General features: G+C 63.6%; 43 protein-coding genes. 23 read left to right on the plus strand and 20 right to left on the minus strand.

Features of this window, described 5'->3' with window-relative positions; translation table 11 throughout:
* The first annotated feature begins 199 nt into the window (after positions 1 to 199).
* Positions 200 to 1,732, plus strand: coding sequence for an IS21 family transposase (gene istA, locus OCL88_RS16345; RefSeq protein ID WP_319951666.1), 1,533 nt, complete (start codon positions 200 to 202; stop codon positions 1,730 to 1,732).
* The gene (gene istB, locus OCL88_RS16350; RefSeq protein ID WP_264963174.1) at positions 1,729 to 2,517 is read left to right on the plus strand and encodes an IS21-like element helper ATPase IstB; all 789 of its coding nucleotides are present in this window, start codon (positions 1,729 to 1,731) and stop codon (positions 2,515 to 2,517) included. Before istA ends, istB begins: the two co-directional genes overlap by 4 nt.
* Before the next feature lie 486 nt (positions 2,518 to 3,003).
* Here the strand turns inward: istB and OCL88_RS16355 are convergent, their stop codons facing one another.
* Both OCL88_RS16355 and OCL88_RS16360 read right to left on the minus strand, forming a co-directional pair.
* Positions 3,004 to 4,017 carry a LacI family DNA-binding transcriptional regulator gene (locus OCL88_RS16355; RefSeq protein WP_264963211.1) on the minus strand — a complete coding sequence of 338 codons (1,014 nt, stop codon included), beginning with the start codon at positions 4,015 to 4,017 and terminating at the stop codon, positions 3,004 to 3,006.
* Between the two features lie 811 nt (positions 4,018 to 4,828).
* Positions 4,829 to 6,178 (minus strand): MFS transporter, encoded by a 1,350-nt coding sequence (locus tag OCL88_RS16360; protein ID WP_264963175.1) that lies wholly within the window; start codon positions 6,176 to 6,178, stop codon positions 4,829 to 4,831.
* A gap of 235 nt (positions 6,179 to 6,413) precedes the next feature.
* Here OCL88_RS16360 and OCL88_RS16365 point away from each other — a divergent pair, with 235 nt between their 5' ends.
* The 3 genes from OCL88_RS16365 (at position 6,414) to OCL88_RS16375 (ending at position 8,903) form a co-directional block, all read left to right on the plus strand.
* Complete coding sequence (locus OCL88_RS16365) at positions 6,414 to 6,890, plus strand: MaoC/PaaZ C-terminal domain-containing protein (protein WP_264963176.1); 477 nt, start codon at positions 6,414 to 6,416, stop codon at positions 6,888 to 6,890.
* 37 nt (positions 6,891 to 6,927) lie between these two features.
* Positions 6,928 to 8,121 carry an acyl-CoA dehydrogenase family protein gene (locus tag OCL88_RS16370; protein ID WP_264963177.1) on the plus strand — a complete coding sequence of 398 codons (1,194 nt, stop codon included), beginning with the start codon at positions 6,928 to 6,930 and terminating at the stop codon, positions 8,119 to 8,121.
* A 167-nt stretch (positions 8,122 to 8,288) separates the two neighbouring features.
* Positions 8,289 to 8,903, plus strand: coding sequence for a TetR/AcrR family transcriptional regulator (locus OCL88_RS16375; protein WP_264963178.1), 615 nt, complete (start codon positions 8,289 to 8,291; stop codon positions 8,901 to 8,903).
* A gap of 105 nt (positions 8,904 to 9,008) precedes the next feature.
* Here the strand turns inward: OCL88_RS16375 and OCL88_RS16380 are convergent, their stop codons facing one another.
* From OCL88_RS16380 to OCL88_RS16405, 6 genes are all read right to left on the minus strand, one after another.
* Entirely contained in the window at positions 9,009 to 9,488 is a 480-nt protein-coding gene (locus OCL88_RS16380; RefSeq protein WP_264963179.1) for a MaoC family dehydratase, read from the minus strand.
* 46 nt (positions 9,489 to 9,534) lie between these two features.
* Complete coding sequence (locus OCL88_RS16385; RefSeq protein WP_264963180.1) at positions 9,535 to 10,404, minus strand: HpcH/HpaI aldolase/citrate lyase family protein; 870 nt, start codon at positions 10,402 to 10,404, stop codon at positions 9,535 to 9,537.
* Positions 10,404 to 12,167 (minus strand): acetyl/propionyl/methylcrotonyl-CoA carboxylase subunit alpha, encoded by a 1,764-nt coding sequence (locus tag OCL88_RS16390; protein WP_264963181.1) that lies wholly within the window; start codon positions 12,165 to 12,167, stop codon positions 10,404 to 10,406. The genes OCL88_RS16385 and OCL88_RS16390 overlap by 1 nt, the downstream gene beginning before the upstream one ends.
* A 33-nt stretch (positions 12,168 to 12,200) precedes the next feature.
* Complete coding sequence (locus tag OCL88_RS16395) at positions 12,201 to 13,022, minus strand: fumarylacetoacetate hydrolase family protein (RefSeq protein ID WP_264963182.1); 822 nt, start codon at positions 13,020 to 13,022, stop codon at positions 12,201 to 12,203.
* On the minus strand, positions 13,019 to 14,554 hold the full coding sequence (locus OCL88_RS16400; protein WP_264963183.1) for a class I adenylate-forming enzyme family protein: 1,536 nt from the start codon (positions 14,552 to 14,554) through the stop codon (positions 13,019 to 13,021). Before OCL88_RS16400 ends, OCL88_RS16395 begins: the two co-directional genes overlap by 4 nt.
* A gap of 146 nt (positions 14,555 to 14,700) precedes the next feature.
* Positions 14,701 to 15,291 carry a TetR/AcrR family transcriptional regulator gene (locus tag OCL88_RS16405; protein WP_264963184.1) on the minus strand — a complete coding sequence of 197 codons (591 nt, stop codon included), beginning with the start codon at positions 15,289 to 15,291 and terminating at the stop codon, positions 14,701 to 14,703.
* A 160-nt stretch (positions 15,292 to 15,451) separates the two neighbouring features.
* Here OCL88_RS16405 and OCL88_RS16410 point away from each other — a divergent pair, with 160 nt between their 5' ends.
* The 3 genes from OCL88_RS16410 to OCL88_RS16420 are packed head-to-tail and all read left to right on the plus strand — an operon-like array spanning position 15,452 to position 18,389.
* Positions 15,452 to 16,552, plus strand: a complete 1,101-nt coding sequence (locus OCL88_RS16410; protein WP_264963185.1) for an alkene reductase — start codon at positions 15,452 to 15,454, stop codon at positions 16,550 to 16,552.
* A gap of 21 nt (positions 16,553 to 16,573) precedes the next feature.
* Positions 16,574 to 17,350, plus strand: a complete 777-nt coding sequence (locus tag OCL88_RS16415; protein ID WP_264963186.1) for an SDR family NAD(P)-dependent oxidoreductase — start codon at positions 16,574 to 16,576, stop codon at positions 17,348 to 17,350.
* A 4-nt stretch (positions 17,351 to 17,354) separates the two neighbouring features.
* On the plus strand, positions 17,355 to 18,389 hold the full coding sequence (locus OCL88_RS16420; RefSeq protein WP_264963187.1) for an MBL fold metallo-hydrolase: 1,035 nt from the start codon (positions 17,355 to 17,357) through the stop codon (positions 18,387 to 18,389).
* Positions 18,390 to 18,491: 102 nt separating this feature from the next.
* On the opposite strand, the gene OCL88_RS16425 is transcribed toward OCL88_RS16420, so the two are convergent.
* The 7 genes from OCL88_RS16425 to OCL88_RS16455 form a co-directional block, all read right to left on the minus strand.
* Positions 18,492 to 18,830, minus strand: coding sequence for an EthD family reductase (locus OCL88_RS16425; protein WP_264963188.1), 339 nt, complete (start codon positions 18,828 to 18,830; stop codon positions 18,492 to 18,494).
* A gap of 10 nt (positions 18,831 to 18,840) precedes the next feature.
* Positions 18,841 to 20,421: an acyl-CoA carboxylase subunit beta gene (locus OCL88_RS16430; RefSeq protein WP_201434052.1), complete on the minus strand. Its 1,581-nt coding sequence runs from the start codon at positions 20,419 to 20,421 to the stop codon at positions 18,841 to 18,843.
* A 78-nt stretch (positions 20,422 to 20,499) separates the two neighbouring features.
* The gene (locus OCL88_RS16435) at positions 20,500 to 20,952 is read right to left on the minus strand and encodes a cupin domain-containing protein (protein WP_201434051.1); all 453 of its coding nucleotides are present in this window, start codon (positions 20,950 to 20,952) and stop codon (positions 20,500 to 20,502) included.
* A gap of 165 nt (positions 20,953 to 21,117) precedes the next feature.
* Complete coding sequence (locus OCL88_RS16440) at positions 21,118 to 21,696, minus strand: PIN domain-containing protein (protein WP_264963189.1); 579 nt, start codon at positions 21,694 to 21,696, stop codon at positions 21,118 to 21,120.
* A 13-nt stretch (positions 21,697 to 21,709) separates the two neighbouring features.
* Positions 21,710 to 22,237 (minus strand): helix-turn-helix domain-containing protein, encoded by a 528-nt coding sequence (locus tag OCL88_RS16445; RefSeq protein WP_201434049.1) that lies wholly within the window; start codon positions 22,235 to 22,237, stop codon positions 21,710 to 21,712.
* A gap of 190 nt (positions 22,238 to 22,427) precedes the next feature.
* Positions 22,428 to 23,684, minus strand: coding sequence for an FAD-dependent oxidoreductase (locus tag OCL88_RS16450; RefSeq protein WP_264963190.1), 1,257 nt, complete (start codon positions 23,682 to 23,684; stop codon positions 22,428 to 22,430).
* Positions 23,677 to 24,942 carry an MFS transporter gene (locus OCL88_RS16455; RefSeq protein ID WP_264963191.1) on the minus strand — a complete coding sequence of 422 codons (1,266 nt, stop codon included), beginning with the start codon at positions 24,940 to 24,942 and terminating at the stop codon, positions 23,677 to 23,679. The genes OCL88_RS16450 and OCL88_RS16455 overlap by 8 nt, the downstream gene beginning before the upstream one ends.
* 49 nt (positions 24,943 to 24,991) lie before the next feature.
* On the opposite strand from OCL88_RS16455, the gene OCL88_RS16460 reads away from it, so the two are divergent.
* The 5 genes from OCL88_RS16460 to OCL88_RS16480 all read left to right on the plus strand — a co-directional run bounded on the left by OCL88_RS16460 (position 24,992) and on the right by OCL88_RS16480 (position 29,463).
* Positions 24,992 to 25,816 (plus strand): IclR family transcriptional regulator, encoded by an 825-nt coding sequence (locus OCL88_RS16460; protein WP_264963192.1) that lies wholly within the window; start codon positions 24,992 to 24,994, stop codon positions 25,814 to 25,816.
* 93 nt (positions 25,817 to 25,909) lie between these two features.
* The gene (locus tag OCL88_RS16465) at positions 25,910 to 27,040 is read left to right on the plus strand and encodes a cupin domain-containing protein (protein WP_264963193.1); all 1,131 of its coding nucleotides are present in this window, start codon (positions 25,910 to 25,912) and stop codon (positions 27,038 to 27,040) included.
* Positions 27,040 to 27,873 carry a fumarylacetoacetate hydrolase family protein gene (locus tag OCL88_RS16470; protein WP_264963194.1) on the plus strand — a complete coding sequence of 278 codons (834 nt, stop codon included), beginning with the start codon at positions 27,040 to 27,042 and terminating at the stop codon, positions 27,871 to 27,873. The genes OCL88_RS16465 and OCL88_RS16470 overlap by 1 nt, the downstream gene beginning before the upstream one ends.
* Positions 27,873 to 28,625, plus strand: coding sequence for a maleylpyruvate isomerase family mycothiol-dependent enzyme (locus tag OCL88_RS16475; protein WP_264963195.1), 753 nt, complete (start codon positions 27,873 to 27,875; stop codon positions 28,623 to 28,625). The genes OCL88_RS16470 and OCL88_RS16475 overlap by 1 nt, the downstream gene beginning before the upstream one ends.
* 19 nt (positions 28,626 to 28,644) lie before the next feature.
* A complete protein-coding gene (locus tag OCL88_RS16480; protein ID WP_264963196.1) occupies positions 28,645 to 29,463 on the plus strand; it encodes a CPBP family intramembrane glutamic endopeptidase in 819 nt (272 codons plus the stop codon).
* Positions 29,464 to 29,502: 39 nt separating this feature from the next.
* Here the strand turns inward: OCL88_RS16480 and OCL88_RS16485 are convergent, their stop codons facing one another.
* Positions 29,503 to 30,066 (minus strand): MarR family winged helix-turn-helix transcriptional regulator, encoded by a 564-nt coding sequence (locus tag OCL88_RS16485; RefSeq protein WP_264963197.1) that lies wholly within the window; start codon positions 30,064 to 30,066, stop codon positions 29,503 to 29,505.
* Between the two features lie 85 nt (positions 30,067 to 30,151).
* Here OCL88_RS16485 and idi point away from each other — a divergent pair, with 85 nt between their 5' ends.
* Genes idi through OCL88_RS16515 form a run of 6 tightly spaced genes read left to right on the plus strand, consistent with a single transcriptional unit; the run spans position 30,152 to position 35,999 of the window.
* Positions 30,152 to 30,700 (plus strand): isopentenyl-diphosphate Delta-isomerase, encoded by a 549-nt coding sequence (gene idi / locus OCL88_RS16490; RefSeq protein ID WP_264963198.1) that lies wholly within the window; start codon positions 30,152 to 30,154, stop codon positions 30,698 to 30,700.
* The gene (locus tag OCL88_RS16495) at positions 30,697 to 31,806 is read left to right on the plus strand and encodes a polyprenyl synthetase family protein (protein WP_264963199.1); all 1,110 of its coding nucleotides are present in this window, start codon (positions 30,697 to 30,699) and stop codon (positions 31,804 to 31,806) included. The genes idi and OCL88_RS16495 overlap by 4 nt, the downstream gene beginning before the upstream one ends.
* A complete protein-coding gene (locus OCL88_RS16500) occupies positions 31,803 to 32,708 on the plus strand; it encodes a phytoene/squalene synthase family protein (RefSeq protein ID WP_021471217.1) in 906 nt (301 codons plus the stop codon). Before OCL88_RS16495 ends, OCL88_RS16500 begins: the two co-directional genes overlap by 4 nt.
* Complete coding sequence (gene crtI, locus OCL88_RS16505; protein WP_264963200.1) at positions 32,705 to 34,378, plus strand: phytoene desaturase family protein; 1,674 nt, start codon at positions 32,705 to 32,707, stop codon at positions 34,376 to 34,378. The genes OCL88_RS16500 and crtI overlap by 4 nt, the downstream gene beginning before the upstream one ends.
* On the plus strand, positions 34,378 to 34,773 hold the full coding sequence (locus OCL88_RS16510; RefSeq protein ID WP_264963201.1) for a lycopene cyclase domain-containing protein: 396 nt from the start codon (positions 34,378 to 34,380) through the stop codon (positions 34,771 to 34,773). The genes crtI and OCL88_RS16510 overlap by 1 nt, the downstream gene beginning before the upstream one ends.
* Positions 34,770 to 35,999, plus strand: a complete 1,230-nt coding sequence (locus tag OCL88_RS16515) for a prenyltransferase (RefSeq protein ID WP_264963202.1) — start codon at positions 34,770 to 34,772, stop codon at positions 35,997 to 35,999. Before OCL88_RS16510 ends, OCL88_RS16515 begins: the two co-directional genes overlap by 4 nt.
* On the opposite strand, the gene OCL88_RS16520 is transcribed toward OCL88_RS16515, so the two are convergent.
* Positions 35,994 to 36,578 (minus strand): MarR family winged helix-turn-helix transcriptional regulator, encoded by a 585-nt coding sequence (locus OCL88_RS16520; protein WP_264963203.1) that lies wholly within the window; start codon positions 36,576 to 36,578, stop codon positions 35,994 to 35,996. The two genes, OCL88_RS16515 and OCL88_RS16520, sit on opposite strands and share 6 nt — an antisense overlap.
* An 89-nt stretch (positions 36,579 to 36,667) precedes the next feature.
* Between OCL88_RS16520 and OCL88_RS16525 the strand changes: the two genes are divergently transcribed.
* From OCL88_RS16525 to OCL88_RS16540, 4 genes are all read left to right on the plus strand, one after another.
* Entirely contained in the window at positions 36,668 to 37,504 is an 837-nt protein-coding gene (locus OCL88_RS16525) for a tryptophan-rich sensory protein (RefSeq protein WP_264963204.1), read from the plus strand.
* A 41-nt stretch (positions 37,505 to 37,545) separates the two neighbouring features.
* Complete coding sequence (locus OCL88_RS16530; protein WP_264963205.1) at positions 37,546 to 38,286, plus strand: GAF and ANTAR domain-containing protein; 741 nt, start codon at positions 37,546 to 37,548, stop codon at positions 38,284 to 38,286.
* A gap of 148 nt (positions 38,287 to 38,434) precedes the next feature.
* Positions 38,435 to 38,923: a hypothetical protein gene (locus tag OCL88_RS16535; RefSeq protein ID WP_264963206.1), complete on the plus strand. Its 489-nt coding sequence runs from the start codon at positions 38,435 to 38,437 to the stop codon at positions 38,921 to 38,923.
* Positions 38,923 to 39,159 (plus strand): YegP family protein, encoded by a 237-nt coding sequence (locus OCL88_RS16540; protein ID WP_264963207.1) that lies wholly within the window; start codon positions 38,923 to 38,925, stop codon positions 39,157 to 39,159. Before OCL88_RS16535 ends, OCL88_RS16540 begins: the two co-directional genes overlap by 1 nt.
* Here OCL88_RS16540 and OCL88_RS16545 read toward each other — a convergent pair.
* Genes OCL88_RS16545 through OCL88_RS16555 form a run of 3 tightly spaced genes read right to left on the minus strand, consistent with a single transcriptional unit; the run spans position 39,121 to position 43,313 of the window.
* Positions 39,121 to 41,481, minus strand: coding sequence for a glycoside hydrolase family 65 protein (locus OCL88_RS16545; RefSeq protein WP_264963208.1), 2,361 nt, complete (start codon positions 41,479 to 41,481; stop codon positions 39,121 to 39,123). The two genes, OCL88_RS16540 and OCL88_RS16545, sit on opposite strands and share 39 nt — an antisense overlap.
* Before the next feature lie 30 nt (positions 41,482 to 41,511).
* Positions 41,512 to 42,237 carry an HAD family hydrolase gene (locus OCL88_RS16550; protein WP_264963209.1) on the minus strand — a complete coding sequence of 242 codons (726 nt, stop codon included), beginning with the start codon at positions 42,235 to 42,237 and terminating at the stop codon, positions 41,512 to 41,514.
* Between the two features lie 14 nt (positions 42,238 to 42,251).
* Positions 42,252 to 43,313: a LacI family DNA-binding transcriptional regulator gene (locus OCL88_RS16555; protein ID WP_410868803.1), complete on the minus strand. Its 1,062-nt coding sequence runs from the start codon at positions 43,311 to 43,313 to the stop codon at positions 42,252 to 42,254.
* Between the last annotated feature and the right edge of the window lie 288 nt (positions 43,314 to 43,601).

Here is a 43,601-nt window from a genome sequence, read left to right on the forward strand (position 1 = left end):
CTGTAAGCGGCCATGAAAAACTGCCCATAGGCGGCCACGTAATTGCCCACTGATGGCCAGTAAAACTGCCCAGCGGTGGCCATGAGATCTGCCCACTTCCTCAACTGTTCCTGCCGCGTCTTAAGCGGCGGGGGCCTCTCCCCGGGATTTGATGACGGTGTCTAGTCGCACCAAATGTCGTCCCAGGAAGAGGCCCTGTATGAAGCATGACGGAGAAATCATGGAAATTCTTGCTGCCTATGATCTGACCGGATCGTTGCGCGCCACCGCGGAGCTCACGGGCTGCTCGCACCACACGGTCGCCAGACACGTCGCCGCGCGGGACGCCGGCCGGCCAATCGCCGAGCCCGCGCCGCGGCCCAGGGTCACGGACGCCTACCTGCCCAAGATCGAGGAATGGGTGGAGGCGTCCAAGGGCCGGATCCGCGCCGATAAGGCCCACGAGAAGCTGCTCGGTCTGGGTTATGGGGGGTCGGAGCGTTCCACGCGCCGGGCGATCGCGCAGGTCAAGGCCGCGTGGCGACTGGGGCATACCCGCGTGCACCGGCCGTGGATCACCGAGCCGGGGATGTGGCTGCAGTACGACTTCGGCGACGGGCCACGGATCGGCGGGGTGAAGACCATCCTGTTCGTGGCGTGGCTGGCGTTCTCCCGGTTCCGGATCGTGATCCCGCTCAGGGACCGGACCGCGCCGAGCGTGTTCGCCGCATTGGACCGATGCTTCCGGATTCTGGGCGGGGCACCAACGTATGTGCTGACGGATAACGAGAAAACGGTCACCACGGCCCATGTTGCCGGGGTGCCGGTGCGGAACCAGCAGACCCTGGACTTCGCCCGGCACTACGGGGTCACCGTGCTGACCTGCCAGCCCGCTGATCCGGCCACTAAAGGCGGAGTCGAGGCGTCGGTGAAGCTGGCCAAGGCGGACCTTGTGCCGACTGACACGAACCTGAGGCCCGGTTACGCTTCCTTCGCCGAGCTCGAGGCAGCCTGCCAGGTCTTCATGGACGAAGTCAACAACCGCGAACACCGGGCCACCCGCCGCAAACCCGCAATGGTTTTGGCGGAGGAAGCGCCCCGGCTGCACCGGATCCCGGAGACCGCGCATACGGTCGCGTTCGGGCTGGCCCGGATAGTTCCGGAGAACACCCCGATGGTCTCCTTCGAGAACGCCCAATACTCGGTCCCGTCGCATCTGCTCGGCGCGAAGGTGTTCGTCCGCTCCCACGGCACCGGCCCTGACGAACAGGTCATCATCGTCCACCACGGCCCGACCGGCCCGGTCGAAGCCGCCCGTCACGGCCGTGCCCGGCCCGGCAGCCCCGCGATCATCGATGAACACTTCCCCGGAACCAGGACCAGGATCCCGGGCGACTACGCCGTGAAGGCACGCACCGCCGGTGAAGCCGAGTTCCTGGCCATCGGCGCCGGCGCCAGAACCTGGCTCGTGGAAGCCGCCACGGCAGGAACGGGCCGGATGAACGTGAAAATGGCCGAGGCCGTGACCCTGGCCAAGATCGCCGGGACCGAGTCCGTGGACCGTGCCCTGGGAGACGCCGCACTCCATGGCCGTTTCGCGCACGGCGACCTGCCCTCGATCCTGAACGCGAACATCCGCCGCACCACCACCCACGCCGCTAACGAAACCAGGTCCCTCACCCAAGGGACCAGCGCCTGGGCCGGCCTCGGCGCCGAGCCCTCGAGCACCCCAACTAAGGAGCAGAGCCGATGAGCCCAGTCGCAACCACGAACACCACCGCCCCGGCCCTGCCGGCAGAGCTGGAAGCACTCATGCGGCAACTGAAAATGCCCCACGCCCGTGCACTGGCCCCGGAACTGATCGCGACCGCACGAGCCCAGCGCTGGGAACCCACCGAGATCATCAAGGCCCTGTTCACCGAGGAAGCAGCCGGCCGGGCCAGGTCCATGCTCGCCACCCGGCGCAAAGCAGCAGGATTCCCGACCGGGAAGACCTTCGACGTCTGGGACCCCGCCGTCTCCTCGATCCCGGCGCCGACACAGCAAGCCCTGCGCACCCTGGAATGGATCACCCGCAGGGAGAACCTCGTCGTCTGCGGGCCCTCCGGCACCGGGAAAACATTCTTCCTCGAAGCGCTCGGCCAGCAAGCCGTCGAAGCGGGGATGCGCGTTGCTTGGTTCAGGCTCGAGGACCTCGGCGCCCTGATCCGTGCGCATCGCACCGACGACAGCGTCACCCGGGCAGTGGCCAGGATCCTCCGCGCGGAACTCGTCGTGATCGATGACATCGGCCTGCTCCCAGTGGCCACCGACGCCGCCGAAGGACTCTACCGAGTCGTGGACGCCGCCTATGAAAAACGCTCCGTGGCCATCAGCTCGAACCTGCACCCCGCCGGCTTTGACGAGCTGATGCCCAAAACCCTGGCCACGGCAACCGTGGACCGTCTCCTGCACCACGCCCACGTCTGCCAAACCAGCGGTGACTCCATCCGCCTCACCCAAGCTCTCGCCGGGAAAGGAGTCACCCAACTGAACTAACAAACCCTCGACGATGGCCAACCCCACCGACAACCCTCAGTGGGCAGATCTGTTGGCCATCACCGGGCAGCTTTACTGGCCACCAGCGGGCCGATTAACTGGCCGTCCGTGGGCAGAAACCAATGGCCATTGACACGTTCCAAGGGAAACAACCCCCCACATCCCCGCTAGCCGCCATGATGAATCCGTTCGCTGTGGACGAAGCCTGAAGGAGACGACTTCGTAATCCGCTCCACCGGGCGGCTCGTCCAGGTTCGCAATGTACCCTCCCCCGGGGCCACGGCTTCCCTCGCCATCGCCCAACACATAGTTGAGGAAGCTGGGGTTGGAATAGGAGCCGGGGGTGTACCGATCCCTTCGCGGCCCGCCCATCGCTACCGCGTATGGCCAAAATGGCCGAGGGGCGAGTATCTCGTCATCACGCATTACTAGGTTCAGGTACACCCCAACGTGACATCGTCACCAAGTATCTCGACCTGCTCCAACTTAATCTGACACGTGGTGGGGTTTGGATGTGGTGCGCGGAGGGGCGGTGGTATCGCGTATCACGAGCTTGGGTTTTAGTTGAGGGACGTCGCCAGTCGAACCATTCTCGATCATCGCTAGGATGCGGCTTACGGCGATTTGACCGATGGCTTCGAATTCAATCCGAACAGTCGTTAGAGCGGGCCGGAAGAACGGTGCTTCCTTGACGTCGTCGAATCCCACCACGCTGACGTCGTCCGGCACGTTGCGTCCAGCGTCGTCCATGGCCTTGATTACTCCCAGCGCGAAGGCGTCGTTGGCGGCAAAGACCGCCGTTACGTCCTTCCGTGCGGCGAGTTCACGGCCGACGCGGTATCCCTCAGCGGCTGACCAGTCGGACGTTGGGAGCGGGGTCGGAACGAAGCGTCCAGCCGCCCCCAGTTCCGCTGCCCAGCCCTGGACGCGGGACGATGTTGCCATCCAGCCGGGCGGCCCCTGGACGTGCCACACCGTTTCGTGCCCGAGGTCCAGCAGATGGCGCACCACCATCCGTGCTCCTCGCACTTCATCAACGGAAACACTGGTCGGACTAGGCTGCGATCCTTGCTGGAATGTGACCACGGGAACGCCGATGTCGAGGCCTTCAAGAACCGTTATGGCATCCAGGAGAGGCGCGAGCACGATCAGGCCGTCCACCGTGTCCGAGTTGATGGATTCGAGCGCAGCCCGGAAATCCCGCGGTTCCAGACTGGCCAGCGTGACTAAACGCGTCGCGTAACCATGTTGCCGGGCTTCCTCTGAAATACCGTATAAGGCCACCGTCGGCCCCAGGACCGACAGTTCGAAGCTGACCACACCGATCGTCATGGTTCGGTTGCTGGCAAGAGCCGCGGCCGCCGGGTTTCGCCGGTACCGCAGTTGCGCGATGGCGTGCTCCACGCGTTGACGGATGTCGGGGTCCACATTGGTCGCTCCCCTGACAACGCGTGACACCGTCTGCTGCGATACCCCGGCGAGCCGGGCAACATCGGACATCCGCGCCGCCTTGGACCTGGAGGCCAGCCGCTCCCCGCGCCCGTTGGAGTTTCGGGCTTCTGAGGGGGAAGGGGTCGTAGACACCACCCCATTATCCCCGGGTTATCATCGACCGGCAGCGCAACGCCTGCCGGCGCCACCTGTCACGGGCGGTGCCGGCAGCGCAGGAACTTCAGGATGCTGATCGTATGGGCCACTCAGCTCCTCCACCATGTACTTCCGGGTCGTTTAGCTCCCATCCATGGTTGACGCCAGCGACAGGGCCATCGCCCAAACCGCCCGATTCTCGGTGCCTCCTACACCGAGGCTGACACCTTCGCCCAACCCTCAGCTTGTGAGACCGCAGTTTCAACCTTCGCCAGGCTGGAGCACACCCCATCCTGACGTCAGGTAGAGCCGTACAGGGCGTCAGATTAGGGTTCGGAATGCTTTCTGCAACATGCCGCCTCGGGAACCTAAGGCTTCAACCTGACACGTCCTGCTGCCAGCAGCTCGCTCGCCGGGACGGTAATCCAACCGTTAATTGGCGGAGGCCCGGTCGAGTAGCGGTCGACCGGGCCTTCATGCTGGTTCTTCCCGGATCACCTGATGATTCCCTGGAGGGGTAACGCGTTGGGCCGCTAGCAGGCTAGCTTTCGCACTCGATGCAGTATGAATGGCCATCACTTTGGCGTACCACTGTGAGCAGTGGAGCACCGAGAAGCATGCGGAGATAGAGGCCCCGGCCCAGGGAGAGGTCTTAAAGCAAAAGGACCTCCGGGGCCGGCCTGCCTTGGCAAGTCCACGGCCCCGAAGGTCCTCTTGTGCCGAATTAGTGCTCTTCGTGAAGGGACCGCTTGTAGCGCTCCGGTAGGAGCATGGTGGCGATCATGGACAGGATCACCAGGCCCAGTCCGATACAGGTGAGGGCCAGGGTGCCGTTTTCGGTGTTCTGGAAGATCCAGGCGGCGACAAAGGGGATCGGGGCACCGAAGATCAGGCCGGCCATGGTCATCCCAAGTGCGGAGCCTGTGTAACGCATGGACGTCGGCAGGGCCTCGGAGAAGAAGGCGGCCTGCGTGCCTGCCGTGACCTGAATACCGCACAGTGCGAGCGCAATGATGGCAGCGCTGGCCGGGAAATTCATGGAGTTCATGATCGGGAACATGGTGCCCGCGGCAATGCCCTGCATGGTGAGTCCGAGCAGGAAGGTCTTCTTCCGTCCGATCCGGTCACTCAGGCGTCCACCCAGCACTGCGGCGGGGATGGAGACCAGGTTGGCCATGAGCAGCAGACCGAAAGTAATGGAGTTGTCGTAGCCGAGTTCCTTGGTCAGGTAGTTCACGGCGTAGGTGACGCTGATCCAGAACAGACCTGCGGAAGCAGCCCAAGATAGAACGAGCTTGATGACCGTGCCGGGCTTCTTTGCAATGACGGCCAGTGCGCGCTCCTGGGGAACAGCAGATTCGGCTGCCTTTTTCTGGTTTTCCTTGAAGGCCGGGGTTTCCTCGATGCGTCGGCGGATGAAGACGCCTACAACCAGCAGCAGGACACCCATGAGGAACGGAACGCGCCAGCCCCAGGAGGCGAAGTCTTCCTTGGAGAGGAACATAGCCAGACCGGTCAGCGTGAGGGAAGCAAAGGTCTGGGCGAGCGGCGAGCCTGTGGCCAGGATTCCGCCGTACAGTCCACGGTGTGCTGTTGGTGCATGCTCGACGACGAGCACCTGGACGCCGGTCGCCTCGCCGCCGAGGGCGAAGCCTTGCAGGAAGCGGAGGAGTACCAGCAAGGTTGGAGCGATGATGCCGGCTACCGCGTAGGTGGGCAGCAGACCGATGAGGATGGATGATGCTCCCATCAGGACCAAGGTAAACATGAGGACGTTCCGGCGGCCGATCTTGTCGCCCAGGGCGCCGAAGACGATGCCGCCGAGGGGACGGGCCACCATGCCCGCGCCGAACGTGGCGAATGAAGCCAGAATGGCGGTGTTCGTATCGAAGCTGGGGAAGAACAACTGGGGGAAGAGGGTCGCGGACAGCGTGCCGTAGACGGCGAAGTCGAACCACTCCAGTGCTGTTCCGAAAGTGCCGCTCACGACGGCCCGGCGTGATGTCCTGGGATCAAGGGTTGCTGCATCGCCCGCGGCGGGCGCGGACTGAACAGGATTAGCTAATTCCGACATTGGAACTTCCTTGCGTGTTGATAAGCCAACTTTAGGCCGGGCACCTGCTCGAGAGGATTTCCGGTAAGAACAAGCGTTCGTTTTTAGTGTAGATGTGACCTGAGTCGCAACGCAAGGGCGAATTTCGAGAAGCCGTAAAGCATTCCGTACGAACGCCCGTTAGTCTATGCTTGGCAGTGAAGGTTCAGTGGCGAACGTTGCTGGACTCCCGTCCTCGATGCCTAAGGGAGAGCAGATGAGCGAGCAGGTACAGGAAAGACTCGTCAAGGGACGCCCGGACCATTTCTGGGACGACCTCGTCACCGGTGACCGGCTGAAGAGCCCGGGCATCACCATCTCCGAAGCCCACTTGGTCCAGTGGGCCGGACTGACCGGTGACTGGGTGTCCCTCCATCTTGATGAGGAATACGCCTCCCAAACTCCCTTCGGGCAGAGGATCGGACATGGTCCGCTCACGCTCTCGCTGGGCCTTGGCCTCATGACGCAGACCGGCTACTTCACCAATGTCATCGCGTGGCTCGGCCTCGACGCCGTCCGCGCGGTCCAGCCCGTTTTCATCGGTGACACCATCCACGTCGAGGCGATCGTCAGCCTATCGCGCGCGACGAGCAAGCCCGGCTCCGGCCTTTGGACCATCGAATACACCGTCCTGAAACAGGACGGCAGCACCGTCATGACTTTCTCCAGCAGCTTCCTGATCAAGCGCCGCTAGCTTCCTGCGGCAAGAGCACCACAGCAAGGACACGTCCATGAGCATCACCACAGAACACCACTCCCCCCGGGTGGACGGGGCCGGATCCGAATCCCCCGCAGAACTGCGCGCCCGCCTTGTCAGCTTCCTCGACCAACACGTCAACGAGGAAAGCCTGATTGCCCATGACGAGGATGAAACCTACGATGTTGAGCTGTTCAGGGCCCTCGCCAAGGCCGGATTCGTGCAGCTTGAGTCGCGGATCGGCGGAGCAAGGGCAAAGCACCGCAGCCAAACCATAGTCCTTGAGGAGCTGGGTGCCCGCGCTACCTCCATGGGCGTCAGCTTCGTGGTCCAGTACATGGGTGTGGAGCTGTTGCATTCCTTCGGCACTGCTGAACAACAAGAACGCTTCCTCGCACCGCTCTTCGCCGGCGATGCCAAAATGTCCTTCGCCTTGAGCGAGCCTGCGGGCGGGACCGATGTTGCCCGGGCCATGACCACCCAGGCCGAGCAGCAGCCGGACGGGTCCTTCCTGATCAACGGCGCCAAAAAGTGGATCGGCGGAGCATCGGATGCCGACTACCTGATCGTGCTTGCACGCACCAGCGGGATACAGCGTTCCTCCATTGACGGAATCACCATGTTCATCGTTCCGCGCAGCACGCCCGGAATCGAAACGCAGGCCATCGACACCATGGGCATCCGCGCGTTGGAACAATGCGACATCCAGTTCACGGACGTCCGGGTCCCTGCCGAACTGGTCCTCGGCCAGGTAGACAAGGGCTTCCGCCACGTCTTGGGCACTCTCAACGGCGAGCGGCTGAACGGAGCAGCGGTGGCACTGGGTATTGCCCGGGGAGCCTTGGATTACATCGTGGGCTACGTCAAGGAACGCCATGCCTTCGGCCGCCCCATCGGCGCCTTCCAGGCCCTGCAGCACAAACTCGTGGACAGCAGCGTCAAAGTAGAGAGCGCCAGGCTCCTGCTCGAAAAAGCCGCCCTGGCTTCCGACGAACTGGCCGGCGCCGACGAAACGCTTTCAGCCATGGCGAAACTGGCGGCAGCCGACGCCGCTACCACCACCACTGACGTGGGAATGCGGGCCATGGGCGGCTGGGGCTTCCTGCGGCAACTGCCCATGCAGCGCTACTTCCGCGATGCCCGCCTCTACACTTTCGCGCCGCTGACTGATGACATGATCCGCAACTACATCGGAGAGCAGCACCTCGGGCTCCCCCGCTCGTACTGAGGCGAACACACCGAAGGAAAACTAAAGCCGGCCACCTTCCTTCCGCCGTCGAACGACATTTGTTTGCCTGTTGTCCGCACCTCCCCAGGGGAGCCTGCGGCTAACAGGCAAACAAGTGTCCGTGCGTTAAACTTTGAGCAAGCGACGACGACGATAGGTGGCGCCACATGGTTGCAACGACTGAACGCGGAACGGCGCAGGCCATCCGCGAAGAAGCAGCGAAGCTCTTCTTCGAACGCGGCTACGACGGAACAAGCCTGCGCCAGGTAGCCTCGGCCGTCGGCCTCATGGTCGGCAGCCTGTACAACCACATCGACAGCAAGGAAAACCTGCTGCTGCAGATCATGGGCGGCATCATCGATGACCTCCTGGACAGCGCCCGCAAAGCTGTCGAGATCGACGGCGACGCCGTAGACAAGCTGCAGGCAGCACTCACGGCACACCTGAAGTTCCATGCCGAACGCGCCCAGGAAGTCTTCATCGGCAACGCCGAGCTGCGGTCCCTTTCCGACGACGCCCGTAACGTAGTGATCGCCAAGCGCACCGAATACGAGCAGTTCCTGCAGGACCTCATCGAGGAAGCAGGCCGGGCCGGCCTCGCCGACGTGATCGATCCCCGGATCCACGTCTACAGCATCGTCGCCCAGGCCACGCACATCGCCGGTTGGTTCAAGCCGGGCGGACGGATGTCCCTGGATGAAATCGTGGCAATTTACACCAAGCTCGCTCTCCGCGAACTTAACGTCCCCGACGCCGACGCCCGGGTGGACAAGGCCAGCTAACCCAAGTGCCGCCGTCGTAAATCACAAAGTCCGTGCCGGTCAGCAGCTGCTGACCGGCACGGACTTTTAAGGAATCCCGGGGCGCCCCACCAGGGGCCCCAGAGACTATGCGCCGGCGACCGCTTCCACCGGAGCCGTCTCGCGGCGCTTCATGAGCGCCGTGCGGCGAACGACGCACACAAGGTCGTTGTTCTGGTTGTACCCACGGTGCTCGATGCCCACGATTCCGGTTTCCGGCCGGGAGTTGGAGACGCGCTTGTCCAGGGCTTCAGTCTCCACACGCAAGGTGTCCCCAAAGAAGACCGGCTTGGGGAACTCGATATCCCGGAAGCCGAGGTTCCCCAGCGTGGTGCCGAGGGTGGTGTCCTGGACCGGAACGCCGGTGACGACGCCCAGGGTGAAGATGCTGTTGACGATCTGCTTTCCATACATGCTCTTGGCAGCGAATTCTGCGTCCAGGTGCAGCGGCTGAACGTTCATGGTCAGCGTGGTGATGAGCAGGTTGTCCGTCTCGGTGACGGTCCGCGTGACTTCGTGGCGGATTACTTCGCCTACCTGAAAGTCTTCGTAGTACATTCCGGCCATGGTGTGTCTCCTGTAATTGTTGTGCCTGCCGGCCAGTAGTAGTTGCTTAGTTGCTGCCCGCGAAGGCGAGTGCTTGGCGCGCGTGGTTGGCGTGGGCGAGGTCGATGTGGTCGCCGCGGTAGGAAACAGCCCCGTGTCCCTGGCGCTGCCCTTCCTCGAATGCCTCCACCAGGCCCTCGTAATAGCCCCGCATCGATTCGGACAGCCCGTACGATTCGTTGGCCACGGGCGCGTGCGAGGGATGGATCAGCACCTGCCCCGTGTAGCCGAGCCCGTGGTTGGCAGTGGCAAAGGCCTTCAGTCCGTCAAGGTTGTGGACTTCCTGCCAGAGGCCCAGGACGATGCTGCGCAGTCCGGCAGAACGGGCTGCAACAACTACTTTGCTGCGTAGGTACAGGGTTTCCATTCCTTCTGCGGTCCAAGCGAACCCCACCTCGCGTGAGACGTCGGCGTCCTTCGCGGCCGCTGCCATGACACCACCCACGCGGGGCCCGGCGAGGATTTCGTCCACCTTGTTGATGGAGGCAGCAGTTTCCAAGGAAGGAATCAGTTCCACGGTCCCCTTGGGAACGCCGTTCAGGATCTCACCGGCGGCGACCAGCGCATCGAAGCGGACCACGTCGTCGCGGGAGAAAAGCTTCGGCAGCAGGAAGCCGGTCAGTTTGGCATGCGTCGTTTCCGCGATGTCCCTACCGAAGTGCACGGTGTCCAGGGCATTCGGGCGGATCAGGATTCCCTTGTCGCTGCTGTGGGCGTCCAGGGCATCCTTGGCGTTGGCACGGGCCAAGGCCTTGTCTGCTTCGGGAACGGAATCCTCGAGGTCGATGATGATGGCATCGGACTCGGAGGCCAGCGCCTTGTCGATCCAGCTTCGCTTATGGCCGGGGACAAAAAGGATTGAACGGAAGGGCTTCATCAGGCTGCACCTTCCAAGACGAGCTGGGTGAGCAGCGTGCCTGCTGCCATGGAGTCTCCAACAGTTGCGTGGATGGGTCCGACAATGCCGGCAGCCGGCGCCTGGATGGGGTTCTCCATCTTCATCGCCTCAAGGACGAAGAGGACATCGCCGGGGGCTACCATCTGGCCTTCTTCGACATTGACCTTGATGATGGTCCCCTGCATGGGTGCCTTGACGCTGCCGTCGCTGGCTTTGCCCTTGCCGCGGGCCCGAGTGGTTCGCGTCCGCTGACCCGCTCCAGCTTCCTCGGCAGGAGCGGCAGCGTAGGCAGCCGGTGCGCCCGCGAAAGCTCCCGGACGGTCAGAGAACTGCGGAATGATGTAGAAGCGGCCACCGACCTCAACCTCGTTGCGGGCCAGCGGTTCTTCTTCGGGTTCCTCCGAGAAGTCCACCTTCTCTTCCAGCCAGCGGGTGGTGAACTGCGCCGACTTGAAGTCCTCGTGACGGATGACTGCCAGCGAGGCGGGAACAGTGGTGGGGACACCCCGGACGAGCAGCTGCTGGAGCCCCTTTTCCAGCCTGGCCAGAGCGGTCTCGCGGTCCGGACCGTAAGCGATGAGCTTGCCGATGAGGCTGTCGTAGTAAGGAAGGACCTCGTCACCGCTTTGGTAGCCGGCGTCGAAGCGGAGCCCCTCGCCGTCGGGCGCCTTCAGTTCCTCGATAAGCCCCGGCGCGGGAAGGAAGCGGCCGTCGGCCACGTCCTCGGCGTTGATGCGGGCCTCGATGGCGGCACCCTGCGGCACCAGCGAATCACGGATGCTGAGTTCCTCACCGGCGGCAACCTTGATCTGTTCCGCGATGAGGTCCACGCCGTGCACCATCTCGGTGACCGGGTGCTCCACCTGGATGCGGGTATTCATCTCAAGGAAGTAGAAGTTCTCCCCTTCGACCAGGAACTCCACGGTTCCGGCTCCGGCGTACCCGACGTGCTCGGCGAGCCTGACTGCGGCAGCTCCCATGGCGGCGCGCAGTTCAGCCGACAATCCCGACGCCGGTGATTCTTCCACGAGCTTCTGGTGGCGGCGTTGTACCGAGCAGTCCCTGTCACCGACGTAGACAGTGTTGCCCAGCTTGTCCGCAAATACCTGGACCTCCACGTGCCGGGCGCTGGTCAGGTAGCGCTCCAAGTAAACTTCCCCGTTGCCAAAAGCGGCAGTTGCTTCACGGACCGCTGCAGCTACTGCTTCCTCTGCCTGTTCCTCGGACTCCACCAGGCGCATGCCGCGGCCACCGCCACCGGCAGAAGCCTTCACCAGGATCGGGTAACCGTGCTGGGCGCCGAAAGCCACGACATCGCCCGCGCCGGAAATAGCGTCCCGGGAACCGGGCGCAAGCGGAACCTCGGCCGCGATCGCAACTGCGCGGGCAGCCACCTTCTCGCCCATGGTCGAGATGGCTTCGGGGCTTGGGCCGATGAATGCCAGCCCTGCATCAACAACAGCCTTGGCGAATGCCGCGTTCTCAGAGAGGAAGCCGTAACCGGGATGGATGGCCTCGGCGCCGGTCTCCAGGGCTGCGCCGATGATGCGCTCGATGTTCAAGTAATTCTCGCTGGCTGCGCCGGGGCCGAGGTTCACGGCTTCATCGGCTTCCCGGACATGCATGGATGCGGAGTCGGCCGCGGAGTGGACGGCCACGGACTTGATGCCAAGGGAGCGGCAGCTGCGAATGACCCGTACGGCTATTTCGCCGCGGTTGGCGATCAGGATTTTGCTAAACATGGTGTTTCCTTGTCGTGTGTAAAGTCGCCGGCGTCAGCGAAGGATGCAGCGGTTGCTCGCGGAACCAAGGGTGTTGATGGTCGTTTCAAGGACGGATCCAGCCTCAAGGAACTCCTTGGGGTTCATTCCGTCTCCAACCCCGCCGGGAGTGCCGGTGAGGATGACGTCTCCGGCCCGCAGCGTGGTGATGGCCGAGATGTACTGAATGAGCGCCACGGGTCCGAAGACCAGTTCCGACGTCCGGGAGTGCTGTTTGGTGACGCCGTCCACGGAGCAGCTGATGTCGAGGTCGGGCTCGGGTCCGGTTTCGTCAGCGGTCACAAAGTAGGGGCCAAGGGGCGTGGTTTGGTCGAACGTCTTGCCCTGGAGCCATTCCGGCGTGCGGCGCTGGAAGTCACGGGCACTGACGTCGTTGGCTACCGAAAAGCCGGCGACGGCGTTCCTCGCCTCGGTCTCGTCGGCGCGGCTGACGGTTTTACCCACAACGACGGCCAATTCCGCTTCCCAGTCGACGCTGGAAGAGCCGGGCGGGAGCACGAGATCGTCACGCGCTCCGATCAGCGCATCGGCAAACTTGGCAAAGAGGGTGGGGTGTTCGGGCAGTTCCCGGCCCATCTCGAGGATGTGGTCCCGGTAGTTCAGCCCGACGCAGATGATCTTTCGCGGTTCGGTGATGACTGGCGCGAAGTCGGCCTCGTCCGCGCTGACGGGTGAGCCCGCAGCCAGTCCCGACCATTCCGGGGCTCCGGCCCTTAGCCAGGCCCCGACGTCGGTGAAGTCCAGCGGAACCAGTTTGCCGCCGTCGAGCACCGCCGCCTTTGTTCCGTCTTCGGTGCGGATCGTGGCCAGTTTCATGCGTTCCATCCCAGATTCACTTTGAGCTGGCTCTTCACCAGTTTTCCTGCTGCGGACCGGGGTAGTTCCTCCGGCCGCATGAACACCATCTTTTTGGGGATCTTGTAGCCGGCCAGGTGCTGGCGCAGGAACGTCGAAAGCTCTGCCGCATCGACGCTGACCCCGCTCCGAAGCACCACCACGGCACGAACCTCCTCGTCCCACTTGGGATCGGGAACACCGACGACGACGGCCTCCAGGACAGAGGGGTGCATGTGCAGGATCTGCTCGATCTCTGCTGAGTACACGTTCTCCCCGCCTGTCTTGATCATTTCCTTAAGGCGGTCGCGGAAGTAGAAATAGCCTCGTTCATCGCGGGTTGCGAGGTCCCCCGTGTGCAGCCACCCACCCAGCATCGCCTCGGCCGTGGCATCCGGACGGCCGTAGTAGCCGGTCATGACGCTCGGCCCGCGCACGCAGATCTCACCAAGTTCTCCCGGAGCCACTTCCTGGCCCGACGGATCCTGCAACTGGGCTTCCACCAGGAAATACTCCGTGCCGATCGAGCCGTCCACGGCTGGGTCCAGCATGTCCGAGGGCTTGAGCCTGGTGACCATGGGGCCCGCTTCTGTGAGGCCGTAGCGGAAGTAGAGCTCCGCCCCGGGAAGCATCTCGGTGAAGAGTTGCTTGTCCGGCATACGGAGCAAACCGGCGCCGGTGTGCACGGCCTTCAGGTTCTTGCGGATGGCCGGGTCTGACAGGACGCCCGTGTCCATGAGTTTCCGCATCATGTTGGGGATCATGAACGTGTTGGTGATCGATTCCCGGCCCACGAGGTCCACCACAGTCTCGTCGGTGAACTTCTCCGCAATGACGCTTGTGGCACCAGCGATGAAGTGCGGCACGAGCCAGCACAGCAGGGCCGCGGAATGGAACAAGGGAGTGACGATCAGTCCGCGTTCGTTGTCCCGGCTGCCGACTCCACAGTCGTACATTTCATTGATGGCATTCGCCATGGCGGAGCGGTGGGACAACACCACACCCTTCGGGGTTCCGGTGCTGCCGCCGGTGTAAATGATGCAGAGTGCCGACTCGGGCGTGGCCACATCGTCGATGGGGCCGGTCCCAACGCGAAGCGCCTCGATTTCACGTCCCTGCCGAACCACCAGTGGCAGTTCCTTATCGCCTTCGGCGAGGATCTCCAACGCCTCTTCGAGGAGCGGAAGGTGTGCCTCCTCCGCGAGGATGACTTTGGCTTCCGTCTCCTGAATGCCGGCGGCGAGCTCGGCGGGGGCCCACCGCCAGTTATAGGCGATGTATACGCCGCCGGCAGCTGCAACGCCGAAGAAAGCTTCAGCGTTGAATACCGAATTTCCGGCCAGCACTCCAACGCCTGAGCCGTGGACGATGCCCGCATCCCGCAGTCCCCTGGCCAACTGCCACGCCCTCTCGGCAGCTTCGCCGAAGGTGACTCTGCCGTCGACGCCGACAAACGCTTCCCTGGCGGGGTTGCGTCGGCTGTTCAGCCGGATCCAGTCTCCAATAGTTCGCATCGTTGCCTCTCCGGAACCAAAAATCTGCTGTCAGGAAGGTGCCGACACTGGCAACTCCTTCAATACGAACAAGCGTACGTCCGAACGAACGTTTGTGCAATGTGCCACAGGGAAATTACGCAGGGGAATTTGGGAGATCCGCAGGCTCAGGCAGCCGCCACCCTGAGTTCGCGGAGGGCAAGCCGGGTATAGATCTCCACGATTTCATCCAACGACATGCGGCCGCCGGGCTTGAACCAGCCCGCAATGTGCGTAGCTTGGGCAACAAAGCTATAGACGTGGAGGCGCGCGTCCACGACATCAGCCAGGCCTGCGCGCCCGGCCTCCTCGATCAGGTCCTGCAGCAACAGCTCATACTCGTGACGCTTGGCGATCACCACGTCCCGCGCCTCTTCGGAAAGGGACCGCAGTTCCGCGTTGCCAATGAAGACTTCCTGCGCACGCTCGGCATGGAACCTCAGGTGGGCCGCAAGTGCCGCGCGGAGCCTGGCGACAGCATCGCCGTCGAAGTCGACCGCCAGCCGCATGGATCCCATCAGGTCATCCATGACGCCGCCCATGATCTGGAGCAGCAGGTGCTCCTTGCTGTCGATGTGGTTGTACAGGCTCCCCACCCGAAGGCCGGACGCGGCGGCAACCTGACGCAGGCTGGTGGCGTCATACCCGCGCTCGAAAAACAACTTGGCGGCCTCGGCCCGAATTACTTCGGCGCTGCTCCGCTCCACAAGCTCCGTCATTCTTGCCACCTCTTCCGTGATGCGCCGGTATTCCACTTGTCCACCACGTGCTGTTACGGCGGGGGACAGGCGGGCGCGCATGTTGACTTTCCCGCCATAACCTCGTTCACTGAATCGTGTACGTACGAACGATCGTACTCCTTTCGATCCGAGGTGTGTCTTGTTCGATCAGCTTTTCCAGCCAATGGACCTTGGCGGCCAGACGCTGCCCAACCGCCTCGTCCTTCCGCCCCTGACACGAAGCCGGGCGGGTAAGGACGGCGTACCCACACCCCTCATGGCGGAGTACTACCGTCAACGCTCAGGTGCCGGGCTGGTCATCAGCGAGGGCACAGTAGTTTCGCCCCAAGGTGCTTCCTATGCGAGGGTGCCCGGGCTCTACTCGGAGCAACAAGTGCGGGGCTGGAGGCCCGTGGTTGAAGCCGCAAAGTCCCGCGGAGCCGCGGTTTACGCACAGTTATGGCACGTTGGCCGGCAAGCGCACTCCTCAGTGCAGCCCGACGGCGGCAGGCCCTGGGCGCCATCAGCCATCGCCATCACCGGCTGGCAGTACAGGAGTCCGCAGGGACGGGTGCCCTTTGAAGAACCGCGTGAACTCAGCCTCGACGGAATCAAGGACATCGTGGAGCAGTTTGCCGTGGCAGCGCGCAACGCCATGGCTGCCGGCTTCGACGGCGTGGAACTGCACGCGGCCAACGGCTATCTCTTCGACCAGTTCCTCAACTCGAGCTCAAACCAGCGGACTGACCAGTACGGCGGATCGGTGGAGAACCGGTTGCGTTTCCTCAACGAGGTCATCGACGCCGTCAGTTCGTTCGTGCCTGCCCACAGGATCGGCGTGCGCATCTCGCCATCGTCGACGTGGATGGATGCCTTCGATCCGGACAAACGAGGCCTCTACTCCGCCCTGGTCCGCAGCATCAGCCCGCGCGGGCTCGCCTACCTTCATCTGGTGGAGCCGGGGATCGCAGGAGCCATCGACAGCGCCGACCACGCAGAACCCATCACCAGCGCTGAATTGGGCGCACTCTTTGACGGCCCCGTGATCGTCACCGGCGGGCACACGCCGTGGAGCGCAGCAGCAGCCGTAGGAGCCGGAGACGCTGACCTCGTCGGCTTCGGCAGGCTCTTCATCTCCAACCCGGACCTGCCGGCCAGGATCCGCATGGGTGCCGGGCTGGCCGAACTTCGCCACGAGGGCCTCTACGGCGGCGGGGCTACCGGGTACACCGACTATCCCGAACTTCAAACTGCCAACTGACATCCGGAGAGGGACCAGAACATGTCCGAGCAAAACACCGCCAACCAGCGCAGCCTCAATGTGCTGATAACGGGAGCCGCAGGCGGCATGTGCCGCGGAATCAACAAACGACTGGGGAACGCGGGTCACACACTGGTGTGCGTCGACCTGGACCTGGAACGCTGCCAAGCCGCCGTCGACGAGCTCCGCGCCCAAGGAATCACCGCCCACGCGTTCGCCGCGGACGTCACCCGGGAGGACGACGTCGAGCGGTTGCGCACCGCCGTCAAGGAGACAGTTGGCGAGGTCCACGCCCTGGTCAACGCTGCAGGAATCCTGGACCGCAAGATGCTTCTGGACCACACGGTCGAGTCCTTCTCACGTGCAATCGACATCAACCTTGTGGGACCGTTTGCGCTCATCAGGGCCTTCGCGGAAGACCTGCTGGCGGCCAATTGGGGCCGGATCGTCAACGTCTCCTCCATTGCCGGGACAACCGGCTACCCCTACCCGAGCTATGCCGCTTCCAAAGCCGGGCTCTCCAACCTCACGCGCTCCCTTCTGATGGATTTCTGGGGCACGGGCATCACTGTCAATTCCGTGTGCCCCGGCGTGGTGGACACGCCCATGGTGATCCAGGAAGTGCGCGACCAGGTTCCCAACAAGGTACCCACTGGAAAGATCGTGGAGCCCGAAGAGATCGGCGCACTGATTGCCTTCCTTTTGACCGATGATGCCCGGAGCATCAACGGCGCGGACCTGGTGATCGACGGCGGCGCCACACAGGTCTTCCGGCTCTTCGACCCCGCACAGGGCTAAACGCGTGGAGATCACCGGCACGCTTCAGCGCGAGGCATGGTTGAACAAAGTCCAACCTCCTGTTGAGAACCTCGGCGAAGGCTTGTGGTCCATTCCCGTGGAATTCCCGGGCAACCCCATGCGGTACACGCTGTCCTATCTTGTGATCAGCGGTCCGGACTGCCTGGTCATCGATCCGGGCTTTGATTCCCCGCAAGGACGGTTGGACCTGGAGGCGGGCCTGCGGGCAGCCGGCGCGGGCATCCCGGACGTGACGGGCATTGTTGCGACGCACTTCCACACTGACCACTTGGGAATGGCTTCCTGGCTCAGGACGCACTCCGGCGCCTGGCTTGCGCTCGGCCAAGCGGAGCAACGCCACATCTCTGACTTTGACGATCCCGCCGTCGAAAGCGAAGCGGACCGGGAGCGCATGCGCTCCTGGGGCGTCCCCGAAGGGCGGCTGGACGAAGCTGCCATGAATGTGGACAAGCTGATGCACTTGAAGCAGTTGGCGGACCCCGATCTTCGCCTCGGCGACGGCCACCGGGTTCCCATCCACGGCGAGCCGCTTACCGTTGTCGAGACCCCCGGACATACGCCCGGGCACATCTGCCTCCGCGACGCGGGCCGGGAAGTCTTCCTCAGCGGCGACCACGTGCTGCCGCGCATCTCACCCAACGTTTCCTTGGAAATCCGCGGTGACGCCGATCCCCTGCGCAGTTGCCTGGAATCGCTCGACCGCCTGGCTGCGGACACGCACTTCGAGGTCCTCCCGGCCCATGAATACCGGTTTAAGGGGCTCCGTGACCGCGTGCTGGCACTGAAGTCGCTCAATTTGGAACGCTCGGAAGAAGTAGTCCGGGAACTGGAAGCACAAAGGAACCCCACCGTGTGGTCAGTCGCATCGCGGCTCACGTGGTCCCGCGGCTTCGAGTCGTTAACGAATCTGCAGCTCCGGCTGGCCCTCAGTGAAACAGCGGCCCACGTGCAATACCTCCGCACCTCAGGCATGAACCACAGCGTTGACGGGCTCCCGACGGCGGAACTCGCCGTATAGGCGTCACCCGGCTTGGATTTGTTTGAACGTGCCGCCCACGCCAAAGGGCCGGATCCTGAAGGATCCGGCCCTTTGGCTTTTTCGGTATTCACCCGCTTTGGACTACGGTGTCCGCGCCGCTTCACCAGGCTCAAGGTCGATCTCGACCTCGTCAGCCAGGAACCACTGCATGTCAGCCAGGAACTCATGCTCGTGCTCGAACAGCTCCTGCGCCTCCACGCCCGCATAGGCCGCCTTCACATCAGCCACCGAATCGAACCAGAGCTCAGCCATTCCATTGAACGGCCACTCTTTGTGGTGCTCGATCGCCGGGTTCTGCCTGTAGCGCCTGAGCCCGGGCAGCTTGCGGACCAAGACAGGATGCTCGACGTTCCACTTGTACAGGAACTCATCCCGGCTCAGGCCCACCTTGGCTTTGAGGACTGCAACCACCTTGATCATCCGCGTCTCCTTAGGCCGGTGTGACAGCCTGGCGGCGCTCTACCGGCACAGCCTTGCGGCGGCCGTAGAGGTCCAGGCGGACCATCAGGTCCGAACGGAGCTCGTTGGCAGGGACAACAGCCTCGACGGCGTTGGCATTGGCGATCTTGAAGACGTCGATGCCCTCGGCGTACTCCGCTTGCTTCTCGGCAATGAACCTACGGCGCTCTTCCGGATCCTCGATTTCGTGGATCTGGTTGTAGTAGACGCCGTTGACAGCAGCATCAGGGCCCATCAAGGCGGGACGCGCGGTTGGCAGGGCAATGACGGCGTCCGGGTTCATGGGGGCTCCGGACATGGCCAGGTAGCCGCCGCCGTAGGCCTTGCGGACCAGCACCGTGATGCGCGGGACGCGGCACTCGGAGACAGCGAAGATCATCTTGGCGCCGTGCCGGATGATGCCTTGGCGCTCCACCGCCGAGCCGATCATGTACCCGGCAATATCCACCAGGAAGATGATGGGGATGTTGTAGGCGTTGCAGATCCAGATGAACCGCGCGGCCTTGTCAGAGGAATCGGGGAAAATCGAACCGCCCATATGCTTCGGCTGGTTTCCCACCAAGCCCACTGGCCGTCCACCGATCCGGGCGAAGCCGGTCAGCATCTCCGGCGCGAAGAGTTCCTTGTACGGGAACCAGCTGCCCTCGTCCACCAGGGATTCAACGAACTCCTCCATGTCGAAGACCTCAGCCTCACGCAGGGGGACGATGTCCTGCAGCGAGCGGCCCGGCCGTGGTTCCAGAGCCGGGGCAAGGGGCGCCGGCTGCTCCCAGTTGGCTGGAAGGAAGCTGAGCCACACCCGGATGGCGGCGATGGCTTCTGCGTCATCTTCCACCAGGACGTCGCCCAGGCCGGAAACGCTGCAGTGCATTTCTGCGCCGCCCATCTCCTCCAAGGTGACCTTCTCCCCGGTAACCATTTCGGCCAGGCGTGGCGAACCCAGATACGCCGTGGCATGCCCGCGGACCATGATGGTCATATCGCACAGGGCAGGGACGTAGGCCGAGCCGGCCGGGGACGGGCCAAACAGTGCGCACACCTGCGGAACGCGGCCGGAGATCTGGACCTGATTGTAGAAAATGTTGCCCCAGGCATGGCGGCCGGCGAAACTCTCGAACTGCTCGTCGATGCGCGCACCGGCGGAATCGAACAGGTAAACGAGCGGGATTCCCGCCGCGTTGGATTTCTCCTGGGCGGCGGTGATTTTCTCGAAGGTACGGTTGCCCCACGTGCCTGCCTTGACGCTGTAGTCATTGGCGATGACGCACACCTGCCGGCCATCGACCCGGCCGAACGCGATGACGACGGCGTCTCCCGGGAGTCCGTCTTCAAAGCGGGCCAGGAGGCCGTCTTCGATGTATTCGTTGTCATCAAACAGCAGGGCGAGGCGCTCGCGCACCAGCAGCTTGCCGGATTCGATGATCTTCTTGCGGTTCTTCTCTGAACCGCCCAGCCGCGACTGTTCGAGCTTCTCCTGGAGAAGTTCGTGCACGGTGGGGGCTTCGGCAGTCGCCGTCGACGCCTCTGCTTCCGCGATCGTGGTGGTGCTCATACAGGCCTCCAGTTGAAACAGCAGGGTAAATACTTAGGTGTTATCCGTATTGGAACGCGTGACCGCTCGTCTCCTCCGCTAAGAGCGGTAGTCGATCTCCAGGTCAACGATTTCCTGGTCCTCAAGGTTCACAACGATGTTGTCCGGGGTGCGGGTGGTCATCCAGACCAGTTCCTCGGTCTTGCTGGCATTGCCTTCGATGTGCGGCATGTACGGCGGAACGAAGACAAAGTCACCTTCTTCGAGGTAGACAATCTCACCGTAGCCTTCGCCATAGCGGATGAAGCCGCGGCCCTTGAGCACGTAGCCGCCCGTGTTGGCCTCGCCATGGTGGTGGGCGCCTGAAATCTCGCCCGGGCCCGTGTACACCTTGCCGAACCAAAGGCGCTCTACCGGGCTGTTTTCCTTGCTCACGCCGGAGATGCGGCGGGCGTTCTGCGTCTGGCCCGGGGCAGCTTCCAGCTCGCCCGCCCGGTGAACGCGGAAGATGTCGGTGTTCTTGTTGATGTCGAAGGCGACGTCTGTAGTCATCGCTGGTCCTTTCGAAGTCGAATCGGTGCCCGTTCCGGATCGCCCTAAGCGAGGAACGAACGTCCTTTAGTAAGTATCCAGCGATGACGCCAAGAGGTCAAGACGAACGTTTGTACGTATCAACGAAAGTTAGACCAGCTCTTCATGAGCGATCCGCAGCAAAGGCTATATAGGCTCTCGAATGAGGGAAGTTGCCGCCTCCAGGCAGTACAGCCGGTCAAGCGTGTCCAGAATCTCCATCACTGACTGCTCGCCATGCCTGATCCCGGACCGGTTGGCCATCGCTTGGATAGCCGAAACACCGAGGTCCGGCCTCATGGAGACTGTCTCGTAGGTAAATTCTTGGGCACTGACAATCTGGATGCCACTTGGGATCTTGTCGGCTGGGAAGTCTCGAAAGTTAGCAGTAACGATACTTCCGGCTCCACCGACCACCGCCGCAGCCAGCACGTGTTCATCGTCGGGGTCGGGCAATCCATAGGACCCATCCAGCCCTTCCCAGTTACTCACGATCGAATCCGGAAAGTGAAGCCGCAACTGAGTACCGAGGTGAAGCCCTTTCTTCGCGGCATCCCTTTCTGAATCACCCCGCTTGATGCGTTTCCGTTCTTCATTGATCTGAACCTCTTCGAGGATGGCTTCGCTGAAGACAAAACGGTACGCCCCCTCAAACGCCAGCGACAGCAAAAAGTCACGTTGAGTGCTGGGCCAGAGGACACAACTGTCAAGAAGGGCGGTGAACATGCTCCTTAGCGTTTCACTTCTGCCGGGCTCGGCGCCTGCGGCCTGCTTCTGCCCGGGCAGACTTTAGGTCCTCAATAAGGACCGCCGGGTCTTCATCATCGATGTCACCAAGTGAGGCTAATGCCGCGTACTGCTCCGCTTTTCTCTCGTTCTTGAAAGCCAAAACATCCTCGAGCCTGACTCGCCGATGGGTGGCAGGTTTCTCAAACGGAATTTTGCCTGCATCAAGAAGTTTCACGAGCGTGGGGCGCGTCACGCCAAGGAGCTCTGCTGCCTGTTGTGTAGTAAGCGTCATGGAACTCGGAGTGATTGTGACAGCCAGTCCCTTACGCATAGCCTCCACAGCTCTGACCAGCACATCGTAAATTTCAGAAGGAATCTCCACCTGATCGCCGGCGGTGGGTCCTGACAGGAAGAACTGCGGTCGCGGCGCAGCCCCAGTCCGCTCAGCGTGCGCCTCGATGAAGTCGTAAATCTTGCCCGTTTTTGGAGCTTCGGGGGCGAAGAAGATTTCCTTGACGGCGGCGGGACTTGTGCTCATGGCAGCAGACTCTCTGGATTGTGTATCTGATTCGTCGTTTTTCGTTTTTTTCGTTTACGTTCTTCTTATCGTAGCTTCCGCATGGCAACGCGGTCGAGTGTGGCAACGAAGTCATGGGCGGGTTGCAAGACTTCACCTGCGGCAGACACGAGTCCGGCGCAGGCGGCTAAGGCGCGATGGAGCTAAAGCGTCAGGCCGGGACCTTCTCGCCAGAGCCCACCTTGGGCGCTTCCGCGGTAGGGCTGCCGGGGACGCCCTGGGCGTAGAGCCAGTCGTTGTACTGGAAGTCGTTGTCCTTGCGGCTCTTGAAAAGCAGGTTGCGGAGGGTGCGGCCAATGCCTGAGACGTGCCACGATTCGCCCCACACGCGGGCTGTGCGCTGCACCCGGGCCGTGCGCTCGGCACGGGCTGAGTTGAAGGCACGGATCGCTTCGTCCCAGCCTGCCGGGTTGATTCCTTCCTCGGTAAAGACCGTCCCCGCGCTGGCGTCCTGCAAGACTGCCGCGTCTTCGAGCGCCTGGCAGGCACCCTGCGCGAGGTACTGCAGCATCGGGTGTGCGGCGTCGCCCATGAGGACCATGCGCCCGGCGACCCAGTTTTCGATCGGGTCGCGGTCATACATGGGCCAGCGGATGCCGGTACCCAGATTGGCCAGGGCGGCCTGGACGGCCGGGATGCAGTCCTTGTAGGCGGCTTCGAGTTCGTCGACGCCGCCGTACTGCTCCTCACCGCTCTCGAACGACGGGGACTTGAACACGGCCACCGTGTTGAGCAGTTCCCCCTTTCGCAGCGGGTACTGCACCAGGTGGCAGTCCGGCCCGAGGTACACCACAACGTCTTCGAGGTCCGTGGCCGGAGTGTCCGGGGTGATGGGAACGGTACCGCGGTAGGCGACGTAGGCCGACGAAACCGGTTCATCCTGCGCCACCAAGGGACGCAGGATGGACTTGAGCCCGTCGGCGCCGATCACGACGTCCGCCTCATAGTTGTCCCCGGAGGCGGTCCGGACGATTCCCTTGCCGCCAACAGTTTCGACGCTTTCAACCAGCACATCGTTGACCAGCTTCACGCCGGCAGCCTCGCATCCTTCGAGCAGCACACGGTGCAGGTCGCTGCGGTGGATCACGACGTACGGCGCGCCGTAGCGCTCCTCGAACTCGCCCTTCAGGCTTTGCCTCGTGAGCTCCTCGCCCGTCACGGCATCCCGGAAGACCAGGTGCTTCGGCTGCACACCGATTTCCAGCGCCTTCTCAAGGAGACCCCAACGCTTGAGCACGCGGGAGGCGTTCGGAGCCATCTGCAGCCCCGCCCCTACTTCGCCGAACTCCGGGGCACGTTCCACGAGGGTCACGCTGGCGCCGTTTTCGCGCAGGGCCAGGGCCCCCGCGAGCCCTGCCATACCGCCTCCGACTACCAGGACTTCGGTGGAATTGGCGTGCTCAGTCATTTGTTGCTCCTTGTTTTGCTTTGATGGTGAGACCGACGACGGCCAGCAGCATTGCGGCTGCAGCGGCGGCCCCGGCGAACGTGAGGAAGTTGGAGTTGACACCCAGCCCGGCTGCCAGGAGGAGGCCGCCTACCTGGGGTGCCACCACCGCGCCGATCCGGCCGGTTCCGAGCGCCCAGCCCAGCGCGGTACCGCGCAGATGGTCCGGGTAGTGGCTGGCCACGGCGGCGATGATCAGGCACTGCGTGCCGTGGGTACCGACGCCGGCCAGCACCAGTGCGAGGTAGACCACCGACACCGGCGACCCGGCCAAAAGGACCAAAAGCCCGACGGCGGCGACGGCGGCCGCTGCTATCGCCGTCGGAATCGGTCCAAAGCGCGTTCCCGCCCAAGCCGTGATGACTGAGCCGGCAACCGCGCCTAGGTTCAACGCAAGGGCGAAGGTGAGCGCCGAACCGAGGTTGTAGCCTGCGATTTGCATGAGGTTCGGCAACCACGTGCCGAGTCCGTACCAGGCGAACAGCGTGGCGATGGTGGCCACGGCAAACAGTACGCTGACGCCCAGGTAGGGGGCGCGCAAGAGGGAGGAGAAGCCGATCGGCTCCTTGCCTGCGGCCATGGGCTTGGTGGAGCTGAGTGTTTCGGGGATGTACTTGATGCCAAGCGGCACCACAACCACAAGGGCGATCACAGCGATCAGGAACATGGCCGGCCAGCCGAAGGCCGGAATCAACGGGATGCCCACCAATGCAGCGATCGAGCCGCCAATGGGCACGCCGGACATCATGAGGGTGGCCACCGTTGAACGCCACTTCGCAGGAACGAGTTCGGCTACCAGCGCGTTGGCAGACGGCACGAGTCCGCCGAGGCCGATTCCGGCGAGGAGCCTCAAGCCACCAAACACGGCTGCGTTCGGGGCGAAGGCGCAAAGAATGGTGAAGACGGAGAAGACGACTGCGCATCCCAGGATGGTCCGGCGCCTCCCCCACGAGTCGGCCATCCGGCCGGCGAAGATGGCGCCGATCATCATGCCCAGGAACGCCATGGAACCGATGGTCCCCGCCGTGGCCTTGGTGAGCCCCCAGGTGGTGTCTGCGATCAGCGAGGACTGGACGGTGCCGTAGACAATGAGGTCGTACCCGTCGAAAACCACAAGGAGCCAGCAGACCAGGACGGCCATGGCAGAGCGCCTGGAAAACGTCGGTGAGGCTCCGGTTGCCGGCCGTTGCGACTCTGCAGCGGGAAGTGTGTGATTCATGGCACCAACTGTCAGGTGAACACGAAGCGATGCACCATACAATTCTGTTGTGCAGAATAAGATCCCGGGCCCGGGCAGCCGGAAGCCGGTCCAAAAGCGGCCCACCTACTCCATCGAGGCCGTGGACAATGCGCTGCAACTCCTGCAGCTTCTCCGCGATGTTGGCACTTTGCGGCTCAAGGACGCTGCGGCAGAGCTCGGAGTAGCACCGTCAACGGCCCACCGTCTACTGGCCATGCTCGTTTACCGGGGCTTCGCCGTCCAGGACGAAAACCGCCGCTACGTACCGGGGCCGGCCATGGGCGTGGGGCCCGCCGGGCTCAGCTGGACACGCCAACTGTGCAGTATCGCGCAACCCCACATGGAACTGCTGTCCGCCCGCCTGGACGAGACGGTCAACCTCATGGTCCGGGTGGGGACGAAGGTCCGCTTCCTGGCCACCGTGGAAGGCGGGAACGTGCTCCGCATAGGCGACCGGCAAGGGACAGTCATGCCTGCGGACAAGACCTCCGGCGGCAAGGCCATGCTGGCGGAGCTTGACCCTGCCCTGATCGGACAGCTGTTCCGCAGCCACAACGCCGGGATCGGCGGCGATACCATCCCGGAGGCCGATTACGGCCCCTTCCTGCGGGAGCTGGAGAGCATCCGCAACAACGGCTTCGCTGCCAACTTCGAAGGCACCGAAGAAGGTGTCAGCGCACTGGGCATGGCGCTGCACAACAGGGCCGGGGCTGTGGTGGGGGCCCTGACGGTCGCCACGCCATCCACCCGGTTCCGTAAGGTGTTCGACGCCGGCCTGGTCGCCGAACTGCGGGAATCGTGCCGCCAAGTGGAGATCGATATCGCAGCCAACCCGGTTGAGGAAGTTTCCTAAATTCTGCTCTACAGAATTTGATGGGTTCACCGTACCCACCCTCCCTAGTGTCGAACTACGCCACATTCCGTTCCGACCTACCGAGGAGGCCTCGTGTCCATCAGCGCCGAGAACACGACCCATGAATCAATCGCCGCCGCGCATGTTGCCCCGGAACCTACTCCGGAAGAGCAGGTTCAATTGGATCAGCTCTACAAGGACTTCGACGCGGAGAACCTGATCCCGTTGTGGACCGAGATCGGCGAACTGATGCCCATGGTGCCGTCCCCGAAGGCCGTGCCGCACGTGTGGCGTTGGAACGACCTGTACCCGCTGGCCGCCCGGGCCGGAGACCTTGTCCCGGTGGGCCGGGGTGGCGAACGCCGGGCCATCGCCCTGGCAAACCCCGGCTTGGGCGGGACGCCTTACGCCACACCTACGCTGTGGGCGGCCATCCAGTACCTGGGTGCCCGGGAAACTGCACCTGAGCACCGCCACTCGCAGAATGCCTTCCGGTTTGTTGTGGAAGGCGAGGGCGTGTGGACCGTCGTCAACGGAGACCCGGTCCGGATGTCCCGCGGCGACTTCCTGCTGACCCCGGGCTGGAACTTCCACGGCCACCACAATGACACCGACCAGCCCATGGCCTGGATCGACGGCTTGGACATCCCGTTCGTGCACTACGCCGACGCGGGGTTCTTCGAATTCGGCACCGAGCGGGTTACCGACGAGGCCACCCCGGACATCTCCCGATCCGAGCGTCTCTGGGCCCACCCCGGACTGCGCCCTCTCTCCGGGCTGCAGGACACCGTCAACTCTCCCATCGCCGCCTACCGCTGGGAATACACGGACGCCGCCCTGCGCGAACAGCTGCTGCTCGAGGACGAAGGTCACCCGGCCACCGTCTCGCAAGGCCATGCGGCCATCCGCTACTCCAACCCGACCACCGGCGGGGACGTCATGCCCACCATCCGGGCAGAATTCCACCGCCTCCGCGCAGGCGCCGCTACTGAACCGCTCCATGAAGTCGGTTCCAGCGTGTGGCAGGTCTTCGAGGGCACCGGCAGCGTGGTGTTGAACGGCGAAACCAAGCAACTGGCCAAGGGCGACCTGTTCGTCGTGCCGTCCTGGCAGGAATGGTCCCTGCAAGCCGACACCCAATTCGACCTCTTCCGCTTCAGCGACGCACCCATCTACGAACGACTGAACTTCAACCGCAGCTACTCCGAAGGACGCAACAAGTAATGAGACTCCTCACCCTCCGCACCGAAGCCACCACCGGCAAGGGCACCCTTGCCGTCCGCCAGGACGGGGACACCCTCACAGAGATTCCCGGCTTCGCCGACGTCGGAGAACTTTTGGCCGACCCCAACTGGGAAGAAACAGCCGAGGCGGCCAACGGCGCAACGCACGCCCTCGACGGCGCCGACCTTGCCGCCGTCGTGCCTGCACCTGGGAAGATCATCTGCGTCGGCCACAACTACCGCAACCACATCAAGGAAATGGGCCGGGAGGTCCCCGAACACCCTACGCTGTTCGCGAAGTACCAGGAATCGTTGATCGGCCCCAACGACGACCTCGCGCTGCCGCAGGAATCGGACACCGTGGACTGGGAGTCCGAGCTCGCAGTGATCATCGGCAAGAAGGGCCGGCGCATCTCCGAAGCCGACGCCGCCGACCACATTGCCGGGTACGCCGTCCTCAACGACGTCTCCATGCGCGACTACCAGTTCCGCACCATTCAGTGGCTGCAGGGCAAGACCTGGGAAAACTCCACCCCGTTCGGACCCGCCCTGGTCACCAAGGACGAGTTCACCGGCGGCCTCATGACCACTGCAGTTGACGGCGAAATCCAGCAGCAGACGCCCACCGAAGACGTCGTGTTCACGCCGGAATTCCTGGTCTCCTACATCTCCACCATCATCACGCTCAACCCCGGCGATGTGATCGCCACCGGCACCCCGGGCGGCGTGGGCCATGCGCAGGAGCCCAAGCGCTACCTACAGGAAGGCGAACTGCTGACCACCACCATCGAAGGCCTCGGCCAGCTGAACAACCGCGTGGTCAAGGAAGCCTGATGGTCGCCCGCCACGACCTCACCACCAATCCGCGCCTGCAGGAAGAACTCCTGCAGGCGCGGCGGGGCACTGCTTTCTTCGCCCGTAAGCTCAACGAACTCACCGATGAAGAGCTCGACGGCGGAACCCGGCTTCCGGGCTGGACGCGCCGCCATGTTGTGGCACACGTGGGCTACAACGCGAGGGCCATCGCACGCCTCATCGAATGGGCGGCAACCGGCGTGGAAACGCCGATGTACTTCTCGCCCGAGGCACGGAGCCACGAGATCGAGTTCGGTTCCACCCTCACCCCCATCGCGCTGCGCAACCTGTTCGACCACTCCGCAGTCCACCTCTCGGTGGAATGGCGCGATCTCCCCGACGCCGACTGGTCCAACGAGGTGCGGACCGCCCAAGGACGCACGGTCCCGGCTTCGGAAACGGCCTGGATGCGCACCCGTGAAGTGTGGATGCACGCGGTGGACTTGGACAACGGCGCCACTTTCAAGGACATTCCGGCCCCTGTGCTGGAACGGCTCCTGAAGGACATCACGTCCACTTGGCGAACGCGAGGAGCAGACGCCGGTCTGCTGATCAAGGTGAGCGGCACCGACCTCACGTTCGGCGACACTAGCGCCGCCGACCCTACGATCGTCACCGGGCCCCTGCCCGCCGTCGTCGAATGGGCCGCCGGACGCGGCAGCAGCGGTGTGGCCGCCGCCGGCCCGGCCGCACCGGCCGGCGAGGTGCCTGTTGCGCCCAAGTGGATCTGATACCTGACATCCTGAAGGGGTGACGAACCTTTCGACTGAGGCGCCGCGGACAGCCCTCACATGGAAACTGCTGCCCGCGGCCCTTCTCTCCGCTTCCGCGGTGCCGTTGTTTGCCATCCGCGACGACGCGACGGGCTACTCGCTGCTCGCCCTCAGCCTGATAACGGCAGCATTCATTGATCGTCAGCTCCTGCGGCACCTGGCCTTGGTGGCGGCGGGCGTGGTTATTATCAGCCTCGTACCGCTCAACGCGGACCTCAGCTTGGAACACATGGCCCTCATGGGCGGGGCCCTGGCTTTGGCAGTACTGGTCCCGTGGCTTGTTTCGCGCTTCCTCTACCGGGAAAAAGTCATCCGCTTCCCCGTCAATACAGGCCGGAAGTGGCCGCTCGCGGCAAAGCTCTACTTGGTGGGAGTAGTCGCACTGGGCTACTTCATCCTGCCCGCCTACCTGATCAATACGGGCGTGTACACGAACTGGCCGGACGCCTCGGACCCCACCATCTTCTGGCGGCTGTTCCTTGGCGTGAACACCGTGGGAATCTGGGACGAGCTGTTCTTCATCTGCACAACATTCACCCTGTTGCGGCAGCACTTTCCGGATTGGCTGGCGAACCTGCTGCAGGCCGTGGTGTTCACGTCATTCCTTTGGGAGATCGGCTACCAGGCCTGGGGGCCGCTGCTGACCTTCCCCTTCGCACTGCTTCAGGGCTACACGTTCAAGCTGACCAAGTCCTTCACCTACGTGGTGTCAGTGCATTTGATCTTCGACTTTGTGCTGTTCCTTGCCCTGGTGCATGCCCACAACCGCGACTGGCTTCCGATCTTCATCTATTGAGCCCGCAGCAGCAATAGCGCACTGGATGCGATGAAGGGACTACTCCCAGCTGGTGTTCTCCAAGGAGATCTCCTTGGCCATGTCATCCAGGAACCGCATCACGACTTGCCTTTCGGCGGGGGTCAACCGAGCCGCTGCAATGAACTTCCGCGCGTGCTGGCGCCCCACAGTCCGCATCGCCGCCGCATGCGTTTCCGGGGTGATGGAGATGGCCAGGGCCCGCCGGTCGGAGGGGTGCGGCTCCCGCGTGATGTGCCCGGCACGCTCCAAGCGGTCCAGCAATTTGGTGGTGGACGCCGTCGATATATGCAGGTGCGCGGCTATGGCGCCGGGCGTCGCCAGCACATTACTGTTGGCACAAACAATGAGGTAGTGCAGTGCCCGCATGTCGGAGGCGTTAAGACGCATGTACTTGAGCGAAGCTTCGGATAACCGTTGTTCGGCCTCGCTGAGCCTGCCCATGGCAGCCATCAGCTCGTTGATCTGCCTCAGATCGTCCTCGCTAAGCCCCTCCCGGTCCACAAGCTCATGCAACGGATCGTTGGCATCCAGGTTATAGAGACGGGAAGAGGGCTGGCCGTCAACTTCTTCCCTTTTAAGCATATGGGTATGTTACACCTATCTGCCTACATGATAGTCTTCTTTCTAGCTTGTCTAGCAATTATCGGCGTTGAAGGAAGGCTCAGGAATGAACACAGTAGAGATGGTGGTCCTTCTAGACGACGCCGGGCGGCACATCGGCGAGGCACGCAAGTCCGAGGTCCACACGACCGAAACCCCGCTCCATTTGGCCTTCTCCTGCTACCTGATGAACCACGCGGGTGAGGTCCTGTTGACGCGGCGCTCCCCCGAAAAGAAAGCCTGGCCCGGAATCTGGACCAACAGCTTCTGCGGTCACCCAGGCCCGGGGGAAGAACAAGAAGAGGCCGTGATGCGCAGGGCCCGCTTCGAACTGGGCACGGACGTGACGCGGATTGAGATGGCGCTCCCCGACTTCCGCTACAGGGCAGTGGACCCCTTCGGCATTGTCGAGAACGAGATCTGCCCCGTCTACACAGCCCTCATACACGGTGAACTGAAGCCCAACCCCACGGAAGTCGCGGACTGGGTCTGGGTGACGCCGGACCTGTTGTCCGGGGCGCTGGAGCACTCCGCTTCCGCATTCAGCCCGTGGCTTGCCATGCAGTTCCCCCAGCTCATAAAGTCCGGGGCCCTCCAGGCCGGAGCGAGGGCATGACTCTCATGGCGAACGTCGTCCGAACCCGCTCACACCTCTGTTCCGCCATCGAAGGCGAACTGACAGGCCTCATATCTGCGCGTTCCAACTCGGCACGGGCCTACGGGCCGGAGTTCAGCCGACTCTGGGACATTGCCGGCGAGAACATTCTCGGTGGGAAATTCGTGCGGCCGTTGCTGCTCGTGGAAACCTACGACGCTTTCGACGAACACGCCCGGGACCGCAACACGGCCGTCCGCATTGCAGCCGCGATCGAGCTGCTGCACTACGCGTTCCTGCTCCACGACGATGTGATCGACGGCGACCTCGTCCGCCGCGGCCGCCCGAACCTGGTGGGAGCTCTCCTTGCCGAGGCTGGCCAACTGCCGCCGATGGATCAAAGGCCCGACGTCGGCCGTCCGGACAGCGCCCTGCACTGGGCACAAACCGGTGGCATCCTCATGGGCGACATGCTTCTCGCTGCTACCCACCAGGCTTTCGCCCGCGTGGACCTTTCCCACCCGCTGCGCATCCGACTCCTGGACCTCCTGGAACACACCATCAACGAAACCGTGGCGGGCGAGCAACTGGACGTGGGACTCGGTGACGGCATCATCGCACCGGAGCTCGAAACCATCCTCACCATGTGCGGCTACAAGACGGCAACGTACACGTTTGAGCTGCCCCTGCGGGCAGCGGCGACCCTCGCCGGCGTCGATCCTTCCGTGGAGTCCGCGCTTGCCACGGCGGGACGGCATCTGGGCCTGGCCTTCCAGCTCCAGGACGACTTCCTTTCGACCTTCGGGGATCCGCGCCGGCACGGCAAGGATCCCTTTTCCGACCTCCGCGAAGGCAAGCAAACCGCCATCATCGCCTACGCCCGGAAAACCAGCGCATGGGCGGAGATCGAGCCATGGTTCGGCCGGCCCGATCTCTGCACTCAGGACGGCGAGAATGTCCGCCGCCAGCTCTCCGAATGCGGCGCGGAAACGTTCGTCCAAGGCCACATCGACCAACAGACGCGGGCGTTTCACGATGTCCTCGCGGACACAACCAACCCCATCCCGGACAAGGTCCGCAACGTCCTGCTGGACCTGGCAGCACAGCTTGAAGGACGGCAATCATGAGCGTCGACGTCGACACTTCCTTTACGCAGTTCACCCGCACGGCCGAGCGTGCGGCCAACCAGGTGATTTCCGCCTACTCGACTTCCTTTGGGCTGGCCACCCGCCTCTTGGGCCCGCGCCACCGGCAGCACGTACGCAACATTTACGCGTTGGTGCGGGTGGCCGATGAACTCGTGGACGGAGTTACCGCGGAGGCGGGCCTGAGCCGACGGCAGCAGAGCGAAGCGCTCGACCACTTCGTGGACGAAACACACCGTGCGCTGGAGCTTGGCTACAGCAGTGACCTCATCATCCACGCTTTCGCGCAGACAGCCCGCGCAGCAGGCATCGACGCTTCACTGGTGGATCCGTTCTTCGCGTCGATGCGCACGGACCTGGGCGGGCAGGATGCTGCCCCGGCTGCACCGCTGCGCTTCGACTCCGCAGCCCACCAGGGCTATGTCTACGGCTCGGCAGAAGTAGTGGGCCTGATGTGCCTGCGCGTTTTCATGCGGGGCCAAAGAATCGACGACGCCGATGCCGCCGCACTGGAGTACGGCGCGGGAAGGCTCGGGGCCGCCTTCCAAAACATCAACTTCCTCCGCGACCTCTCCGACGACACCGCCCGGCTCGGCAGGAGCTACCTGGGCACGGCGGACCATCTCGAGGACCGGGACCGGATGGAGTGGATCAGCACCATCCACGCCCAACTGGCCGATGCCAACGCCGTCATCCCGCTGTTGCCGCATGACGCCCGTGCCGCCGTCAGGAGCGCCCTGGCCCTCTTTGCGGCGCTCACCCGCCGGCTCGAGCGGACGTCCATCGCCGAACTCTACGAATCCCGCGTCCGTGTTCCGGACGTCTTCAAAGCCGGCCTGGCTGCCCGCGCAGTCGCCGCCACGTGGTTGGAGCCCCGCGCATGACTTGCAGCACCAGGACCGTAGTAGTGGGCGGCGGCATCGCCGGCCTTGCCACAGCGACCCTCCTCGCCCGCGAAGGACACGAGGTCCAGCTCCTCGAACGGCTCCCCCGTGTCGGAGGCCGCGCAGGCACCTTGGAGAGGGACGGTTTCCGTTTCGATACCGGCCCCTCCTGGTACCTGATGCCCAATGTGTTCGACCATTTCTTCGAATTGCTGGGCACCAGCACCGAAGAACAGCTTGACCTGCGAACGCTGAGCCCCGCCTACCGCGTCTTCAGCGAACCGCACGACGGCGGCCGTCCGGTCCCGCTGACGGTTCCGTTGGGCAGTGACAAGGTCATGGAAACCTTCGAACGCGTGGAGCCCGGCAGTTCCAAGCAGCTGGCAACGTACCTGGCCTCCGCCCGGAACACCTCGGACATGGCGGAGCGGTTCTTCCTCTACAACCCCTTCACCAGGCTGAAGGCCTTGATGCAGCCCGAGGTGGTGCGGAGCCTCCCCGAGCTGGCCAAGTTGCTGGCCATGCCGCTGGAGAAGTTCATCGCAAACCGCTTCAGGGACCCGGTGCTACGTCAGGTGCTGGGCTACCCCGCGGTCTTCCTGGGGACCAACCCGGCCGATGCTCCCGCCATGTACCACCTGATGAGCGCCTTGGACCTCGGTGACGGCGTCCAATACCCCATGGGTGGTTTTTGGCACTTGGTGGAACGCCTTGAGGCCCTCGCCCTCGAAGCCGGGGTACGCATCCGGACCGAGGCGCAGGTCCTCCAGATCACCACGCGCGAGGCCCCACCCAAGTCCCGGGAGCGGTTCACCCCGCGCGGACATTTCCAAAGGCCCGCTCCGCTCCGGGTCCGGAAAACCCGCGAGGTTACCGGCGTTAAATGGCGTGACAGCGACGGCGGCGAACACTTCAGCGTCGCGGACATCGTGGTCTCCGGAGCCGACCTGCACCACACGGAAACCAAACTGCTGGACATCCCGGACCGCAGCTACCCCCGCGCCTGGTGGCAGCGGCGCACCAGCGGGCCGGGAGCGGTCCTGGTGATGCTGGGCGTAAAGGGCCACCTCCCTGAGTTGCCCCACCACTCGCTGTTCTTCACCCGCGACTGGGAGGCCAACTTCTCAGCCATTTTCGGCAGGCCTTCCCGCGTCCCGGACCCCGCGTCCATCTATGTGTGCAAACCCAGCGCAACAGATCCCGGCGTCGCCCCGAAGGACCACGAGAATCTCTTTGTGCTCGTCCCCATCCCCGCCGATCCCTCGCTGGGTGCCGGCGGAGCAGAAGGGGGCGGAGACGCACTCATCGAGGGCATTGCTGATGCCGCAATTGACCAAATCGCGGATTGGGCGGGCATCCCGGATCTCCGCGAGCGCATCGTGGTCCGGCACACCGTAGGACCCGCCGACTTCGCCAGGGACTACAACTCGTGGCGCGGCGGCATGCTGGGCCCTGCCCACACACTGGGCCAAAGTGCCATGTTCCGGGCCCAGAACGCGTCCAAGAAGGTCAACGGCCTCTATTACGCCGGTGCCACCACTGCTCCCGGCGTCGGCGTCCCCATGTGCCTCATCAGCGCCGAGCTTGTCCTCAAGAGGATCCGCGGCGATCACAGCCCCGGACCAACCCGGGTGCAGCATCCTGCCTGGGTTTCAGGCAAGGTGGGCTGATGGGAGTCATCTACCTCGCATCGCTTCTTGCCGGCATCGCTTGCATGCTGCTGCTGGACCACCGTTTCCGGCTCTTCTTTTGGCATGACGCCAAAGCGGCCACGGTGGCCACCGCCGTCGGCCTGGTGTTCTTCCTGGCTTGGGACATTGCCGGAATCGGGCTTGGGATTTTCCTGCGTGGAGAAAGTGCCATTGCCACCGGCATCCTGCTTGCCCCCGAGCTTCCCCTTGAAGAGCCCGTGTTCCTCCTCTTCCTTATCCTGTGCACCATGGTCCTCTTTACGGGCGCGCGGGAGTTCCTGGCGCGGGCCGGGGACCGGAAACGAAAGGGCGGCGTGTCAGCAGCCGCACGCTCTTCGCACGGAAAGCCGGCGCGCGAACGGGAGAACGCATGACGTACTTGTGGCTCGCCCTCGCCTTCGTGGCTGCTGCCGCGGTGGCAGGAGTCGCGTTTGCCCGGGGTGCCGGCCGCCGGCATTGGCAGGCCACGGGTATCGCCTTCGCGGCTTTGGCCGTGCTCACGGCGCTGTTCGACTCCGTCATGATCGGCATGGAGTTGTTCCACTACGATTCCCAGCACCTGCTTGGTGCAAGCATCGGGCTGGCGCCTGTTGAAGACTTCGCCTATCCGCTGGCCGGCGTGTTGGCCCTTCCCGGCTTGTGGGCTTGGATGACACGACGCAGGCCAACACCGGACGGAAGCAACTCAATCAAGCAGCACCCGGGCGCCAAAGCCGATTCCACCGGCGGGCTCACCGGGCTGCTCCCCCAGGCCTTCGTCGCGTCCCGGCCCATCAGCTGGATCAACACCGCCTACCCGTTCGCCGCGGCCATGCTGCTGACCACCCGCGAGGTCGATTGGGTCCTGATAGTGGGCACGTTCTACTTCCTGGTTCCCTACAACCTGGCCATGTACGGCATCAATGACGTCTTCGACTACGCCTCGGACCTGAAGAATCCACGAAAAGGCGGGATCGAGGGTGCCCTCCTTGCGCCGGGGCTGCACCGGCCCATGCTGTGGCTCGCGGCCGTCACCAACGTCCCGTTCCTGGTGGTCCTCGCTGCTGCAGGCGGCCCGGCTTCGTGGCTGCCGCTGCTGGTGAGCGCCTTCGCGGTGGTTGCCTACTCGGCGGCAGGGCTGAGGTTCAAGGAACGCCCCGTACTGGATTCCATCACGTCCAGCACGCACTTTGTGAGCCCGGCAGTGGTGGGGCTGGCTATCGCCGGAGCCACGGTCACGCCCGGCTTGGTCATCCTGCTCGCAGCTTTCTTCATGTGGGGCATGGCCGCCCACGCGTTCGGCGCCGTGCAGGATATTGAACCGGACCGGCAGGCCGATATCGCTTCGATCGCCACAGTCTTCGGTGCCCGCAGGACCGTGCGAACCGCCGTCGTGCTGTGGCTCCTTGCCGGGCTCGCCATGCTGGCCACTCCCTGGCCCGGGCCGCTGGCGGCCCTGATCGCCATCCCCTACATCGTCAATTGCGCCCGCTGGTGGAACGTGACGGATACGACGGCGGCGCGCACCAATGCGGCGTGGCGGCGGTTCATTTGGCTCAATTACGGCTCGGGGTTCCTGGTGACGCTGATCCTCATCCTCCAGTGGAGCCTCACGTCATGAAGGCTGCGAATCCCCCGCTGCAGAACCTGCTTCCCCGTGACCGGTCGCGCCATCCACTGTGTTCAGGTCATCCGCTGTGTTCTCGTCGTCGACTGTTTCCAGGGCTTGGCGCATATCCCTCAGGAAAGCCGTCACCACGGCAGCTTCCTCCGGGCTCAGCGCGCTTGCCACGTCCATCATTCGGCGGTGCATGCCGCCCAGGGTATGCCGGACTTCCTGGTCCGAAGCCGGTGTGGCCCGGAGGATCAGTGCCCGCCGATCCGTCGGGTGCGGTTCGCGGCGGATGTGGCCGGACTCCACGAGGCGGTCAATCAGGGTGGTCATGGACGCGGAGGTTATGCCGAGCCGCTCGCCCAGGTCCTTTGGTTTCATCACGCGACCATCGGCTTCGGCCTCGAAGAGGTACCGCAGGGCCAGCAGGTCCTTTTCGCCCATCAGCATGGATGAACGCGTCCGGCGCCGCATGGCTTGCTCGGACACCCTGTAGTCCCGCAAGGCGTTCAGGACGTCTACGGCCATTTCCTTCTGCACCGGGTCTTTTCCGTACCAATAACCCTTCGCGTGGTGATCCGCGCCCATCCCGTATTTCCTTCGATCAGCTTAAAGCTCGTTTCCCTAGCATCTGATACTAAGTCCCGGCACGTGCCGGAAGGAAAGAGGCTGACAAAGTGAATATTCCAGAATCCACCGATTCGACGGCCCGGAATGACCTTGCGCGCCAGATTTTTGTGACCCTGAGCCTGGTTGTCTGCGTTGTTGGCTCCATGATCGGCGTCGGTGTTTTTGGCGGAACTCCCATCGCCCAAGCGGCGGGCGGCGCCCTCAGCGCGGACTCCACGTTGCTTGCGCCGGCCACGCCAGCGTTCTCCATCTGGTCCGTGATCTACACGGGGCTGGTGGCTTACACGGCATGGCAGTGGCTGCCTTCGCAGAAGAGCAATTTACGCCAACGGTCCCTGGGCTGGGTGGTTGCGTCTTCCATGCTGTTGAACGCAGCGTGGATCCTGTCCGTCCAGGCGGGTTGGCTACCGGTGAGCGTGCTGGTGATCGTTGCCCTGCTGGTGGTCCTGGTAGTTGCCTTTCGGCGCTATATTTCACGGCGGCCCGGGTCATGGCCGGAAGCGGTGGTGGTTGACGGAACCCTCGGCCTGTACTTTGGCTGGGCGAGCGTGGCCGTCTGCGCGAACATCGCCGCAGCCTTGAAGGCCGCCGGTTTCTCCGGTTTTGGTTGGCGACCGGAAGTTTGGTCAATCGCCGTGCTCGTGGTGGTGGCCGCCGTCGGAATCGCTTTGGCCATCAAAGGTGAGGGACGTCTGGCACTGGCAGCCGCCATCGCGTGGGGCTTGGCTTGGATTACTGTAGGCAGGAGCGCGGACTCTCCCGAGTCCGCACCTACGGCCATAGCTGCAGCCGCTGCCGCAGCCGCCGTCCTGGGAGCCGCAATCATCGTGCGGACCCGTTCCATGGCAGCCCCTGCGCGCGTGCGCAGCGGGCAGGAAAGGTAGTTCGCTTGTTAGGTGAGGGGCAGGCTCCCACATTTGGAGCCATGAGTGACCAAGAGAGGTCCGACGACTTCGAGCAACTGGTGGACCTTATCTCCGGCACGGAAGACATCAAGGATTTCCTGGATGGCCTGACCAACTTCTCGGCCGACATGATGAGGCGCGCCACCGGAGTGGACATCGAGTGTGCCGTGACGCTGCGCCGCCGCAAGCGGACAGCGACCATCGGCGGCAACAGCGAACGCGCCATCATCCTTGACCGGATCGAACAACGCCTTGGCGAGGGTCCGTGCGTGGATGCGCTGGAATCCGGCGAGCTCAAGGTCCTCGAGGACGCGCACAAGGATCCGCGGTGGCCCGTGTACGCGCAGGAGCTGCTCGCCGAAGGCATCACCAGCGCACTGGGCGTGCCCATGGAACTGGGGGACGATTCCAGGGCGGTCCTGAACTTCTTCGCTCCCAGCCCCGGGGTCTTCACCACCAAGGCGATCGCCGATGCGGTCCTCTTTGTCAAGATGTCCAGCAAGGCACTCCACCTTGCCGTCCGGATGGCAGCCTCCAACCAACGCGGCGACGACCTCCAGTCGGCCATGCAGAGCAGGACCGTCATTGACCTTGCGTGCGGCATCATCATGTCGCAAAACCGGTGCTCACACGACGAGGCTTTTGCGATCCTCCGGCGTGCTTCCGGCAGTGGGAACCGCAAACTGCGCGACGTGGCCCAGGCAATCGTTGACAGGGTTGCCGGGACGCCGCAGACGAACAGCACTCATTTCGACGAGTAATCAGGAAGACGAGCAGTCAGTAAACTGGGTATTATAAACTCGTTTTACGAACTTTTAGCGTAATCATTGAATGACATAACTCACATTCTGTAAGCTACTTTTCAAGTCACGCAGCCGGCTTCCTTCGCTCTACTTTCGGGAGGTCCGCATGGCCCCCAACACCGTCAAAACCACCTACTCGCATGGCGTAGCGCCGTTCGCAGCCCCCATAGCTCGACGAGGAGCATCAAGGCCGCACGACCTGCCCAACAAGCCCGACGCGCTCCTTGGCGCCATCGCGGTCCGCCAACTATTCCGGCGCTGGCCGCTGGTCCCGACGAGGGAATTGGAACGCATCCGCCACGTCCTGGTCCATTGCGACCAATTGGGCTCGGCGGACTCGCACCATCTCTCCGAACCTGCCAAAGCGCTGCTGGAGCTCATTTCATCGGAACTCGACCGCCGCAGGAACGCCGCGATGGCGGCCCATCCCGCAAGTGGCAGCCCGCGGCCCGCGCGCACTGAAACGCCGACTCTCCCCGCAAGGCGGGAGTCGGCAGTGAGGCGGGAGTCGGCTGCAAGGCGGGAGTCCCCTGCCGCGCGGAAGTCGCCGCCCCGGCAGGAGTCACCGGACCGGCGAGAGGGGAGCGCCGCCTGATGGCAGGACATTTTGAACTGATCGATGCCGTCGGCGGCGACTGTCGGGTTCGCCTGGTAGACGCCGACGGCATCGAACTGGCCCTGTCCATGTGCTTCCATGACAAGGACTCCGCAGCCAAGGGGATCTATTCGCTACGGGAAATCGCGGCCAGCGGCCTCATCGAGGACCACACCCGGCCAGCCCCGGCGCCACCGCTACTGCCCCACGATCGGGAGTCCCGCCGTCGGAAATGAACTCGGGAAGATCGACGGCGGCGGAACGGGGACCGCATCCAGCGGTACCGTAACCGTCGTCGTGCCTACCGTGACGTCCTGGTTGCGGACGTTGACCGGCAACGGTTCCTGGCTGTGGTCCGGTCCGGGGACCAAGGTCAGCGCGATGGATCCCTGGGAGAGTTCCACGGACAACAGGCGTCCTTGGACCTTGAGCCGGAACGCCAGGCCGTCCCATTCCGTTGGCAGGCGCGGATCGAAGCGCAGCACCTCGCCTTGGTCCCGCATGCCTGCGAAACCGCACACCAGCGAACTCCAAATGCCACCGGTCGATGCGATGTGGACGCCGTCGATGGTGTTGCCGTGGGAGTTGTCCAGGTCAATGAAGAGCGCTTCCGTGAAGTGCTTCAGCGCCACGTCGCCGTAACCCACCTCGGCCGCCATGATGCCTTGCACGCAAGCGGACAGGGTGGAGTCGCCCGTAGTGATGGGATCGTAGAAGTCGAACGCCCGCTGCTTCTCCTCAGCGGAGAAGTCCTGCCACTGAAGGAACATGGCCAGGACCGTATCGGCCTGCTTAAGGACCTGGTGGCGGTAAATGACCAACGGGTGGAAGTTCAGCAGGAGCGGGTACTTGGACTTGGGGGTGTTCCAGTCCCAGGGCTCCAGCGTCATGAAGTCGTTGTCCTGGCTGTGGACTTGCAGATGCGGATCGTACGGCAGTGACATGCGTTCCGCGGCCTGCCGCCACACCAGTCGCTCGGTATCGGCGATGTCCTCATGCTCAAGGGACGCTGCCGCACGCAGGTTGAAGCGCGCCATCACGTTTGTGTAGAGGTTGTCATTCACCACGGCCGTGTACTCGTCCGGGCCCGTCACGCCATGGATGTGGAACAAACCGTCCTTGCCGAAGAAGCCCAGCGACGCCCACATGCGGGCCGTCTCGATGAGGAGGTCGGCGCCCACTTCGGCTTCGAATGCTGCATCCCCGCTGGCCCACTCATAGCGGTTGGCCGCGAAAGCGATGGCGGCGGCAATGTGGAACTGTGCCGTTCCCGCGGCGTAATAGGCGCTGGCTTCCAATCCGTTGATGGTCCGCCACGGGAAAAGGGCGCCGTCCACGCTCAGCTCCTTGGCCCGGATACGGGCGTCGGGAAGCATGGCATGCCTGGACTCAAGGACTTTCCGGGCACCGGCCGGGTTGGTGTAGGTGAGGTAGGGCAGGAGGTAGACCTCCTGGTCCCAGAAGTAGTGGCCCTCGTAGCCCGAACCGCTGACGCCCTTGGCCGGAATACCCGCCACACCGGCACGCGCTGTGGCCTGGGAGAGCTGGAACAGTGCCCAACGGACTGCCTGCTGGAGTTCAGGCTGTCCGCCGATCGCAACATCCGCGGTGGTCCAGTACGTGTTGTAGTGGGCCTGGCTCTGGGCCAGGATGTCAGAAAACGGCACCAGGTTTGCTTCCGCTTCCGCGGCCAGGCTCTCGCCACGGTCTTCGGCGTCGTCCGCGGAACCGGCCACGACGTAACTGACCGTCTTCTCCAAACGGAACGGCCCGCCGCCGGTAATGGCCAGCACGTAACGCACCGAGGACTCGTCCTCGGCCACGACGGTCTCGAAGGGCTGCTCGGGCGAGGAAATCCAGTGGTCCACTGCCATGGCCACGCGCTGCCGGGACTCGGAAGTCTCCCATGCCAGGCGCAGCGAGCCATCGGCCCCGTGCAGGTGCAGGGGAAGGAGCACGCGGCCGGCGTGCCGTCCGGAACGCCGGGGATCGTGGACCGAATGGTCCTCCACGGGCTGGTCCTGGCGGTTCACGACGGCGGATGTGATGTCCGCAGACACGTCACGGTCCGCAGTTATGGACAGTTCAAGCCCCAGGCAGCCGCGGGAATCGAACCCCACCGCGCGCCGCTCCACGGTGGTGACCACTGCGCCGGAGCGGCAGGCCCACGTGGTTGATTCCTCGTAGACACCCGTGGAGAAGTCGATGCTCCGGTGGTAGTCCAGCACTGTGGATTCGGACAGGCTCAGGGCTTCGCCGTCGATTGTCACCGTGAAGTTGTTGGCGTCCGGGACGTACACGATGCGCTGGCCGGTGCGGGCAAAGCCGTACGCGTTCTCCGCGTGCTTGATGTCCCAAATCTCATGGAACCCGTTGATGAACGTACCCGGGAGTTCGCCGTCCCCGCGCGTGGAGTGCGCGCCGCGCACACCCAAGTGGCCGTTGCCGAGCGCAAAAAGCGTCTCCAGCGTCCCTTCGTCACCGGGGACGTGGATGTTTTCCACGAGCTTCCACGGTTCGCACGGGAAGCGCAGCCGGTCGGAGCTGATCAGTGCCATGGGCTGTTGAATTCCTTCGAAAAAGTAGGGTTAGAGAAGATCATCGAGGTCGTCGACCACCAAGGTGGCACCAGCGTCCAGCAGCGTCTGCCGGCCCGCCCCGCGGTCCACGCCGATCACCGACATGAAGTTCCCGGCCTTGCCGGCCTGCACTCCGGAGACGGCATCCTCCACCACGATGCATTCCTCCGTGGGAACACCCAGCAGCGAGGCGGCATAGGTGAATGTTGCGGGGTCCGGCTTTCCGGGAAGCCCGACGGCGGCGGCAACCTGCCCGTCAACCACCACCTCGAAGTGGTGGTCAAGCCCGGCGGCCTTCAAGACTGCCGGTGCGTTGCGGGAAGACGAAACCACCGCCACTTTCAGGCCCAGTTCCAGTGCTGCATTGATGAATTTGACCGACCCCGGGTAGGGCTCCACGCCGCGCGTATCCACGATCTGGTTGAAGATCGCGTTCTTACGGTTGCCCAGGCCCTGCACGGTCTCATTCGTGGGGGCGTCGTCTGCGGGCCCCTCCGGCAGGGTGATGCCGCGGGACGTCAGGAAGTCCCTGACGCCGTCGAAGCGCGGCTTCCCGTCGATGTGGTCGAAGTAGTCGCTCTCCCGGTAGCCGTCGGGGTTGCCGGCCTCGGCAAGGTAGCCGTCGAAGAGTTCCTGCCACGCCTGTTCGTGCACCACGGCAGTGGGCGTCAGCACGCCGTCGAGGTCGAAGAGCAGCGCCGAAGCGCCGGTCCAGGCAGTACGAAGATCAGTCATGTGCGTTTTCCGTTTCAGCGCCGGTGGCGCGTGGTCTTGCGTTCGATGAGCTTGGTGTCGAGCAGATGGGTTGCGGGTTGGTTGGGGGTATCGGTATTCAAAAGTCGCTCGCAGAGCAGGTTGGCTGCGAAGGCACCTTGGTCTGCAACGGGCTGGGCCACGGTGCTCAGGCCAAGGAACCAACTCATGGGGTGATCGTCAATGCCGATCACGGACATGTTCTTCGGCACGGACAAGCCGTGTTCGCGCAGCGCCATCAGCGCGCCGAACGCCGCCTCGTCGCAATGGGCGAACACCGCGGTTGGCTTTGCACCCCGGGCGATGAGTTCGGTCATGGCCCGACGGCCGTCGTCTATGCCGGGAGCACAGGCAACCACCAGGTCCGGGTGGACGGTGAGGTGGTGGTCATCCAAGGCACGGCTGAAACCACGGAACCTCGCTGTTGTTGCCTGTTGTCCGCGTCCTTCCGGCTGTGCCGCTGAGGCGACGTCGCTGAGGACGGGTTCGGTATTCGTGAGAACCGCCAAGTCCCAGTGACCCAGCTCCAGCAGGTGTGACGTTGCCTGCCAGGCCGCATGTTCGTCGTCGATTCCAACATTGTCCCACGGAACATTCCGCAGGCCGACGCTGGCCACTGCCAGCCCCGAAGCTTCCAAGGCTTCCACCTCGGAGAGGTCCAGGTCAACATTGAGCAGCAGCACGCCGTCGACTCTTTGCGCCAGTGACTCCAGCCGGCCGAACACCTGCTGCTTCACTGTCTTCTTGTTCCGGAGGCTGATCAGCAGGGTGTCATAGCCGCTGTCGCCGAATACTTCTTCTGCTGCTTCCACTGCCTGGGAAAAGAACCAGGTGGTGGCGGTGGGAGCAATGATGGCTACGGATCCTGTGCTGCCGCCGGCCAGCCGCGAAGCAGCGGCCGAGGCCTTGAATCCGAGCTTGCTGGCGGCTTCCGCCACCTGCCGTTGGGCCTTCTCCGAAACGTTGGGGAGATTCCGGAGTGCCCGGGAGACGGTGCAGATGGACAGTCCGGAGAGGACTGCCACGTCCTGGATGGTCACCCTGTGAGTCCTAACCATGCAACACGGCCTCAACCCTTTCCATACTTGAGCAACACCTTGCGGGGCGGCGCCGTCGGCCACCGCAGCCAAAAGTGTAAGCGCTTACAATTTTGTCATTCAACACTGTGTGGTCGAACATCGGAATGTGACGCGAATCTCACGGAAAGCTTGATTCAAGGGCGCTGGTGACGTCTAATCCCCGACTCCCACTCCCCCTCACCCTCCCCCTCCCCTCCCCCTCCCCTCCCCCTCCCAACTGGGTCGCATTTGTGCGCGTTTTGAGCGCTCAAAACGCGCACAAATGCG

The organism is Paenarthrobacter sp. PAE-2 (genome assembly GCF_026013155.1).
Taxonomy (GTDB): Bacteria; Actinomycetota; Actinomycetes; order Actinomycetales; family Micrococcaceae; genus Arthrobacter; species Arthrobacter ureafaciens.

Excerpts from the sequence above, each read along its gene's own strand:
- istA (WP_319951666.1), top strand. The coding sequence starts at position 200 with ATGAAGCATGACGGAGAAATCATGGAAATTCTTGCTGCCTATGATCTG.
- istB (WP_264963174.1), top strand. The coding sequence starts at position 1,729 with ATGAGCCCAGTCGCAACCACGAACACCACCGCCCCGGCCCTGCCGGCA.
- OCL88_RS16355 (WP_264963211.1), bottom strand. The coding sequence starts at position 4,017 with ATGTCCGATGTTGCCCGGCTCGCCGGGGTATCGCAGCAGACGGTGTCA.
- OCL88_RS16360 (WP_264963175.1), bottom strand. The coding sequence starts at position 6,178 with ATGTCGGAATTAGCTAATCCTGTTCAGTCCGCGCCCGCCGCGGGCGAT.
- OCL88_RS16365 (WP_264963176.1), top strand. The coding sequence starts at position 6,414 with ATGAGCGAGCAGGTACAGGAAAGACTCGTCAAGGGACGCCCGGACCAT.
- OCL88_RS16370 (WP_264963177.1), top strand. The coding sequence starts at position 6,928 with ATGAGCATCACCACAGAACACCACTCCCCCCGGGTGGACGGGGCCGGA.
- OCL88_RS16375 (WP_264963178.1), top strand. The coding sequence starts at position 8,289 with ATGGTTGCAACGACTGAACGCGGAACGGCGCAGGCCATCCGCGAAGAA.
- OCL88_RS16380 (WP_264963179.1), bottom strand. The coding sequence starts at position 9,488 with ATGGCCGGAATGTACTACGAAGACTTTCAGGTAGGCGAAGTAATCCGC.
- OCL88_RS16385 (WP_264963180.1), bottom strand. The coding sequence starts at position 10,404 with ATGAAGCCCTTCCGTTCAATCCTTTTTGTCCCCGGCCATAAGCGAAGC.
- OCL88_RS16390 (WP_264963181.1), bottom strand. The coding sequence starts at position 12,167 with ATGTTTAGCAAAATCCTGATCGCCAACCGCGGCGAAATAGCCGTACGG.
- OCL88_RS16395 (WP_264963182.1), bottom strand. The coding sequence starts at position 13,022 with ATGAAACTGGCCACGATCCGCACCGAAGACGGAACAAAGGCGGCGGTG.
- OCL88_RS16400 (WP_264963183.1), bottom strand. The coding sequence starts at position 14,554 with ATGCGAACTATTGGAGACTGGATCCGGCTGAACAGCCGACGCAACCCC.
- OCL88_RS16405 (WP_264963184.1), bottom strand. The coding sequence starts at position 15,291 with ATGACGGAGCTTGTGGAGCGGAGCAGCGCCGAAGTAATTCGGGCCGAG.
- OCL88_RS16415 (WP_264963186.1), top strand. The coding sequence starts at position 16,574 with ATGTCCGAGCAAAACACCGCCAACCAGCGCAGCCTCAATGTGCTGATA.
- OCL88_RS16425 (WP_264963188.1), bottom strand. The coding sequence starts at position 18,830 with ATGATCAAGGTGGTTGCAGTCCTCAAAGCCAAGGTGGGCCTGAGCCGG.
- OCL88_RS16430 (WP_201434052.1), bottom strand. The coding sequence starts at position 20,421 with ATGAGCACCACCACGATCGCGGAAGCAGAGGCGTCGACGGCGACTGCC.
- OCL88_RS16435 (WP_201434051.1), bottom strand. The coding sequence starts at position 20,952 with ATGACTACAGACGTCGCCTTCGACATCAACAAGAACACCGACATCTTC.
- OCL88_RS16440 (WP_264963189.1), bottom strand. The coding sequence starts at position 21,696 with ATGTTCACCGCCCTTCTTGACAGTTGTGTCCTCTGGCCCAGCACTCAA.
- OCL88_RS16445 (WP_201434049.1), bottom strand. The coding sequence starts at position 22,237 with ATGAGCACAAGTCCCGCCGCCGTCAAGGAAATCTTCTTCGCCCCCGAA.
- OCL88_RS16450 (WP_264963190.1), bottom strand. The coding sequence starts at position 23,684 with ATGACTGAGCACGCCAATTCCACCGAAGTCCTGGTAGTCGGAGGCGGT.
- OCL88_RS16455 (WP_264963191.1), bottom strand. The coding sequence starts at position 24,942 with ATGAATCACACACTTCCCGCTGCAGAGTCGCAACGGCCGGCAACCGGA.
- OCL88_RS16470 (WP_264963194.1), top strand. The coding sequence starts at position 27,040 with ATGAGACTCCTCACCCTCCGCACCGAAGCCACCACCGGCAAGGGCACC.
- OCL88_RS16475 (WP_264963195.1), top strand. The coding sequence starts at position 27,873 with ATGGTCGCCCGCCACGACCTCACCACCAATCCGCGCCTGCAGGAAGAA.
- OCL88_RS16485 (WP_264963197.1), bottom strand. The coding sequence starts at position 30,066 with ATGCTTAAAAGGGAAGAAGTTGACGGCCAGCCCTCTTCCCGTCTCTAT.
- idi (WP_264963198.1), top strand. The coding sequence starts at position 30,152 with ATGAACACAGTAGAGATGGTGGTCCTTCTAGACGACGCCGGGCGGCAC.
- OCL88_RS16495 (WP_264963199.1), top strand. The coding sequence starts at position 30,697 with ATGACTCTCATGGCGAACGTCGTCCGAACCCGCTCACACCTCTGTTCC.
- OCL88_RS16500 (WP_021471217.1), top strand. The coding sequence starts at position 31,803 with ATGAGCGTCGACGTCGACACTTCCTTTACGCAGTTCACCCGCACGGCC.
- crtI (WP_264963200.1), top strand. The coding sequence starts at position 32,705 with ATGACTTGCAGCACCAGGACCGTAGTAGTGGGCGGCGGCATCGCCGGC.
- OCL88_RS16510 (WP_264963201.1), top strand. The coding sequence starts at position 34,378 with ATGGGAGTCATCTACCTCGCATCGCTTCTTGCCGGCATCGCTTGCATG.
- OCL88_RS16515 (WP_264963202.1), top strand. The coding sequence starts at position 34,770 with ATGACGTACTTGTGGCTCGCCCTCGCCTTCGTGGCTGCTGCCGCGGTG.
- OCL88_RS16520 (WP_264963203.1), bottom strand. The coding sequence starts at position 36,578 with ATGGGCGCGGATCACCACGCGAAGGGTTATTGGTACGGAAAAGACCCG.
- OCL88_RS16530 (WP_264963205.1), top strand. The coding sequence starts at position 37,546 with ATGAGTGACCAAGAGAGGTCCGACGACTTCGAGCAACTGGTGGACCTT.
- OCL88_RS16535 (WP_264963206.1), top strand. The coding sequence starts at position 38,435 with ATGGCCCCCAACACCGTCAAAACCACCTACTCGCATGGCGTAGCGCCG.
- OCL88_RS16540 (WP_264963207.1), top strand. The coding sequence starts at position 38,923 with ATGGCAGGACATTTTGAACTGATCGATGCCGTCGGCGGCGACTGTCGG.
- OCL88_RS16545 (WP_264963208.1), bottom strand. The coding sequence starts at position 41,481 with ATGGCACTGATCAGCTCCGACCGGCTGCGCTTCCCGTGCGAACCGTGG.
- OCL88_RS16550 (WP_264963209.1), bottom strand. The coding sequence starts at position 42,237 with ATGACTGATCTTCGTACTGCCTGGACCGGCGCTTCGGCGCTGCTCTTC.
- OCL88_RS16555 (WP_410868803.1), bottom strand. The coding sequence starts at position 43,313 with ATGGTTAGGACTCACAGGGTGACCATCCAGGACGTGGCAGTCCTCTCC.